A 57,671-nucleotide genomic window follows, 5' to 3' on the forward strand; every position below is an offset into this window, starting at 1 on the left:
ATATTTATATTTATATTTATATTTATATTTATATTTATTGTCACCCACCATTTTTTAATACCTAACAATTATTTACAAATTTCTTAGGTAACTCAAAAAAATCATTATTAGAAATAGAAAAAGTTGGAAATTCAAATGGACCATTAGGAGTCCACCTATTATCAAATCCTACTATTTTATGGTCGGAATTATCATTCCATAAAACAACCAATGGAATACTGTCTTTTTCTTTTCCAAATGATATTTTTATATTTACAAACTCCCTTCCGCTTACAGATATATAACAAACACTTTGCTCGACTCCACTCAACACTTTAAGCAATGCATCTATTTTTTTATATTCATTCATTGATATATAAACATTATTAAAATTCCGTGTTCTCATACCTATAATAGATATAAAATCTTCGGCGATCATGGGTCCGGTACCCTGCAGAAATACTGGAAGTATTAATCCTGCAGCAACAGGAGATAATATTAAAAATAATGACCTTTTAAAATTATCTTTAGGTATTTTATCAACTGCTGCTATAGATAAAAATCCAACTATGAAAAAATAAAGCGACAATGAAATACTATAATTATTTACTCTCTCTGTATACAAACTAATAACAATAATAATAAAAACCAAAATTGATCCAATAGAATAGAAATACATACCCATTTTTGTATTTTTTATTATGTTAGATTTATCTAAATTACTCGTATTCAGAATTTTCTTCATGGAAAAATTTATTAGCATGTATAACCAAAAACTTGATGCCATTCCGTAAAGTACGAGAAGCACATAAAAAAATACACTAACAATACCCAGAATAACAAATATAGGTACATTTATTTGTGTTAAAAATGATGATAGATTTCTAATATGAATTTGATAATAAAATAACACCACATATCCAGGAATGGATAGCAATAGAACAGGTGTAATCAGCGGAACAAAAAATAAGAATATTTTTTTTAAGCTGATCTTTTTTTCATTTGTATTGTCTGCAATACTCATGCCTTAATATGCCCTCTTATTGTGAAATAACTAATATAGTATAGTATATTTCCCCGAGATCATAGCAATAATTTTCATTATAACTAAAATAAAATTCGCGCACAGAATGTATTTTTGAGGATTCTAAATGCAATTCAAACAAAAAACGAAATTCCATCGCATGAAAGCAAATAAACTACGAATATCCTAGCCACAAAATTTTTGGGAATAACTATAAATATCCAGTTTGCGAGCGATCAAACTAGCTCATCTAGGGCGGCTTATCGCCCTTCAAAACCATTTGGACCGCCAATATGGCACCGTGATATCTAACACAACGACCATGCTTTTCATCTGAGATAAGGCGAAAGCAGTCATAACAGTTTGAAAAATTTATTCTTTGGAAGAACTTTTGAGAGAAAAGCCACAAGCCCATCAATCTCCGTCTCAGCAAACACCTGCACGCCGTGGGCGCGGAGAAGGGCTGTGGTGACGCCGGTGCCGGGGTGTTTTTTGCCCTGGAAGGTGCCGTCATAGATGTGGGTGCTGCCGCAGGAGGGGCTGGCGTCGGTCAGGATGGCGAATTTGCAGTCGTGTTCCTGTGCTAAGGCCAACGCGATTTTGGCACCGGTGATGAACTGGGCCGTGACATCCGCTCCGGTGGTATCCTGCACGCGGGCAGTGCTAGCCAGCACGTCGGGGCCAGACTGGCCGTGCGTGATTTCAGCCGGGGGGCGTGGGGTGCTGAACCCTGCGGCAACTTCCGGGCAGATCATGACAAGTTGACCGGCCTTCTGCCATGCACTCAACGCCGGATGTAAAACGGGCTTTGCAGAGCCGTTATAACGGACAGAGCGGCCAAGCAGGCAGGCGCTTATTAGAATTTTTGGAGATGCCACGGTGCGCCCTTTCTGCGTCATGCTGATGCCTTTGTTTTAGGACGGAAACGGTGGAGGTGTTACCCCTGCTGAGAGAATTTTCGAATTTTTCAGTTTTGATAACAAAGTCGATTTTCAGATTTTTTCTTATATTTTCTCTTCTCGTCTGAAGTGAACAGAAAAAGAGATGAGCCAATACTCCGCCAGACTGGTCACAATTCCTGCCCGTGGTCTTGAAAATGCCCAGAATACCCTGGACTAAAGGGGGTAAGTGCGCGGATGCGTACGCGTTATGAACAGAGAATTCAGGAATGGTTATGGAACATCAGGTCAATTCGTTGTGGACCCAGCTTAATGCGTGGCTCCCGACAGTATTGGGCTACACGGGGCAGGTGATTCTGGCCCTTATTGTGCTTCTGGTCGGCTGGAAGATCATCAACATGGTCACCCACGCCATGGGCCGGATGATGGCAGCAAGCCATATTGAACCGACCCTGCAGGGCTTTCTGCTGAGTGTTGCCGGCCTGCTGATGAAGGCACTGCTGCTGATCAGCGTGGCCTCCATGGTGGGGATTGCCACAACATCCTTCGTCGCTGTTCTGGGTGCGGCCGGTCTGGCCGTGGGCATGGCGTTGCAGGGAAGCCTTGCGAACTTTGCCGGTGGCGTGCTGATCCTGCTGTTCCGCCCCTTCAAGGTGGGGGATTCCATTGTGGCTGGCGGTAGCGCAGGCACGGTAGAATCTATCGAAATGTTCCGCACTGTTCTGCGGGATAGCAAAAACGATCTGATTTATGTGCCCAACGGCACGCTCTCCAACAATATTGTGGTCAACAGCTCTCAGTCTGACAGGCTTCAGGCCTCTGTCACGCTGCTGATTGACTATAACGACGATATCGACAAAGCCCGCGCCCTGCTGCTCGGCGCTGTAGCGAATGATGAACTGGTTCTGAAAAACCCCGGCCCGTCCGTCGGTTTCCTGCCACAGCCTGCCAATATTGCTGTGACACTCAGCTTCTGGTGCGCTCCGGGTAACGTCACCCCGCTGACGGGTAAATATTCTGAAACGGCCATTCAGGTTCTCAAACAGAACGGCTACCGTCTGGGCACCACCACCCGCGCAGCTCCGGCTAACTGAACACCGGAGCCGCACAGGCCTGTTATCGGTTAGCGTTTTAAGCGCGGTCTTCTTTTTTACAGAGAAGGCCGCGTTTTTTTATGTCGCAAGAGCCAGAAGCGCATCCAGATCGATATGGGCTTCCAGATGGTCGGCCAGCCTGTCGAGCGCCTGTTCCACAATCGTGTCGTGATGCTCTGGCACGTTAGCCTCATACCAGACACCACCGGGGCGGAAGGCCGCTCCCCCTGCGCGGGCCAGCAGAGCCATGCGGGCGGCGCGGTGGCCAAACAAGCCATGCAGATACGTACCATAGACCTGCCCGCTGGCCGAGATGGCCCCCTCCCCTGCTCCGTTCAGAACCAGTAACGGGCGCGCACGGTCGGGGCCAGTGGTGCGGCCAATGTGCATTTCATAACCGGATACGGGGGCGTCTGTGCCAGCAACTGTACCGGATGTGTCTTCCAGATGCTTGTCGTCACTCAGCACGGTTTCCACAGCCAGCAGGCCGAGCCCGGGGGCTGCACCGGACGGGCCTTCTGTGCCGAGTGGATCCGCGACAGTTTGGCCCAGCATCTGATAGCCGCCACACAGGCCCATGACGTGCCCGCCCCGGACCAGATGCGCCGTGAGGTCTTCCGCCCAGCCCTCCGCCCGAAACGTGGCAAGGTCCGCCAGTGTGGCTTTGGAGCCGGGGAGCAGAACAAGGTCACACTCCGGCAGGGGTTGCCCGCGCTGCACCGGCAGAATCTGCACACCCGGTTCTGCACAGAGCGGGTCCAGATCATCAAAATTCGCAATCATGGGCAAAAGCGGGATGGCGATGCGTAAAGGGTGCTGCGCGTTATCATCCCCGTTATGCACAGAGATGTACACAGGCGGCGTTGTGCGACGGGCTGTCAGATTAGCAAGCAGGTCAGCGGCATCTTCTGCTGGCAGGGTGCGCACAGCGGGCAGGTCCGGCACAAGGCCGAGGGCTGCCCAGCCGGTGCGCTGAGCGATGAACGCCATACCGTCATAAAACAGTGAGATATCGCCGCGCATTCTGTTGACGATGAAGCCTTTGATGCGGGCTGCATCCTCCGGCGGCAGCACAACCTGTGTGCCAACCAGACTGGCAATAACGCCGCCGCGGTCAATATCACCCACCAGAACAACCGGGGCCTTCACGGCTTCTGCAAAGCCCATATTGGCAATATCGCGGGCGCGTAAGTTGATTTCCGAAGCCGAGCCAGCGCCTTCCACCAGAACGAGGTCGGCCTGTTCGGCAAGGTTCTGAAAACTTTCAACCACAACAGGAAGAAGAGTATCTTTGCGCTTCTGATAATCGCGTGCGCCAAGGCTGTTGCGCACCTGCCCACGCACGACCAGTTGCGCCCCGGTCTCGCCTTGCGGTTTGAGCAGCACCGGGTTCATGTCCACCGTGGGGCGCACACCGCAGGCCCGCGCCTGAAGTGCCTGTGCGCGGCCTATTTCTCCACCCTCTGCGGTAACAGCGGCATTATTGGACATGTTTTGCGGTTTGAAGGGCCGCACCCGCAGGCCGCGCCGGGTAAACGCCCGCGCCAGACCCGCCACCAGAGTTGATTTACCGACGCTTGAGCCTGTTCCCTGCACCATGAGAACGCGTGCGCTCAAAACTCCACTCCCTGCTGAGCGCGGACGCCATTTTTGAAATGATGTTTGACCAACGCCATTTCCGTCACCAGATCGGCGGCTTCAATCAGCTCCGGTTTGGCGTTACGGCCTGTGACCACCACGTGCTGCCCGGGAGGGCGGGCGGCAAACGCTGCCAGAACTTCGGCGAGTGGCAGGTAATCATACCGCAGGGCGATATTGAGTTCATCCAGCACCACAAGGGCAACATCCGGGTTGGAGAGGGCTTCCTTCGCCACAGCCCATGCCTGCTGGCAGGCAGCAATATCCCGCGCGCGGTCCTGTGTTTCCCACGTAAAACCCTCGCCCAGAGCATGGAATTCCACAAGATCATCAAACCGGTCCAGCGCCCGGCGCTCGCCCGTATCCCATGCCCCTTTGATAAACTGCACCACCACCACGCGGCGGCCATACCCCACCGTGCGCAGAGCCAGCCCGAAGGCAGCGGTCGATTTGCCTTTACCCGGCCCGGTATGGACCATGAGCAGACCTTTTTCGATCTGCTTGCCCGCGACTTCCTGATCCTGCACGGCCTTGCGCTTTTGCATTTTCTCGCGGTGGCGGGCGGCTTCACTTTCTGGAGAGGACGGCGCGGCAGAGGTCATGTGAGAGTTTGTCCTGTATCAGGTTTGGGAAAAGTGAGGCTGACATCAGCCGGTGTCTGTCGCACGTCTCGCGGCCAGAGCGGGACGACGGAGGACAAAGCCGGTTCGTCCGCCTCAACCTCCGGCGCAAGGCCTGCTGGCCCATTGACCATGAACAGCCGTGCGAAGCCCTGCGGCATGGAAGGTGCCAGCAAGGCGGGCGGAGCCCCGGCGGCCAGTGCGCTCAACACCCGCAGGGGGCCACCGTGGGACAGCACGCAAGCTGGTGTGCCGGCCTGCTGCACATCCTGCCAGAAGGCCAGAACACGGCGGCACAGGGCGCGGCCGCTCTCCCCGCCCGGCGGCACAAAGCCTTCCGGGTCCGCAGCCCATGCGTCCAGCAGGCCGCGATCAATATCCTGCCAGGGCTGGCCTTCCCATTCCCCAAAATCCATTTCCGCCAGCCGGGGGTCGATTCGTAAGTCCATCCCTGTGGAGGCCGCCAGTTTGCGGGCCATCTGCTGGCACCGTGCTGCGGGGGAGCTGTACAGCACCCGGCAGACGGCACCCTGCGCCAGCACAGCCAGCCCGGAGGTTACCCGTTCCCACCCCGGGCGCAGGGCGACATCCTGCCGCCCGTAACACACGCCCTCCGGCACCATGACGGGTGCGTGGCGCACTAATAAAACAGGGAAAGACTGCGCCATTTTTCTCTCCTCAGGCAGAAGCGCCCGGTCTGTATAACCCCTGCCCCGACACCTCTGCTGTTGTAAACCACGCTTTCAACGCAGCACCCTCCCGCCCGGCTCCGTGCATTTCACGAAGACCCGGTATGAGACCAGCCAGAATGTGGGGGCGAGGCGGATGGACCACAAGCCAGCACATGGAAAAATGAGCCCGACACAGCGCCTCTGCGCCCACCGCATGGGCCGAGATCCGTGCCGTCTCCTGCCCGCAGGTGGGCCAGCGGCGCATCCGCCCCGGCCTCCACCACGGTGGCGTAGTGGAATTCATGCCCGCGCAGGGTGGTGCCCTCTGCCCCCAGCACGGACGGAGCCAGCAGCGTCGCCTCCCGGTAGCCCAGATTAAGCTTGCGGCGGGCAAAGGACGTCACATGCCCCAGCAGGCCCGTCATGCGGTGGCGGGTGCCCTGCGCATCTTCCAGCGCCTCGCCCAGCACCATGAAGCCCCCGCACTCCCCGTGCACGGGGCGGGTTTGTGCAAAGCTGGCCAGCCCCTGCCGGAAATGCTCTGCGGCAGCCAGTCGGCCTGCATGCAGTTCCGGGTAGCCACCGGGGAGCCAGCAGACATCGCAGGAGGGATCTGGCGCTTCATCCGCCAGCGGTGAGAACGGCACCAGCTCCGCCCCGGCCTGCCGCCAGAACAGCGCCAGATGCCCATAGAGGAACGAGAACGCGGCATCATCCGCCAGTGCGATCCGCTGGCCGGGTGGCGGGAGCGCGCCGGGTGGGAGTGCCTGAGTGGAAACGGCTGACTGTAAAGAGGCAGACTGACTGCCCGGAGCCTGTAAGAGTGCGTCTGGCTGGAGATTTTCTGGCAACGGTCTGGCGGTGGCGAGGATGGCGTCGAGGTTGAGTTCGCGCTCGGCCTTGTCGGCCAGATCTTCCAGCCAGTCTGTCAGGCCGTCATGTTCCCGCGCCTGCACCAGCCCGAGATGCCGCTCCGGCAGGGGCGTGCCGGGCTGGCGGAGCAGCGTGCCGCACACCGGCAGGCCTGCCGCCTGAATAGCCCCTTCTGTCAGTCTGGCATGGCGGGGAGAGGCCACACGGTTGAGCACCACGCCTGCCACCTGCACATCCGGCTGCCATGTGGCAAAACCATGCGCCACCGCCCCCACCGTCTGGCCCTGCCCGGAGACATCGAGCACCAGCAGCACGGGGATGTTAAAGCGGGCCGCAATGTCGGACGGTGAACCGCGTGCGTCCTTGGGCGCGACCAGCCCGTCAAACAGGCCCATGGCAGATTCCACCACCACAAGGTCCACATCCTGCCGGGCGGCCTCCAGTGTGGCGGCCAGCAGAGCCGGGTTCATGCACCAGCTATCCAGATTGAGGCCGGGGCGACCGGTGAGGGCCGCATGGAAGGCAGGGTCAATATAGTCCGGGCCGGTCTTGGCCGCGCCCACCCGGATGCCGCGCCGCCGGAAGGCCGCCAGCAGGGCCAGTGTGACCGTGGTTTTCCCGCCGCCAGACCGGGGCGCTGCAACCATAAGTGCGCGTGCGCTCATGCCTGTTCTCCGCTTTCCAGAACCTGCGCCACGCTGTTGCCGCGGGGGTGCCACAGGCCGCGCTGCCAGACATCGGCAAAGCGGGCGCGCATTGCCTCCCGCGCTGCCGGGTTTTCCCGCTGGAGGAAGGCATCACACGCCTCATTCCCCAGTGTGGCCGCAAAAACCATATCGAACTGCTGGTCAAACCGCTCTGGCAGCGTGGCGGCAAACCCATGCAGGGCGTCCAGACCACGGGCCAGTTCCGCAGCGCCTGCGTAGCCGTGCTGCTGCATGCCCTCAATCCAGCGCGGGTTGGCCAGCCGCCCGCGCACAATCCGCGCCACTTCCTGCGCGGTGGCGCGCAGGCGGGGCGTATCCGGGCGCGAGGTGTCCCCGTGCCACAGCGCGGGGCTGGCCCCGAGTGCGGCTGCGGCGGCAGCCAGACCGCCTTCATGCGCGGCATTTTCCGGGCTTTCCAGCATGTCCGTCTCCGCGTGGTCCTGCACATGCAGCACGGCGTCGGCCTGCCCCAGAAGTGTGGCCAAAGCGTCGGCATCCTGCCCGCCGTCTCGCCCGCCACCGTAGGTCCATGCGGACCCTTCCAGCCAGGCTTTGCCCAGAGCAGCCTGATCCGCCCATGTGCCGGTTTGCAAAGCCTCTTCTACTCCTGTGCCGTAGGTACCTCTGGCCGCGCCAAAAATGCGGGCGGTGGCGCGGGTGCGGGCCTCGCCGTCCAGACCTTTGGCGCTGGCGGCCAGAGGGTTCCAGTCCGGGGGTTCACGCCGGTTGGCGACGGCGCTGACCACCTGATCGAACAGGGCAATCTGATCCGGAAAAGCATCCCGGAACAGGCCGGAAATACGCAACGTGACATCCACGCGGGGGCGATTAAGCACGGGCAGTGGAATAACTTCAAACCCGGTGACGTGCCCGGTGCTTTCAGCCCGTTTGATCTCCACGCCCATCAAGCGGAGGGCGAGAGCCATGTCCTCACCGCCCGTGCGCAGGCTGGCTGAACCCCACAAATCCATGACCAGACGGGTCAGCGGTTCACCCTGTTCCTGCAAATGCCGTGTGAGCAAAAGCTTTTCCATTTTTCCGGCCAGCACCATAGCGGAGGGCGTAGGTAATGCGCGCGGGTCCAGCGTGAACAGGTTGCGTCCGGTGGGCAGCACATCCAGCCGCCCGCGTGTGGGGGCTCCGGCCGGACCGGATGCGACAAACCGCCCTGCGAGGGCAGCCAGAAGTGCCTGTGCTTCCGCAGGGCCGCTCTGGCGGATGCGGGCTGTGATCTCTTCCAGCAAAGCACTCTGCTTTTCTGAGGTCTGCGCCTCGCTCTGAAGACGCTCACTCTGAGGTCTACAGGCCTGAAAAATAGCCTGTGCGAGCGTCTCTGCTTTGGGGGCGTTCTGGCCAAAAATGTGCAGGCCATCACGGATTTGCAGGTCTTTTACATCACACAGATAAGCGTCCAGACGGGCCAGAGCTTCGGCCTCATCATCCTCACCCGGTCGGACGCCGCTTTCTGAAAGAACGCCTGTGCGGGATGCTTTTTCCAGAATATCCTTGCGCAGCAGAGCGCCCCGGCGCGGGTCCAGACCGTCGGCCTCGGCATATTCGTCAATCAGCCGTTCCAGCGCCTGCATGTCTGGTGAAAGGTCCGCCTGCATGACCGGGGGCGTCATGTGCCCGATGGTTACAGCACCCAGCCGCCGTCTGGCCGTGGCGGCCTCGCCCGGATTGTTGACAATAAATGGGTAGATAACCGGTAAATCCCCCGTCAGCACCGCAGGCGCACAGGATGCCGACAGAGCCGCGGCCTTACCGGGCAGCCATTCCAGCGTGCCGTGCGTGCCCAGATGCACCAGTGCGTCCAGCCGCTGCACGCTGCGTAACCAGAGATAGAACGCAACATAGGCGTGGCAGGGCGGGCTGTCCGGGTCATGATACAGGGCTTTACGGTCAGCCTGCCGCCCACGGTCCGGTTGTACGGCCAGAGTCAGATGGCCCAGTTCTATCGCCCGCAGGTGAAATTTGCCGTCCTGCACACACGGGTCCTGCTCCGGCTCTCCCCATGCCTGTGTAACGGAGGCCATGAAGGCGGCATCCAGCCCGGCGGCGAGAGCACGATAGGTGGCGACGCAGAAAAGAGGCCGGGGCGCGGTTTGCGCCAGCAGCGCCACGAGTTCTTCCGGCTGCGGCAGAGGTGCATGACCCGTCTGATACCCCTCCGCCCGCAGCAGCGTGAGGATGGAAGCCAGACTGGCAAACCCATCCAGCCCGACGGCATGGGCCACATGCCCGGTTTCCTGCGTGAGCCCTGCCCCCGGATAATCGGACAGGATGATGCCCACGCGCTTTTGCTCGGGCTTTAAATACCGCAGGCGCGCCCATGCCAGCGCGCGGTCCGCAGTCTGGCGGATACCGGGCAGATAAGGCACGCGGGCGGCGGGCAGACCGGGCGGGGCTTCTGCCCGGAAGGAAATCGGAAGCGTGGCAATAGCCCCATCCAGTTCCGGCAGCACGGCCTGCATGGCGAGGTCCGACCGGGACAAACCGCGCGGGCTGCGTTCCCACACCGCCTGCGTCGCCCCCGGTTGCAGCAGTTGCAGGATGGGCGCGTCCGCGACTGTAAGCGGAGACTCCCCTTGCGGGTTTCTGGATGAAAACAGCGTGGCGTTGAGCAAAATATCCGGTTTTGAGCGGCTCAGCGCCTCTGCAACCCCTTTGGCGACAACAGGGTCTTTAAGGGATGTGACAAACAGCATCTCCACCGTGCAGTTTCGGGCCGCGAGGGTTTCGGCCAGCAGATCCAGCGCGGCGATATCCCCCACCATCAGATGCGCCCGGTAAAACACCAGCGTAGCCCGCAGCACACGGTCGGACGGAAGACGGGTGGCCTCCCGATCACTCCGCCCTGCGGCTGTCACTTTCTCAACCGGAACACCGGTAACCGTACGATACAGCCCCCACTGCGGCAGAGGCTCAGGCTGTGCGCCGTCATCCGCGCCTTGTCCGGAAAGACTGGCCATCAGCCGCAGGGCGTGCTCCATATTGCCGGTTCCAGCATGCTGAAAAAATCCGTTTAAGCGATTACGAATTTCCTCAGAAACAGTGGAGAGTTCTGCCAGACGGGTATCGTCCGGCATGGAGGCCGGAGTGCTTGCACCCTGCCGGGTAGCCTCGCCGGGCAGGAGAGCCAGCGGCACTTTATGCTCCCGGCACCATGCGGCCAGTTCCTCCGCCCCATAGCGCCAGTAATCCAGACCGCCCAGCAGACGCACCACCACACAGCGGGCCTGCGCCAGTGTGGTCTCCAAATACAGATCCACCGACATAGGATGACGCAACCGCGCCAGACTGGTGACCTGAAGAGAGGGTGATGCGCCCTTAAGCCGCTCCTGCGCGTGGAGCAGGCCGAGCAGGTCGCTCTCCGTAAAGGAGAGAACCACCAGATCCGCTGGCGGCAGGCCGAGGTCTTCGGCCTCATCCTGCTCATCAAGCGTCCTGTTTTCCCGGACAAGGAGGTGCATAAGGGCGGCCCTGCCTTCTCTGTTTAACCGGCGGTGGTTGAGGCAGCATCTGCCGCGAGGGCTGCCGTAATGGCGGCCTCATCCAGCCCCTTTTGCCCGATGACCACAATGCGGCCCGTGCGGGCGTCCTGCGGCGTCAGCAGGCGGTCAAACTCATGCCGGAAGCGCGTGCCCACACCCTGCACGGCCAGACGCATGGGTTTGCCCTGCACAGTGGCAAAGCCTTTCATGCGCAGCACATCATACCGGGCGGCCACATCCTGCAGGAGCGTGAGGAAACGTTCGACAGAAAGCTGCTCCGGCACGGTGACGACGAAGCTTTCAAAATCATCATGCTCATGCTCGCCATCTTCCGCATCATGGTGTGACGGGCGGGACTGAAGATCGGCCTCGGCCTCCGCACCAAGGCCCAGCAGCACGGCGGGGTCCACCTTGCCATCCTGCGCGCGGATAATGCACACCGGGCGCGGGCAGAGCTTTTTGATCTCGGCTTCCACGGCATCAAGCTGGGTGGCGTCCAGCAGGTCGGTCTTGTTCAGCACAATCAGGTCTGCCGCGTTGAGCTGGTCTTCAAACACTTCGGCCAGAGGGTTGTCATGATCTAGTGAGGGATCAGCCTCGCGCTGTTTAGCGACGGCTTCCGGGTCATCCGCAAAGCGGCCGGAGGCGACGGCGGGGGCATCCAGAACCGTCACCACACCATCCACCGTCATGCGGCTGCGCACGGTAGGCCAGCCAAAGGCTTTGAGCAGCGGCTTGGGCAGGGCAAGACCGGAAGTTTCAATCACCACATGTTCCGGCGGGTCGGCGCGGTCCAGCAGAGCTTCCATGGTGGGCAGGAAATCATCCGCCACGGTGCAGCACAGGCAGCCATTGGTGAGTTCAACAATATCGTCCTCCCGGCAGCCTTCCACACCGCAGCCGCGCAGGATTTCTCCATCGATACCCAGAGAGCCGAATTCATTCACCACCACGGCAATGCGATGGCCCTGCGCTTTTTGCAGAATATGCCGCAGGAGCGTGGTTTTTCCGGCCCCGAGGAAGCCGGTGATGATGGTAACGGGAACACGGGCGGGTAAACCGGTCATGACGGGTCCTGTTCGGTTGCGGGCACGCGGCCCAGAATCATATCAGACAGTGAGGCCGGGCGGCGGGAAGGCATCACCGTGCCTTTGGCAGAGGCTGCGTAAAGTTTGGCGTAGGCCAGCAGATCTTCCGCTTTTTCCGGCCCGAGATGGCCGAGCAGCCAGGTCCAGCGGTTGGGCATGGAGATGGCCGCCGTGCAGCCCCGGTCACACGCGGCCAGACAGGCAACGGGACGCAGGGTGATGGGTTGCGGGCTGGCCTCCAGCACCGTTTGCAGGCGGTCCAGCAATTGCGCGCCCGGAGGATGCTCCATGGCGGGGCCACCGCGGCGGCAGGTGGTGCAGACATGCAGCACGGGGCCTTCTGCCGCAGCAGGAGGAGATGATGGGGGAGAGGCGGAGTGCGTAACAGACGCAGGCATAAAATTTTCCCGATCAGGCACCATCCCATGCGGAACAGCACTTAAACGGAGTGCACAACCGGTGCTCCTGCCGGGGCAGAAGTGATGCGCGGCGCGGCGCACCCTCGCCTTCCGGGCACCCCGCCGGACACGACACCTCAAACAACCGCACGCCCCGAGGGGGCACGCGGATGATGGCAGGTCTCCTGGCTTGTGTCGTGCAGGTCTGCGCGGGGGTTAACCATGCAGTCTGCGGGTCTGCCTGCCTTCCCGGCCCGGTGGGGCCGGTGGCATGAGCCTGCCCGGTTAAAGGGGCAGGCTCACAGCGGACCATGCAATCACTTACAGTTGCGGGGGCAGCGACGGCCTTGCAGCCGAAGCTGCGCACCGTTCTTCCCTTTTCATCCCTTGCGGGACACCATCATGCGGCTGAGCATCGCATAATGGGGGTATTTTTCAAGTCATGAGCGGACCGCGTTCCGCACACACCTGTTCGGCTGCTTCTTCATCCTCATGCTCGCCCAGATGCGCGGGGAAGGCATTGCCGCTGAGCAGAATGACCAGCATGGACAGCGCACAGACGCCAAGCGCCACCGGCACCAGAACGCTGACCCCATACACCGCCAGCAACTGCCCACCCAGTGCGGAACCAAGCAGAATGCCAAGGTTGCTGGTGCTGTTGATAGCCGCCCCGGCCGTATCCGCCGTGGTGGCACGAGCGCGAATGGCACCGGACATCATGAACGGGATGATGGACGCATAGCCTGCGCACCACAGGGCTGCGACGCCCACGCCACCCCATGCCGGCATAAACTGGCCGCCCAGCAGGGCAATGCCCAGCGAAATGGCTGCCCCCGATGCCAGCACACCGACACGCGGCCAGCGGTCCACCATAAGGCCGGACGCCCAGAGGCCGGACAGGCTGAACACCCCGATAATCAGCAGCGCCACACTGACGGAAGTTTCCGGCAACCCGTGTGCCATCAGCAGCGGTGCGATGTAGGTGTAGACCACGTTATGGCCGACAAAGAACAGCGCATTGGCCGAGATCACCCACGCAAAAGCCCGGACAGATTCACGCGGCACCTTATACGGGCCGGAGGGACGCCCGGCGGGTTTGATAACCGGCGGCAGACAAACGGCAATCAGCACCGTAAGAACCGCAGCCAGCGCTGCCACGACCATGAGAGCCACGCGCCAGCCGGCAAGCTGGCTGATGGCCGCCGTGCCCGGCACGCCCAGCACGCCGCCCATGGAAGAGCCGCCAAATACAAAAGAAATAGCTCGACCGGTCAGTTTTTTAGGAACCAGATGGGCCGCGTAGGCGGACACCATGGACATGAGCAGCGCATGCGCGCCCCCGCCAATCGCGCGGCCAAAGCACACGATGCCAAAGGTGGGCGCGAAGGCTGAAATCAGGTTGGAAACCACATAGCCCGAAAGCGCGATAAGCAGCAGACGCTTGCGCTCGACGCGTGCGGTCAGCACCGTCAGCGGGACAGCGGCCACCGTGACAATCAGCGCATAAGCGCTGACAGCAAGCCCAGCGCGGCCCGTGCTGATGTTAAAAGCGCGCGCCATATCCAGCAGAAGCCCAACGGGAGCAAGCTCACTGGTGATAGCCGTAAAGGTTGCCGCGCACAGCGCGACAAGGCCAATCCGTGTTGAAACAGAAAGCGTGCTGAACACTGTTTTCACCCTTGCTCAAAGCGTTCGTCAAAGGGCGGTGTCCATATCGTATTTTTTCTAAAAATCTTCCCCTAAAAAACCGCTGCAACAATTCGTGAACAGCGGAGTGACGGTGGCGGGTTTTACGAAACCCGGCCCCGCTCAGATCGTCCCCCCTGACAGCCGCGGAAAAGCTGGAAAAATGCCCGCAGGACCACGCGACGGAGGACGCACCACCCCCATGCCGGGAACCGGGTGAGCAGGAAGACAATTTTGTGAAGGAAGGGGATGAAACGGGAGGAAGAGGGCATGCGGGTAGTCCCCTCCCCTCTTCCTGACCCGAATCAGGGGCCGGACCTTAAAGAATGGTCCGGCCTGTCAGAATGTTATCTTATTTGCCTTTGGCCAGCGGATTAACCACCGGGGTATCTTTCCGCAGGCTTTTGACCAGATCAGGAGTGACCTGATGGTCCCCGGTGCCGAAGGTCGCGGTGACGTAGTTTGTCAGGGCCGCAATTTCCGCATCGCTCAGGCGCTGGACGTTGGACTGACCATCAAAGCCCGGCATGAAGGCATGTTCCTTGCCAGCCGTACGATCCACCCCGTTAAGGATGGTCATGATCAGGTTGTCCGGACGCCCGGCCCCCACTGTAGAGTTGTTGAACAGTGACGGCACGTAATGGTCCTTCGTGCCGGCACCATCGTGCCCGTGGCAGGCGGAACAGTTGGCATCATAAATGTGCGGGCCATCCATTTCTGCCAGATCGTCAATCCGCTGCGGACCTTTGGTGCGGATGTCCGGCAGATCCGTTGCCTTGCCGGAGGCGTCACGCGGGGCGTGGTCGGCATCATCATCCATAGGGGCGACCTTCAGGATAAAGGCGGCCAGCGCGTGCAGGTCCTCATCCGTCAGGTGGCTGGTGCTATGTTCCACGGCCTCGGCCATGGGGCCGGCAGCCTGTGCGCGGCCAGCCACACGCCCGGTGCGCAGATAGGCCACCAGATCATCCTCGCTCCAGTCGGCAATACCGCCGGTTTTGCTGGAGGTGATGTTGGGAGCATACCATGTACCGAGTGACCCGCCGGCCAGATAATGGTCCTGCTTTTCACTCAGCATGAAGTTACGCGGGGTGTGGCAGGTGCCACAATGTTCCAGCGCGTTAGCCAGATAGCGGCCACGACGCAGTTTGTCATAGGTGTTGGAATCACCCGTTTCCGGTGTTTCCTTACTGGCCACAAAGTTCCACGCCATCATGGCTGAACGGAGGCTGGCCGGGAAGGAGAGATTCGTCTCCTCCGGGCTTTCCGCCACAGGTTTGACCACGTGCATGAACCACGCATACAGGGCCTTTACGTCCTGATCCGTCATACCTGCGTAGGACACATACGGCATGACCGGATACAGGTAAGACCCGTCTTTGCGCACACCATGACGCACCGCATTATCAAAGTCGGCTTCCGTATAGGCGCCAATGCCGTGCTGCTGGTCCGGCGTGATGTTGGTGGCAATCACATCGCCCATCGGGGTGGCGATTTTCAGGCCGCCCGCAAAGGGTTTTCCGCCCGGTTTGGTATGGCAGGCCACGCAGTCTGCCGCCGTGGCGAGATACGCCCCACGCGCCAGCTCCGCATCCGCACCTTCCGGCTGGGCTGCGGCATTTGTGCCGGTGGCCGGAGCAGGCGATGCCGGAGCGGTAGCCGCCCCGGTTGCGTCTGACTGGCTGTTTGCCGGCGTTGCGGCCTCCCCGGCGGGAGCCGGGGTCTGAGAGGTTGGCGTGTGGTCAGATGTTTTGGCATCGGACCCGGCGGCAGGCTTACCCTCTTCCGCCACAGGTGCGGGCACCGTGGGCTGAGCGGGCGCAGACTGAGCCAGCGCGACCGGGGCCAGCGCAACCGGAGCAAGGGCCACGCCACCGAGGGCTGTTCCGGCAACGAGGGCGGAACACAGGAGAGTTCTGAAATCAGGCATGAAGCAGTTCTTTTTTCAGCGTATCTGCAACACGCAGCGCAAGGGCTGCGACCGTCAGAGTGATGTTGCCCGTGCCCACGGTTGAGAAAACTGAGGAACTGGCAATAAAGAGGTTCTCATGGTCATGCGTCCGGCAATGGCCGTCCACCACGGAATCCTTCGGGTCCGTGCCCATGATGGTGCTGCCGGAGGGATGATCCTGCGGGAAGTAGCCCGGGGTCCATTCCTCATCCGTGCCGTGCATCAGGCCGATCAGCTCTTTGAACACCTTGCGGGTGTGTTCACAGCTTTTCACGGTGTATTCTGGCAGCTTGTAATAAACTTCCGGGTGCGGAATGCCGAGAATGTCTTTGTTGGTCTTGCTCAGCGTCAGGCGGTTATCCGGGTCGGGCAATGCCTCGTTATGGCTGAACAGACGCACGGTGTGGGAAGACAGATAACGGATCTGCTCTTCCAGCTCCCGCCCGACATAGCCTTTGGAGATGGCCATCTGGGTGGCGAAATCGACCTGATTGTCATCCACCATATGCACCAGATACGCGCCGCGCTCATTCCGCCAGTCACCATCACGGAAATTGTCGATCACGTTGGTCTCCAGCGGACCACGGCCCGGCCAGAGGGCTTTATCCCCACTGATGAACGTCACCTGCACGCCGGTATGGTCCATCATGTTCCGCCCGACATGGCCGGAACTGTTGGCAACACCGTCCGGGCTTTGCTCATCCGCAGAAACCAGCAGCAACTTGGCGGTTTCAATACAATGGGCGGCAATCACAAAGTATTTGCCGGTCACGCGGTGGGAGTTTTTCTCCGGGTCATAATACTGGACGCCGGTTACGCGCTTGTTGGCGCTGTCCCGCTCAATTTTATAGACCACAGCATTGGGGATGAACTTCGCCCCGGCAGCCTCGGCATGGTACACGGAATAGCTGCCGTTATACATCGCCCCGATGGGGCAGATGGGCATGCAGTTATTGTGGCCTTCACACGTCGGGCGGCTGTCATACGGGCGGGTGTTACGGGCCTGCGGCTCATGCACCACGCGCCAGGGCGTCTTCTCGTCAATCAGCTTGCGGAACTGCTGCGCAGCGTAGGAAATGGGCAGCGCTTCCATCGGGTAAGGCTGCTTGCGCGGGGACCCGAGGTCTTCCTTGGCCGGGTCCGGCCCGCAGACGCCCATCATCACTTCCGCCTGATAATAGAACGGTTCCAGGTCTTCATATTTCAAAGCCCAGTCACGCCCCTGCCCGTAGCGGGTTTTCAGCTCAAAGTCGGACGGCAGGTAACGCCATGCGCACCCGGCCCAGTGCCATGTGGTGCCACCCATCATGCGCAGGTACACCTGCTGATAGGCTTCCGCATTCGGGCCGGAGGTGTGCAGGTAATCGTTCGGCGTCATCTGGTTCGGCGGATGTCTGGCCCACGGCACAGCCGGGAACGGCCCCTGATAAGAGGGCTTGTTTTCCAGATTACGGAAGTTTTCTACAAAATGCTGGCGGTCCACACGGGGGCCGGCTTCCAGCACAATGACGGAAATTCCGGCACGCGCGAGTTCATTGGCAATGGAAGCCCCGGCAACACCGGAGCCGACAATGACAACATCGGCGGAGAGAGTCTGTTCAGAAGGCATACGGCTGATATTCCCGCTCTCAGGTCGGTTCTACGACGAATTTCGAGGGTGAAAGGGCTGGATGCCCTGTGGGACGGTCCACTTCCGGCGGCTGGGTGGTCCAGTAGAACGGCCCGCCTGTTGCGTAGGTTTTGGGGTAGATGGCGTCCTTCGTGATGTCGAACATCAGGGCGGAGCGATAGACCACCACCTTGCCATCCGCCACACCACGGTACCAGCCGGTGAGAATGTCATGGATGACATCCTTCAGGGCCGGGTCCTCCTTCTCCGCCGCAGCGGCAAAAGCAGTGGCGCTGGTGAACTGGCCGGACCCCATCAGATCATGCAATTTGCTGATCTGCGCCTGCCGGTCGGCATTACTCTGCACAATTCCTGCATAGATGGCATTCCCGATACGCAGATCCAGCGTGGGCCGATCTGTCAGCAAACGGGAGACCGCCATGAACTGCGTGGCCACGGGGTCCGCGCCAGCTGCGGGGCTGGGTTGCGTTTCCTCCGCACCGGCAATGCCACTGGCAACACCATATGTGACGGCAGCGCCCATGCCCGTCATCAGCATATCGCGCCGGGACATCCGCATCAGTCTTGCCATTCTCATAGCATTGGGCGAGACATTTTGCAGATTGACAGGCACGCAGGGCCAGTCTTTCTTCATGGTCAGTCCTTTTCCACAGGTTTGTACATAACCGGGCAGACCATCGGCCCAGAAGACCCATGGTCCTTTTTGTTATTTCATCAAGGGTTAAGTCTATAATGACGTACCCTGCGGGCTTCCAGCCTGAAATTCCCGCCTTTCCGGATTTCCTCAAAATGACATTTATTCTCAAATAGAATACATATTATTGCCATTTTTGCAGGCGCATTGTTTTCTGTTCAGAATATTTTTCCGGCATGGACTTTTTCAGTCCCACTTTTACAGTGTTTGAACCGGATAAACTTCAGACCGCCTGAACAGGATTATTCTGGCCATGACGCCCTCTGAGCCCCCGACTGCGGCCCTGATTACCTTCCCCGGCCGGGTGGTGCTCTCCCGCCCGGATGCCTCACGCTATCTGGGGATCGGGCAGAATACCCTGCTGGTCATGAAGCTTCTGGCCTGCGGGCCACGCAGCATCTCCATGGACCGCAAGACGCTCTACCGGGAGGACGATCTGGACCAGTTCCGCCAGATGCTGATTGGCACGGTGGGCGTTGCGCAGGCAGAAACGCCTTACAGAAAACTGGAGCCGGACGCAGACGCGACATCAGCCCCAATGGACCCGCTGATGTGCCTGCTGGTGCGGCACCTGATCAAACGGCGCATGATCCTGCTTTTTCTGTGGGGGATGGTTCTGGTCGGCGGGCTGATGAGCCTCACACTTTTCTGAATATTACAAAGACGTAGGCCGTATTGACCGCTCTGAGCCGTCTGTTATATTGCTAACAATATATTTTACATGTCAAATATTCTCACCCTAACAAAATAGAGGTTTCTGGTGACCCAGCACGGCCTGCCGGCTCTGGATGATTCCGCGTTCAGCTCCATGGCGCTCACCTTTCGCGTCATGCGGCTGGCGGCGGTGTGGCGCACGCGGCTGGAACGTGCCCTGCGCCCGCACGGCATGACTGTGGCTGTCATGCGGCCTCTGGCGTATCTGATGATGATGCCTGAAGGCACCACCCAGCGGGATCTGGCGCTGGTGATGGACACGGACTGCTCCGCACTGGTGCGGGTGCTGGACCTTCTGGAAAAAGAAGGGCTGCTTTCCCGCACGCCAGACGCGCAGGACCGCCGGGCCAAATGTCTGAGCCTGACCGAGGCTGGTCGGGAAAAATGCGCTCTGTTCCACAAAGTTGCAGGAGACGTGGAACAGAGCATGAAACAGGGCATGACCGCGCAGGACACACGTGACCTTCTGGCCCGTATGGATGCCCTTCTGACAACTGCTCACTCTCTGCCCTCTTAAGGCCTTCGGAATAGCCTGCGCCATGTCCAACAGTTTTTCAGACAGACTCCGCCGCCTGATACCGTCCCTGTTTGCGGATGATGAGCGCTGGCAGGCCACATTGGGCACCGCCGCCTATACGGCGCGGGTGTTCCTGTGCATTGGCATTGCGCTGTTTCTGGCCTTCATGTTCCAGTTACAGTCCCCCATGAGTGCCGCAACCACGGTGCTGATTGTGGCAAACCCCACAGTTGGGGCCATGGTTTCCAAAAGTGTGTGGCGTGTGATTGGCACGGTGATTGGCGCGTCCATCAGTGTGGGCGTGATGGCGGCCTTTGTGCAGTCTCCGGTGCTGTATTTTGCAGCGCTCTCCGTCTTTGTGGGGCTGGCCTGTATGGTGGCCACCTTCCTGCGGTTGTTCCGCGCCTATGCCGCCGTGCTGGTGGGCTATACGATTGTGATTGTCTCCGCACCGGCTTTTGCCAACCCGGAGCATATTTTTCTGGCGGCCATGGGGCGGCTTTCCGCCGTGACAACGGGGGTGGTGACAACGGCCTTTGTGTTCATGCTCACCTCCCCCCGCAAACCCAGCCGGGTGCTGAGCGCATTGGGCGATGCGTTCCGGGAAACAGTCCGCCATGCCTTGTCCTTTCACACAGCAGAAAGCCAGCATGCCACCGTGGCGGCGGCCACGGAGCACGCGGCGGAACAGATTGACCGTCTGGAAAGTGCTGGCCCTGCCCCGTCCTTCCGCGCTTTGCCGCAACCGCTTTATGACAGCCGCAGCCGCCTGCTGGCCCGCATGGCGGGTCTTGGCCCCGCCATTGAATATGCCGCGGCTGATGACCGGGACATGCAGGCCCGCGTCAACCGGCTCCGCATTGGTTTGAGCCGTCTGACCGGGCTGATTGTGACGTACCACCCCTACTGGCTGAATCTCTCACTGGCCAACGGGGCATCCTGCGCGGTGCATCAGGAAGTTGCCGCCACACTAACGCGTATTCTGGAACTAACGGAGAAGCCGGACTGGCAGGATGACCCTGCGCCTATTTCCGCCTGTATCCGCACAACACTGCATGCGCTGGAGCGGCTGGAACATCAGACGACCTCCCCCACCGTTCTGGCCTCGCTGGACAATACGCGGGATGTGCTGGTGCAGCTGGATCAGGCCTTGCATGACCTGACCATCCGCCGCCCCACGCGTGCGCGCATGCCCCTGCGCCCTTATCTGGAATGGCCCATGGCACTGCGGAACGGCGCGCGCGGCATGTTTATTGCGCTGCTGGCCGGAATGATGTGGTACGTGCTGCACTGGAGCGCCGGGCCGATGCTGATGCTGTTTGTGGTAGCAGCCTCCAGCCTGCTGTCCACCACGCCTTCTGCCGCCAAAACCAGCCCGTTGATGGCCTGTGGCACAGCCCTTGCCATTCCCGCCAGCTTTCTGTGCCATACGCTCGGCCTGCCGCAGATTGATGGCTATCCGCTGCTGTGGCTGACCATTTGCCTGTTTCTGCTGCCCGGTGTGTGGTTACAGTTCCACCCGCGCTACAGCATTGGCGCGTTTGGCTACGCAGTGTTTTTCACCATGATGCTGGCGGTCAATAATCCGATTACCTATGACGACCTGACGCTGACCAACACATGGATAACTATGGCGGTCGCGTGCGTTTTGCTGGTGCTGGTCTTTAGGGTCATCCTCCCTGCGGACCACAGGCTGGATGCGGCGCGGCTTGTCTCGTCCCTCACCCGCAGTGTGCAGCGTCTGGCCCTTGCTCCGCAAAACCGGAAGGTGATGTGGGTAGCGTGGGAAGGCTTCCAGATTCAGAAAATATCGCGGATGATGATGCGGTTTTCCTTTCTGACGGATGACGTGGACCGCCGGGGTTATACGGATGCCGCCTTTGCTGCGCTCTCGCTCGGGCGGCTGATTGTCCGGCTGCGCTGGAACGCAGGCCACACCATGCCTGATGGCCAGACGCATGCCATTCTGGAAGAGGCTCTGGCTGCCTTCCGCCATCTGCATCGCGCACCGCTGGAAACAGCGGCCAGCCTGAGCCTTGCTGCCCAGAAGATTAGCGCCATTCCCGACCACCCCTGCACCGCACTGGCGCGGGACCGTGTAGTGTCCTGCCTTGAGCAGGCGGCCTATATCATCCGCTCCGTGCCGGGCTTTTTTGACCGGCACGGCCCGCTACAGCTTACCGCTGACATGCCGGGCGCAGATGCGCCCGTTTCCGCCATGGTGCCGCAGCGGCATGTGGTATTTGGATAAAAAACTTACTCAGTAACATCCGACGCAGAGCATGTGGCGGGCGCATTGACAGGATTGCAGCGCGCCACAGCACCACCGGGAAATGCGACCTTGTAGTTATTCCATGGCGCTGTTTCAAAAGCAGGATAGTCCGTACTGATGATCTGCGCACCAGACTGAAACGCAGTTTCCCGACGGGTCACATCCCCCTGTCGGGCTTCCACCGTATTGGCGTCTGAACGGGTTCTGACCAGATAACCCTTTTTGACAAGAGACTGAATGTTCTGAAGGGCTGCCGTATTATCCACAGCAGCGCTCCCGTTGCCCGCCTGCCCGACAAAGCCCTCATTCGCTTCCGTAAACGCGGCGTCCGGGTCTCCGGGGCGGCCATTGGTAAAGACAACGCGACCATGCAGCGCCGGGTGCCCCTCCACATAACGCGCCGTATCATGCGGGCGGTCAAACGTGAACACCACCTTGCCACGCCCAAAAGCCAGAGCGGGCCAGCCGCGTTTTAAAATAGCCTCTTCCAGCGTGGCGTAGGAGCCGCGCACATCGTCCGGGGTGAGAATGTTCTCCCGCCCGAAGACGGACAGCAATTCCGCATCCAGCTCGTCATACGTCGCTTTGGTAAACTGTTCCGGCTGAGTAAAGGGCAACTTGCCACCGGGGAGCGGCACATCCTGCTTGGTTTCCAGATCAATATAGAGAGGCAGATGGCTGGGGTGTGCGTCTGACCACTCCTTGATCATCGTCAGGCACTGGCGCAGAGGTTCACAACTGGACCGCTGGTCAATGTCCACAATATGCATGACCTTGAAGTCTGTGCCCTGCTTGTCCGTCGCATCACTCTGGTCTGCATCCGGGGTGAAACCAGCCTTTTTCTCCCACGCCACACCACGCGGGTGAGCGTAACGCTTGCCCGAGCTATCGGCATAAATATCAATCTCCAGCTGACGCACGCCTCCATCCAGCTGAGATTTCAAAGACCCATGCTGATAGTCCAGCGCGTTTGCCATATCAGCCGACTGGCTTTTCAGCCAGGCGAGCGTGGTGGGAGAGAGACTGCGCCGGTAGCTGTTATGCGTGCCGATGACCTGAATCTGGTTCATTCTGAGCGTGTCATCCGCAAAACTTGCAGGAGACGACAAAACAGAAAAAGCACAAAGCAGCGCAGGCAACGCACAAAAAACTGGTTTCATGGGGATGTCCAATTTCAGCAGGATGAGGACGGACTCTGTCTGTGGGAGGCCGATGGCCCGCATGGGATAATAATGTAGGATTTGGAAGTAAAGGAACGAGATCTGTTTTTCATATTTATTTCACAAATAGGTTTTTTCATCATCTATAAATTATATTTCATATTTTTACGGATTTATGACAAATAAAAATTCAGCTCCATTTGTGAAACTTATATTACGATTAAGGAATCATTCTTTTGCCGGGGAATGAATCTTTGTAAGGGGTGAATCATTCGAAATTCCTATGACTGAAGAGTGCACACAACAATGTCCGTATGCCGCAGTCAGCTGGTGCTGTTCCACGAATGTCCCGGAAAAATTCCGTTATGAAAAAAACGCTTTTCAAGTTTGTTCTGTGTTGTGGCATCGCTCTTCCATGCGAGGCATGGGCAGAAACCGACAGCGCCAAACCGGCTGCCCCCAAACCCAAGCAGGCCCCCCATAAGGCCGCAGCCCCCCGCACAATCAAGGTGACAAAAAAATCCGGGGACCATGCAGATTCCGGTCTGGAATCCGTGATGGTGACAGCCCAGCGCCGGGCTGAAAACAACCAGAATGTGCCGCTCTCCATCCAGCATATTGATGGCAAGACTCTTGCCAACGCAGGCTATACTGCCCTGACCGACCTGCAATATCTGGCACCGGGCGTGCAGTATGACCCAACACAGGGCGCTGCCTTTCAGATCCGTGGTGTTGGCAGTGAGTCTTTTGACTTCTCCAACGCAAAATCCGTCAGCGTGGTGGTGGATGATGTTGTGATGGATGCCCAGCGCGCCAACGGGATGATCGGCATGGTGGATATCAACAATGTTGATATCATGATGGGCCCGCAGGGCACGCTGTTTGGCATGAACTCCACGTCCGGCGTGATTGCCGTAACAACGGGCAAGCCGGTGCTCAACAAGCTGACAGCCCGGACCAGTGCGAGTTATGGTGAGCACAACGAGCGTATTCTGAATGCGACCGTCAATATTCCGCTGGGCAGCAAGGCCGCTTTCCGTATTTCCGGTTTTGACAACGCGCAGGACGGATTTGGCCGTAACGTGGTGCTGAACAAGCTGGTCGGTTCCACCAACGAATATGGCGGCCGTGCGAAACTGTTGGTTCAAGCCACGGATAATCTCGATATCACCTTGCAGGGTGACTACGCCCACCACTGGGATAGTAGCGTGCGGACCCCTGTAGGCGGGCAGAGTGAGGCTGTGACGTCCAAACTGAATTCTCTGGGCATTTATCCCAACGCCAAAAATGCTGATACAGCAGACCCGATCTACGGCAATATCGTTTCAGAAGAATATGGTGCGGCCCTGAAAATCCACACCAAAATTGGTGAAAACGACCTCAATTTTATCAGTGCATGGCGCGAGTCACTCTATAATAATAACACCCCGGTTGATCTGGTTCCTCTCGATGTTTCTGCTTATTATCCCTACAATTTTGGCAGCCTTACGACCCGGAAGTTTAGTGACGAAATTCGTTTCTCATCCCCCAAAGGGCATTTTCTGGAATGGCTGGCCGGTGGGTTCTTTAACCGCCTTGACGCCCGGCAGACGCAGTATCAGTGGGGCACTGCGGGAGCCCCGCTATACGTTGACGGCGTTCCGGCACAAAACCTGTATAACAACTCTGGCGCTGTCGGGCAGAGCGGCAATACGTCCCTTTTCCAGTCGCGCAATGAGTCTCTGGCCGCCTTTGGCCAGTTGAAGTTCAATATTTCCCGCCATTTTGATATTGCCATCAGTGGGCGTTACACCCACGACAAGAACTCTCAGGGGCTGAGCTTCATCAATACAGATGCTCAGGCTGTCACGGGATATAATCCGACTTTTACGCCGACGCATAACGCACCTGTTTACCCGTGGGGCCAGATGACGGGGCAGAACTTCTCAGGCCGAATTTCGCCTGAATACCACTTTAACCCCAATGTCATGGCCTATTTTACGTTTTCCACTGGCTACAAACCGGCAGGCATTGCCTTTGTGGGGAACAATTACGACCCCTACCACAAGGAAACCGTTAAATCCTACGAAGTGGGCATGAAGTCTGAATGGATGCACCATAAGCTGCGTCTGAACATGGATGTCTTCCGTGAAGACTTTACCGATTTTCAGGCCACTGTGCTGACCCCTGTTCCGGCAGGAAATGGCACCACCATTCTGACAAGTGCGATCGGGAATGCCGGCGGCCTCGTCAGTCAGGGTGTGGAAGGCAATGTGGCCTACAGACCCATTCCTGATCTGACACTGTCCGGGTCCGTTTCTTTTACGGATGCCCACTTTACGGACTACGTTGCCAGCACAAAAGCTAATTATACCAATACCCGCCTGACCAATGCGCCGGTCTGGTCTGCGAATGCCTTTATTGATTACCACCATGACCTGACACCGCATCTTGGCGTGCAGGCGCACCTTGACTACGCGTATCGCGGCACGACATGGACCGTGACCGGGCAGCCCGACTATTCAAAAGTTCCGGCGTATAGCCTTGTAAACCTGCGCGTCAGCCTGCTGCCGCTTAATAAGCGCCTTCAGGTTGGGCTGTATGTGCGGAACATGTTCAACCAGTATTTCTCCACCGGATACCAGCTCTACGGGACGGCAGGGTATCTGCACTACACCTCTCCCGATGCGCGGCGCACCATCGGCGGCTTTATTAATTTCAGCTACTAAACCTTACTGTCCGGCAGGTGGTTGCCCTTTTCAAAAGGGTGCCGCCTGCCGGGGTGGGGTTTGCCTTCAGACGGCGTTTCCCTGCGGGCCGAGACTCAGAACGTAGGCTAGCTGGTCCCGTTCAATCTCGAACGGACTGTCCCAGCTCTCGGTTTCCATGCAGAGTTTTCCGCGAATTTCGTAATAATCCAGCCCACGCAGACCGGCGATAAAATAGAAGAACGTATCCGGCATGTTACCCGGTGCCAGATTGATAATTCTGGTGCCTTTGCGGCAGAACATGATGTTGGTCATCGCTGCCCCCATCACGCCGACAATACAGTCCGCATTTTTAAAAAGCTTGATCTGTTCCAGCAGCGTCAGTTCCGCCGGGTCCAGACACACAAAGCCCCTCTCCTGCAAAAACGCCATCAGGCTTTCTTCATCCCTGATGGTTCTGGCCCGGTTTTTGCGCGTGAGGTACAGCCTGCGGGCCTGTGCGCCAGGCACGCGGGCCACCACGTCATCCGTGCGGGAAAAGGCCAGCGGAGACATGTAAACGCCGTGGTTGGTCAGACCGTCTACCACCACCAGTTCCTTGAAAAAGGCCACGTCCTGCACGCCCATTTCGTGATAAAGTGCGACAAAAGATGTGCTGAGCGCCACGCTATCCCGCAGCACACGGGCAAAATTGCCACTCAGGCGCGGTACAACAAGAGAGCAAAGTGGCAAATGCTCTTCGGCCAGCCAGAGTTTTGGCAGAAGTTCTACCATCCAGTGCCCGTAATTCTGCTCCCCGCGCTTGCGGAGGAGCAGGGAAGACGGACGGACAACCTGCACCGTCTGCGCCTGCTCGGCCTGCAGGATCTGGGCCAGCCCCTGCGCGCATTCCTCCGGCGTGTGCTGGGTGATGCTTTGCTGCACAAGCTTTTTGTCCTGCGTAAACACCAGACCTTCCATGGTGACATACACATCAAACAGTTTTGTCAGACGGACAGAGCCTGCGGGAAACGCGCCGGTCAACCAGCCGGGGCGCATGGCGTCCAGAATATGCGGCGGGATGGTGGAAGAGTTGAGCACACGCGGGGGAGCAAGCTGAAACGCCGGAGAAGGAACCTCTGCCACAGGCACTCTGTGCAGACTCTGGATATCCACAACGTCCACCTTTTCGTCCCTCTTCTTTCTCCCGCCTGAGACTGTGATGCGGGTTTAGCAGCCTTTCTGCAACCATTGAGCCGCCAGTGTCAGCCATCCCTTTTTGCTCCGGCGCGCCTTGCAGGGGCCGGTTTGTGGTCATAAATTAAGGGTTTATTAACGTATGGCATGGGGGACGCATGATCCCATACTCCTTTCTCGCCAACACTCTCGGTCTTGCTTCCGTGCGGGCGGGAGAGTTGGCAGTTACCATCCCCCACTCTCTTTTCGTTTTTTTGATTGAAAACTATCTGCGCAACCAGCCGTTTGATGGTGCAGCCTACCTCCGCATCAACCCGGACGTGGCGGAAGCCGTCCGGGCCGGGCGCGTTCCCTCCGCCCAGGAACATTATGTGACACGCGGCTATTGGGAAGAACGGAATGGAGCCTGCCCGCCTTTTTGCGAAGACTGGTATTTACGCCAGAACCCGGATGTCGCTATTGCCGTCCAGCGGGGAGAATGCGCCTCTGGTGAGGCCCATTATAACCAGTATGGACGCAGAGAAGGCCGATGCCCCTGCCCGGAACTGTCCGGCCTTTATACCCTGTGGCACAGCGTCTCTGCACCGCTGCCGCGTCAGGCCGCCTGAAGGGGCAGACCCTCTAGCCATAAATCAGCGACCACGATACGGTCTGCCGCATCCATGAAAACCGATCGTTCCTTCCTACCCAGACTGACTCTGGCACTTTTCCTCTCCTACCTGAGCGTGGCGTTGTCTCTGACAGCCGTGCCGGTGTACGTCATGTCCTGGCCGGGGTTCAGCAACGTGCTGGCCGGGCTGGCGGTGGGCATTCCGTTTCTCTCCACCATTTTTACCCGCAATTATGCCGGGCAGATTGCCGATGCCTCGGGCGGCCACCGCTGCATGCGGCGTGGACTGGTGCTGTATGCGCTGGCGTGTGGGTTGTGCCTGCTTTCCACCCTGCCTGCTCTTCCGGCCTTTGGGCGGTATGGGGTGCTGATTGCCGGGCGACTTCTCCTGGGACTGGGTGAGAGCCTGTGCATTGTGGGCATGATGGGCTGGGGCATTGGTCTGGCCGGGCAGCCGCAGGCAGGCCGGGTGATGGCCTGGACCGGGGCCGCCATGTATGGCGCGTTTGCCGTGGGTGGGCCGGTCGGGCTGATTGTGTATCAGCACTTCAGTTTTGCCATACTGATGGCAGTCAGCGCAGCCCTGCCGCTGGTCGGGCTGGCGTTGATCAGCACCTTGCCCGCCGCCCCGCTGCATGCGGGCCATCGGGAACCGTTCTGGGCTATTCTGAACAAAATCCGCTGGCCGGGGCTGGCTGTGGCCTTGCAGGGCGTGGGGTTTGCGGCCCTTGGGGCTTTTCTCTCCCTCCGCTTTTTGCAGGCCGGATGGGCTTATGCTGGATGGGGGCTAACCTGCTTTGGCGCGGCCTTTGTGGCCATGCGTCTGCTGTGCGGGCATCTGCCGGACCGCATTGGCGGGCTGAAAGTCGCCCTCCCTTCCCTGCTGCTGGAAGCCGCCGGACTGGCGTTGATCTGGGGCGCGCACTCTCCCTACGTCGCGCTGGTGGGCGCATTTCTGACCGGGGCTGGCTGTTCCATGGTCTACCCCTCGCTGGGGGTGGAAGTGGTGAATCTGGTGCCTGCCCCCATGCGCAGCACAGCGCTGGGCGGGTTTTCCGCGTTTCAGGATCTGGCCTATGCCGCCACCGGGCCGCTGGCCGGATTTCTGGCCGACCGCACCGGTTATGCCGACGTGTTTCTGCTGGGCAGTCTGTGCGCCATGCTGGGCGCCGGGCTTGTGTGCCTGCTGCTGGCACTTAAGCCTCAAAGGCGCTGAAAGCAGCGGGCGACCTCATCCGGGTTGACCGCATCCAACGTGCCGGGCTGCCAGCGCGGTGCGTTGTCCTTGTCGATCAACTTTGCGCGTACGCCTTCCAGAAAATCCGGGCGATGCATCAGATGGCCGACCAGTGTGGTTTCCTGCGCAAAGGTATCATCCAGTGTCTCCAGCGTACGCGCCCGGTGCCATGCTGCCCATGTGACCTGAAGAGAAAACGGGCACAGGCGGGAGAGGGCTTCAATATCCTGCCGGGCTTCTTCACTGCCGTCGGCTTCCAGATTTTGCAGGACCTGCGCCAGATCGGGCGCATTGTAGCACGCGTCCAGCGAAGGTTCCGGGGCGAGCGGAACAGGCTGGGCCAGAGCAGCCAGCAAGTCCGGCACCGGCTGAGTGACGATCTGCCTAACAAGATCTGGCAGGCTTTCTGACGGCAGCAGGTAATCCGCAAACCCATTCTGCACCGCCTGCGCCCCGTTCATCCGCTCGCCCAGCAGTGCCAGCCGCAGGCCGGAGAGGCCGGGCATCTGGGCGAGAAGCCATGAACCCCCGGCATCCGGCGTAATGCCAATGCCCGTTTCCGGCATGGCCAGCACGGAGCGCTCCGTGACCACCCGATACGGCACATGCCCGCCCAGCCCGATGCCGCCACCCATGGCAATGCCATCCAGCAGCGAGACAATCGGTTTGGAATACGCCGCAATCTGCTGCATGACGCCATACACACGGGTAATTTTCCGCACCCCGGCCTCTGGCCCCTTCACACGGATCAGATCACTCAAAGCACGCAGGTCTCCACCGGAGCAAAAGGCGCGCGGGCTTGTGCTATCCAGCAGGAGCAGCGTGATCTCCGGGTCCTCTTCCCACGCCTCCAGCACGCGGGCGATGCCCTCCGCCATTTCCAGATCAACTGCATTGAGCTTGGCTGGCCGGTCCAGCCGGATGCGGCCCACGGGCCCCATACGCTCTGTTTTGACGGTCGGTGTGCCGGAAAGGAGGGCTTCGGTCATTGCTTTCCTCTTATATTCATGCACAAAACACTGCGTCTGGAGTGGGATGAAGGAGAGCAGATGTTGGCGCTGGAAACCAGTACCTTCCGCAACGCAATGGCCAGACTTGGTGCTGCTGTTAATATTGTGACGACTGGAACGCGGGAAGACCCCGTGGGGTTTACTGCCTCCGCCGTCTGCTCCGTGACGGACACCCCGCCGACCCTGCTGGTCTGCCTGAACCGTGCGAGCCGTGCGCGTGAGGCCTTTGTGATGGGCGGCCCGCTGTGCGTGAACGTGCTTTCCGGCACGCAGCAGGCGCTGTCCAACCATTTTGCCAGCCCCAATACCATGGCGGAACGCTTTGCCACCGGGCACTGGACCACTCTGGCCACCGGCGCGCCGGTGCTGGAAGAGGCCGTGGCCACCTTTGACTGCCGGATTAGCCAGATTGTGGAAGTGGGCACGCATAGTGTGCTATTTGGGGTGGTTGAAGCCCTGCGCATTCATGAAACGGCGGGTGGGCTTGTCTATTTCAACCGCGCCTATCATGCCCTGCCGCATACGGCGCCTTAATCTGACAGGACCCTGACCCATGGCCCCTCGCCCCAAAATGGAACATGAAGATGACGTGCCGGTCATTACCGTTCGCACGCTGATTATCATCCATGTCTGTCTGGCTCTGTTCATACTGCTGTGGGGCTGGCTGGACTGGTCTTTGCCGCAGTAATTTTTGAGGAGGGTGGCCTATTACCCTCCCTTTTTGTAAAAAATTTCCAAACTCAACGAATTTTTGAGACCTCAGATCCTTCCGAGTCGGGCATAGCACCTGATAAAACCATTCCATTTCAAAGCGTTATGAATTGTATGCGTGCGGAATAATTTATTCATACCCAAACTGAAATAAACATATTTCCGTCATATATTAATTAACAGAAATGTTTCCATTTATTCACAGCGCTACAGCTTCCAAGACAATCAGACAATTTCCCCACTATGAATTATACAGTTATTGATTAATTTAAGTTAATATATTCGTTAAACGACTCTGTTTTGGTTGCTTTAACATTTTCTGAGTTATAAATATTTCTTCCTAAATATCCCGGTCATTCAATCAGGATATTTAGGAGAAGTTAATTATGGCAACAAGAGAAACCGATTACGTCACCTCCGGCCAGACCCTCACAAGCGGTCAGGTCGCTAATGGACACGATCTGGTCGTCCAGGATGGCGGGACAGCAAATAATATTGAAGTCCTTAACGGCGCAAATATGGCCGTTTCTTCAGGTGGTTTAGCCTCCTCAGTTATTATTTCCGGCGTAGCTGGCCTTGGGGTACAGGGTACTACTTACTCCGTTACCATCGAGAATGGCGCTGTTATAGACGTTCAGGCAGGCGGTTCTGCCGTGACCACCACCATTCTGAGTGGTGGCGAAGGATACGTAGAAGGCGGCGGCACATTTGATAGCGGCACGGTTTCCGGCGTTCTGAATTTTTCGGCGGGTGCTTCTGGCACGAGCAATACTGTTGACGCGGGCGGGCTTCTCAGCCTCGGAGGCGGCAGCAGCGCAGCCGTCATTGAAGAGACAACCATTAAAAGCGGTGGTTCTGCCACAATTGATGTTTTTGGCAGCCTGAATGATGGCACCATTAGCAGTGGAGCCTCTGTCACGGTTGGCAGCAGCGGTACGTTTAACGGAACAACCGTTAACGGTACCGTCACCGTAATGTCTGATGGCATCAGCACCAATAATTTTTATGTCAGCGGTGGCACGCTGACTGTTTCTGGTGATGGGGTCTCTTTCAACGATTCATTTGGTTCCAATGCGGTCGGGAACATTGTTTCCGGTTCTGCCGTGAATGCGAGCATCGGCTCAGACGGTCTTGTAAATGTCAGCCAGTCCGGCCTCCTGAATGCTTCCACTATCGTAGCCGGTGGTTCCGCAGTTATTACCAGCAGGGGCACCATTGAAAACAGCACCATCAGTGGTGGCACGGTTATCCTGTCCGGCGATAATGGGCTGGCAAAATCAACAAATAATGATTACCTCTCTGGTGCTGTTGTCAGCGTTAACGGCGCTAATATCCTGACCGGAGATACGATCGAAAACGGTGCAACTGCCACTCTCCAGAACAACGCTTACGCGACCGACGTAACCATTAATGGTCACATGACGCTGGACGATTCTTACGGCGCGGATACGGTTGTAGGAAATGGCGGTCAGCTCGATGCGCAGAATCAGTCCACTATCGTTTCACTCAGCGTACCTGGTGGAACCGCTAACCTCGCGTCCGGCACAACAGTCTCCGGCATGGCAGTATGGGATAACGGCATCGTAAATGTTGCCTCGGGTGCCACTCTCATCAGTGATCCTGACGCCCCGACCCCCTACGTCACGGTCAGCAGTGGCGGGACCGCCATTCTCCAGAATGGTGCAATAATCAGCGGCACTGTGAATGTGGAAGATGGTGGGCACATCACCATTCCGACCAATGCTGGCGGCACGATTGATCTGCAGGGCAACACCAATGTGGGCCTCACCATTTCCGGTACCGGCTCCGTCAACACAGTGATCAGCGGCTTTAATGGCACAGCTGCCGGCAATTCTGACGGCATTACGCTGACCAATGTCAAAGCAGCTGATATTGCCACCGTGACTTACCCGGATGCAGACCATGTCCTCCTGACGATGAAGGACAATTCATCCGTCGAACTGAACATCATCGGTGCGGAAAAGGCAGGGTATACTCTGGTGCCGGCGAGCGATGGCACGCTGATTTATGAAGTTTGCTTCCTTGATGGCAGCATGATCAGCACGCCGGACGGCGATGTCGCTGTGGAAACGCTCCGTGCAGGGGATGCTGTCGTGGCTTACGTCAACGGTCAGCCAGCAACCCGCCGCGTAGTCTGGGCGGGCAAAGCGCACGGCACAGTACGGCCTGAACTGGCAGATGATGAAGCCGGTTATCCAGTGCGCATTCTGAAAAATGCCATTGCAGACGGCGTGCCTTACAAAGACATGCTGATTACCGCAGAACATTGCCTGTTCCTGAATGGCAAGTTTGTTCCGGCTCGTATGCTGGTTAATGGTGGTTCCATTTTCTACGACACCTCCATTACCTCTTACGATTACTACCATATCGAAACGGAAGAGCACTCCGTCATCATGGCCGATGGCATGCTGACAGAAAGCTATCTGGATACAGGGAACCGTTCTGCATTCCGTCAGGAAGGTGACGTGGCTGTTCTGCGCCGTGCGGCCGTACGCAGCTGGAGCGAAGATGCAGCCGCGCCGCTGTGTGTGGAACGCGCTTTTGTTGAACCGCTGTTTCACGCCATTGCTGAACGTCAGACCGGCACCAGTCAGACGGCATCTGCAACCACGCACGACGCAGACCTGCATCTGGTGACAAAAAGCGGTGCTGTTATCCGCCCGATGCGTCACACCGGTCAGCAGTTCAGCTTCATGCTGCCGCCGGGCACGGAAAGCGTGCGGATTGTCTCCCGCGCCAGCCGCATGACTGACACGGTGGGGCCGTTTGTGGATGATCGCCGTATGTTGGGCGTGGCTGTTGCTGACGTTATGTTTGTCACTGCAAATCAGAACGTTGACATCATCGCTCATCTTCAGGCTGAAAAGCCGGCTGGCTGGCATGCAGCTGAAGCAGCCGATTACGCCTGGACCAATGGTGATGCGGTTCTTCCGCTGGGTAACCTTCTGCAGGGTGGCAACATGGGTATTCTGACCCTGACCATTCAGGCCGCAGGTCCGTATCTGCTCCGTGACGAACGCAGCGCACACACCATCGCGCAGTCTGCCTGATTTTTTACACGCAAGACTGACGATTTCTAAGGCAGGCCCCGCTCTTTGAGTGGGGCCTGTTTTTTATGGGGCTGATCTTTTCAGCGTGCCCGCAAACGCTGCGCCAGCCCGACCAGCAGAAAGCCCGCACCGCCCAGAAGGGCGATCCAGAAGGAGGTCGGGCAATCTGTGTACCATGACAAAATCAGCCCACCCCACGCTTCGGCCAGCGCCAGACCGGCGGCCGCGCCAAGCCCTGCCAGCGGGGACAAGCCCAGCCGCAGCACGGTCGCGGCCGGGGCCACCATGAGCGTGAAAACCAGCAGAACGCCGGTTATCTGGGCACATTCTGCCGTCGCAATCGCCACAAGCGCCAAAAACAGCACATCCAGCAACTGAAGCGGAACACCTTTGGCTTCCGCCATTTCCGGTTGCAGGGTGGCAAACAGCAGCGGGCGGGCCATGATGCCAAGCCCCAGCAGGCACCCGGCGGAAAGCAGCACCAGCCAGCCCAGCATACCGGGGCTGATGCCCAGAATATCCCCAAACAATAACGCCGTAGCCGCACTGGCCGAGCGGGTAAGCAGGTGCAGGAATAACGCCCCGACACCCATCGCGACGGACAGCACAAGACCGATCATCACATCGCGCCCGGCCACGCGGTCTCCGGCCAGACCCATCAGAATACCGGCGGCCAGTGCGCCTCCGGCCAGTCCGGTCAGGGGAGAAAGACCGAGCATGAGTGCGCCGGTTGCTCCGGCAAACCCCACGTGAGAGAGCGCATGGCTGGCGAAGGTCTGCCCGCGTAGCACCAGAAACCAGCCAACGGGGCCACACACCAGCGCCACCAGCAGCGCCGCCAGAAACGCCGTGCGCATGAAGTCATAATCAAGCATGCGCGCCGCACCCTCCGCAGTCATGTTCCTGCAAGGCTGAGCCGCCGCCTTCCGCCACCACAAACACGCGCCCTCCGGCCCGCACCACATCAACAGGCGCACCATACAGGGCCGTAAGCGCTTTGGTGGTAATCACCTCGTCCACCGTGCCGAGCAACGCCCTGCCTCGGGCCAGATAGAGCACATGGTCCATCAGGCCGAGCAGCGGATTGATATCGTGGGCAGACATCAGCACCGTCATGTTCCGGGCCCGTGCAAGAGTGTGAATCCGCTCCACCGTCTCCCGCATACGGGCGGGATCGAGACTGGCGAGAGGCTCATCCAGCAGTAGTACGGAAGGGTCATCCAGCAGCGTTTGCGCAAGCAGCAACCGCTGGCGTTCCCCACCGGACAGCGCGGCAACCGGCCTTTGCGCCAGATCCTGCGCATCGACCGCCGCAAGAGCAGCATCCACCGCCGCCCGTCCGGCGCGACCATACCAGGGCAGCCCCCAGCGTTGCCCGTGCAGAGCTGAGGCCACCATGCTCCAGCCGGTAAACTGGCCGCCTATCAGCTTGCGCATCTGCGGCATATAGCCCACGGACCGATGACCGCGCTGCACCGGCTGACCGTTGATCTGCATGCTCCCCTGCACCGCCGGCTCCAGCCCCAGCAGCGCATGAAACAGGGTGGTTTTCCCTGCGCCATTAGCGCCCAGCACCCCGACAAAACTGCCCTGGGGGATCGCCAGACTGATCTGGCTCAGCACAACGCGGCCACCCCGCGCCAGCGTGACATCGTGCAAACGGATACTGTCGGGCGACGAAGACAAGACGGCTGTCATGGGGTCGGCTGGCCCAGCACCTGCGCCACCTGTGTCAGAATGCTGTGCATCCAGTCCTGCCAATGGGTATCGGGCGGCATGATCTCCCGCACCGGCAGCACCGGCACTCCGGCGGTGTGCGCCTGCGCAATCAGCCGTTGCACAGAGGGGCGGTCCGCCTGAGCGTTATAAGCCACAAACCGCACGGCATGCTGGCGGATATCGGCATCAAACTGCGCTACGGAGGAAGCAGGCGGCTCCACATCATTCATGACAGCCACCTGAAAGGCCTGTTCTTTCATCACCAGACCGAGACTATCGGCCAACGGCGTAAAGACGGGTTCCGTGGCAGCCACAGGCTGACCCTGCACCTGCGCCCGCAGGGTGGTGACATGCTCCAGAACGCTCTGAATAGCCGCCATGACGATCTTGCCACGTGCCTCATACGCACTGGCATGCTGCGGGTCCGCTGCCTGACAGGCTGCACTAAACCGGCTGACAAAGGCCGCAACCGCGGGAAGATTATAGGCCAGATGGGCGTTATCGCCCTCATGCCAGCCGGTCCAGCCATCGGCTTTCACTACCGGCACCAGTGGCCCGCGCCGCGCCTGCACCAGACGGTCCAGCCAGGCATCATACCCTGCCCCATTGGCCACTACGAGGCTGGCCTGCGCCACCAGCCGGGCATCTGCGGGGGTGGGTTCATACAGATGCGGGTCGATGGTGGGTGTGTTCAGAAGAGAGGTGACGTGCATATCCGGTTCCGCCACCTGTGCCGCCAGATCCCCCCATGTATTTTCCGCAGCAACGACCACAGGCGTTTCCGCCGCCGTAGCACAACCGGACCATACCCCGGCAAGCATCAGGCAAGACAAAACAGAAGCAGGAAAACGCATCAGGCTGATCCTTGTCGATCGGCTGTTCACAGAGACGGCGTGGAGCGGCAAACGAGTCCTCTGACCACCAGCCGGGTGAACGTGATATTATAACATGACGGATTTGACCAGAACCCGAAGGGCTGGTCTGTTTTGCGTTCACTCTCTGGCAGGCGTAAGATAGATGCGCTCCCAAGGCCGGACTGGAGACAAACCGTGATTTCTGCCGCGCAAACTGTAGTGACCGCATGACCCCGACAGAGTTTTCCCCCGCGACAACAACGCAACTCGACCGGGCCGATGCGCTATGCAGCCGGCAGGGTGGCCGCATGACGCAGCAGCGCCGCGAAATTCTTGGTCTGATTCTGGACGCAAAAACCCCGGTGGGGGCGTATGACCTGCTGGAAAAGATCAAAACACCGGACCGTCGCCCGGCCCCGCCCACTGTGTATCGCGCGCTGGATTTTCTGCTGGAACACGGGCTGATCCACCGGATTGAGCGGCTCTCTGCCTTTGTGCCCTGCACCCACCTTTTGCATGACGCGCCGGGCCATAACCCCGACCATTGTCATGACCACGACCATGACACCTGCCTGCACACGGCGCAGTTCCTTATCTGCAAATCCTGCAAGAGTGTGACGGAAATTGCAGACTCCAGCCTGCTGACAACACTGCGCGGCATTTGCCGGGAACAGGATTTTGTCATGCAGGGGGCCTCCATTGAAGTGGTTGGCCTGTGCGCCGACTGTGCCGCCAAAGCCCGCCCGGCAGGCAAAGCCGCCCGCAAACAGGCTGTCCCCTCCCCTTCATGACCTCAAAACCGGGCCGCCCACCTGTGCAGTTTGACCTGCTGGGTGCGCAGCCCGGTAAGAAGGCCCACAAGGCAGACGCTGACCGACCCCAGCGTACAACACCAGCCAGACGTTCACCCCGTCCAAAAGCGGAAAACCCGTTACAGACCGATCTGTTTGCGCACCCTCTGCCGCCACGCCCCAAGCCACCCCGCACACATCTGGATGCTGAAGAACTCCGGCTTTCTGCTGTGCCTGCTTCAGGCTTTTCTCCGCAGGCTGCACCGGATAGCTGGCTTTATCTGGTGGAAGAGCCAGACACCGCCAGCCAGTTTGTGACCAGCGGCCTGCCCCTGCGTAAAAGCCACCCGATCCTGCTGACAGAGCGCGGTGGCGTGGCGCACTGGCTGACAAAAATGACAGATGATCCGCCGGGACTTTTCGCCACAACGCCTGTGGTGCTACGTCTGCGCCGCGCGATGGTGGCAGAGTGGCTGGAACCGGACCCCGACCACACCGCAGAATTTTCCGCTCCGTGTTATCTGCTGAGCGGAAGCAGACAGGAACAGGAGCGATAGGCAACCATGACAGGAAACACGCAAAGCGACACGCTTCTGGCTGAAGTGACACGCGGCGGCCGGGTGGAATCCCGCCATTATGGCGCGGCTGTTGTGATGGATGCCTCTGGAAAAACCGTGTTTGCCACGGGCGATGTCACCACCCCCATTTATCCGCGCTCCACTGTCAAAGCCCTGCAGGCGCTGCCGCTGCTGACGGAAGGCGCTGCGGACAAATATGCTCTGCCGCAGGAGGCGCTGGCGCTGGCCTGTGCCTCGCACCAGGGGGAGCCAGAACATATTGCCGTCGCCACGGACATGCTGGGCCGCACGGGCTGGGATTATGGCGTGCTGGAATGTGGCACGCACTGGCCGCTGGATGCCCACGCCGCCCGCGCACTGGCCGCAACGGGGGAGCAGGCCTGCGCGCTGCATAACTGCTGTTCTGGCAAGCATGCGGGCTTTATCTGCCTCTCCTGCGCAACGGGGCAGGACCCGGCCCATTACATCCGCCCGGAACACCCCATTATGCAGACCATGGCCCGCACGCTGGCTGACGTGACGGGGGTGCCGCATACCGATGCCAACCGGGGCACGGATGGCTGCGCCATTCCCACATGGGCCATTCCGCTCTCTGCTCTGGCACTCGCCTATGCGCGCTTTGCCACCGGCACGGGGCTGAGTGCCGACCGCGCGCAGGCTGCGGAACGTCTGCGGGCTGCGATTGCCTCGGCCCCGTTCATGATTGCGGGCACGGACCAGTTTGATACGCTGGTCATGCAGGATCTGGCCCCGCGTGTGCTGACCAAAATGGGGGCGGAAGGCGTGATGATTGCCGTTCTGCCGGAAAAAGGTCTGGGCATTGCTATCAAATGTCGGGATGGCGGCGTGCGCGCTGCGGAAACGGCTGCGGCGGCACTGATTGCCCGCTTTGGGGGAGAAGACGCGCCGATCCTGAACCACTTTATGCGGCGTCCGCTGAAAAACTGGAACGGTCTGGTGGTCGGTGAACTCCGCGCCTCCCGCGAACTGGCCGGAGACAGGCTGCCGGAGGCCGTGGCCTGAGTATCAGGGGTTTATAAAATGCCTGCACCGGAGACCTTATGGCAACGCAGAGAGGAGCCTCAGGCTATGATCTGCGTCGCCATGAGGGGTTGCCTTACTTAGGGGTATGGAGCGCACTCTTACGCGCTTAAACCAGAACAAAACAAAAACACTTTGCAGAAAATTCGTTTATTTTAAAGAAAGCATTAAAATATTTTTAGGGTGTCTGGTCTGACACAATCGGTCTGCCTGACCAGAAAACGTCTTTATCCAGAGAAAAAGACCATCGGCAGCAGGGATTTTCTGCGTTGCCGGAAACCAGACCAGCCGGGAGAGCTCTGCATAAAACAGTATCCCGGCTGGCGCAGCAGATCGGTCCGCCCCCTGCGTACAGAGGCCAGACCGGAGAAACTTATTTCTTGCTGCGGGTTGTTTTGGAAGCCTTGCGGCCACGCGTTGTCGCGGGCTTGGCTGCGGCTCCAGCAGCTTCTGCTGCCAGACGGTCATAGCGCTTCTGGCGGCGTGTTTCCTGCACAATACGCAGTTTTTCAACGGCGGAGAGGCGCACTTTCTTTTCTGCCGGAGCAGCTTTGGCGCGCGGTGTGCGGGTTTTGGCAGCAGCCGGAGCCTTACGGGCTGCGGTGGTTTTCGCAGCAGTCAGCTTGGGGGCAGCGGCTTTGCGCGTGGCTTTAACCGGCTTGGCGGCTTCAACAGCAGCAGCGGCAGCCGGACGACGGCCACGACGTGCGGGAGCCGGTGCTTCCACTGCGGCTTCTGCAACCTTACGGCGTGTCACGCGGGTTGCCGGTTTGGCTTCAGCGGCGGCAGCAGCAGCTTTACGCGGCGTGCGGGTTGCAGGCTTTGCAGCAGCTTTAGCGGGAGCCTTTGCTGCGGTTGCTCTTTTCTTCGGCGCGGCCTCAGCTTTTGCAGCTTTCGGAGCGCGGGCCGGTTTAACAGCTTCCGTCACTTTTGCAGCGGCAACCTTGCGCGGCTTACGAGCAGGCGCCTTGGGTGCGATTTCTTCTTCCACCACCGCGTTTTTTGCGGGGGTCTTGCGCGTGCGGCGCGTGGCAACCGGGGCTGTGCGGGCGGCGGCTACGGAGGTCCGGGCCGTGGTGCGGCGCTTTCTGGTTTCGCTCATTTAAAACTCCACTTTCATCCCCGCTTGCAAAATCTTAAGAACTACAAACGGGATTATAGAATTATTTCTTTTTACTCTTTCAGGAAAGGCTCCTGAAAGGTGCCCCGATGACCTGAAACTCGTGTCATTCATAACAAAAACAACAGAAAATGCAAAAAATACTTTAGAACCAGAAAGAATAACCGGCGTTTTACGGATATCACCCTTATGCTGCGGGTTCCATTTCGGCTTCTGCCGCCCCATATCCGCACACCGGGAGTGGTGATCTGATGAACTCTCCGGTATTATCAGCGCATATCCCCAATCCTGACAGGAACAGGTTCATGAAGATCAACGGCACGCCGTATCGCAGCGTCTGGGTGAATGAAAAAGATGGCTGGTCCATTCACATTTTTGACCAGACACGCCTCCCCTTCTCCCTCGATATCCTGCGCCTGACCACGCAGCAGGAGGTCGCCCATGCCATCAGCACCATGCAGGTGCGCGGCGCACCCCTGATTGGCGCTGTGGCAGCCTACGGGCTTGCGCTGGCCCTGCGACAGGACGCCAGTGACGCCGCGATGGAGCAGAACGCCGCCATGCTGGCTGCCACACGCCCCACCGCCGTAAATCTGCGCTGGGCGATTGAACGTATGCTGAACAGCCTGCGCCCCGTTGCCCCGGAAAACCGCGTTGCTGCGGCCTATGCGGAAGCAGGCCGCATTTGTGATGAAGATGCCGCGCAGAACGAGGCCATTGGCCGCCACGGGCTGGAACTGATCCGTGAGATTGCCAAAAACCGCCCGGCTGGCACGCAGATTAACCTGCTGACGCATTGCAACGCAGGCTGGATTGCCACCGTGGACTGGGGCACAGCGCTGGCCCCCATCTACATGGCGCATGATGAAGGCCTGAATGTGCATGTATGGGTTGATGAAACCCGCCCGAGAAATCAGGGGGCTGCTCTAACCGCGTGGGAACTGGGCAGCCACGGCGTGCCGCATACAGTAATTGCAGATAATGCTGGCGGCCACCTGATGCAGCATGGTCAGGTTGATCTGGTCATTGTGGGCACAGACCGCGTGACGCGCACAGGGGATGTTGCCAACAAGATCGGCACATATCTGAAAGCGCTGGCCGCGCAGGATAACAAGGTGCCGTTCTGGGTGGCCCTGCCCTCCACCACCATTGACTGGAGCGTGGCCAATGGCGTGACGGAAATCCCTATTGAGGAACGCACAGCGTCCGAGATCACGCATGTTGCGGGCCGTGGCGAGGACGGGAAGCAGACCCGCGTGCAGATCACCCCGGATGGCAGCCCTGCCGCCAACCCGGCCTTTGATGTCACGCCCGCCCGGCTTGTAACTGGCCTGATTACCGAGCGTGGCGTCTGCCCGGCGACGGAAGACGGCCTGCGCTCTTTGTTTCCTGAACAGTAAACATAAAGCGGCACCGGCTCCTTCAGTCCGGTGCCGCATTTTTTTGTGCATACGCCTATGCGCACGGCTTTTCTTGACGCCCTCCGGCCTGCGCCTGATAAGCGCTATACGACGCAATACAGTCCGCGCCATGACGCCATTCTGAAAGGGCAAGACCATGTCTGAGACGATAGAAACCCCCACAACCCAATTTCTGGCGGCCCATGGCGTTGCCTACACCATGCATGACTATGAGTATGTGTCTGACCCCGGTAAAATTGGCCTGCACGCCGCAGCAGGTATCGGGATTGATAACGAAAAGGTCTTCAAGACCCTGATGGTCGAAATTGATAAAAAGCAGGTCGTGTGTGCGGTTATTCCCGTGCACCAGAAAATGAACCTGAAAAAGGTCGCGGCCCTGTTTGGCGGTAAAAACGCCCGGATGCTGGGGGCGGAAAAGGCAGAAGCGCTGACAGGCTTTCAGGTTGGCGGCATCAGCCCGTTTGGCTCCCGCACGCAGGTGCCGGTGGTGTTTGAAAAAAGCGCACTCAAACAGGATATCATGTACATCAACGGCGGTGGCCGGGGTCTGGTGGTTGGGCTGGCTCCGGCAGACGCCGTAAAATGCGTTAACGGCCAGACGGCTGACCTGACGGTTGAACCGGCGGCCTGACGACACATACGCGACAAAAAGGAAACAGGGGTGCCGTGAAAAAAGCGTCCCCCTCTTTTCCCCCGTCGCGGGGCGGCTTATGCAGAACAGGAGAGCTCTTGACGGCAAGGGCTCCTGACGCTCCGGGCACCCCGGAGGGATTTGTCTGGATGGAGACGAGATTGTCACGCAAGCTCTCTGTTGCCCTGCTGGCCCCCTTATGTCTGGCAGCCTGTGCGGCGCAACCTTCGCACGTTCCGGGGGCGCGCCCCACTGCAACTTCAGCCGCAGGCAGCACCGCAGGGAGCTACGGCTACAGCTATTCCGGCCACGTGCCGGACTTTGCCACCCGCAATTATGAGCCGTTCAACCGGCAGGACGTTGTGGCCATCGCCATGCGGGAATGGCGGATGTTCGGCAGCCCGGTGAATGATGATGACCCGGAACTCCGCCCGGAACCCCAGGTTGCCTCTGTCAAACCCGAACGCGCCCCCGGCCTGTGGGAACGTGTGGGGGAATACTGGTGGATCGGGATGGACCCGGACGTGACGGAATCCACCTTTACCGGCAAGCATGACGCCAGTGGCCGCCTGACCAACTTTGTGCATGACGGCGATTATGCGTGGTCCGCTGCCTTTATCTCTTATGTGATGCGTGTGGCCGGGGCGAATAACCGCTTCCCGTATTCTCCCAACCACTCCACCTATATCAATGCAGCTGCTGCGGGGCAGTCCTCCGTCCTGCGCGCGCAGGACCCGGCAGCTTATGCGCCCAAACAGGGTGACCTGATTTGCGTGGGCCGTGGCCGCGCCAAAACGTCCGTGCGCTTTTCCAGCCTGCCAACCTCCTACGGCTTTCCGGCGCATTGCGGCTATGTGGTCGCCACCAACCAGACCGGGCAGCCTTTTGGCCACCAGCTGAGCATTATTGGCGGCAATATTGATGATGCCGTGGCCCTGACGCACGTGCCGACAGACGCCACCGGCCATATCTCCGCCCCCAGCGGCCAGAGCTATGACGCGCGTTATCCGTGGTGCACCATTCTGGAAGTGCTCTATGATGCAGAGGCGGAACCGGACGCGGGGCTATAAACGCCCCGGCACCATCTTGTTATCCTGTTCTGAATACGACAGACTTCATGATCTGATGCGCGCAGATGCGAGCCTGTAGAACGAAGCGAGAAGGTGCAACCAGATGACTGACAGTGCAATTTCCCCCGCCCGCCCCGGCTGGCACACTCTGTCCGCCGATATGCCGGGCGCTGTGGGCGGCACGCCGCTCATTCGCCTGCGCAAGGCGTCTGAAACCACTGGCTGCGAGATTTACGGCAAAGCGGAATTCATGAACCCCGGCGGCTCCGTGAAGGACCGCGCAGCTCTTGCCATTATTGAAGACGCCGAACGCCGGGGCGTGCTGAAGCCCGGTGGCACACTGGTGGAAGGCACCGCTGGCAATACCGGCATCGGGCTGACACTGGTGGCCAATGCACGCGGCTATAAGTGCATTATTGTGATGCCCGAGACGCAAAGTCAGGAAAAAATCGGCTTTCTGCGCATGATTGGCGCAGACCTGCGGCTGGTGCCCGCCAAGCCGTATCGGGACGAAGGCAATTACGTACACGTCTCCCGCCGGCTGGCGGAAGAAGGCGGGTATGTGTGGGCCAACCAGTTTGACAACCTTGCCAACCGTGAGGGCCACCGTACCACCACGGCAGCAGAAATCTGGCAGCAGATGGACGGCAAGGTTGATGCCTTTACCTGCGCCTGCGGCACCGGCGGCACACTGGCGGGCACAGCCATGGGCCTGCATGACGCCGCCAGCAAAGCGGGCGTAAAAGCCCCGCGCATTGTGCTGGCTGACCCGGAAGGCTCTGGCCTGTATGGCTGGGTGAAGGACAATGATCTGTCCGTTTCCGGCTCCTCCATTACCGAGGGCATTGGCCAGTCCCGCGTGACGGGTAACCTTGAAGGTGCGCCGATTGATGATGCCGAGCGCATTCCCGACCCGGAAGCACTGGACATTATCTACAGCCTGCTGATTGATGAAGGACTGTCGGTCGGTGGCTCCTCCGGCATTAACGTGGCCTCTGCCATCCGTACCGCCCGCAAGCTTGGGCCGGGGCACCGGATTGTCACCATCCTGTGCGATGGCGGGGCGCGTTATGAGTCCAAGCTGTTCAACCCCACCTTCCTGCGGGGCAAAAACCTGCCGGTTGCCCCCTGGCTGGATCAATAACCCGATAACCAAGAGGTCATCGTCATGCCGGTCCGCACGCCCTTGCTTCCTTCGCGCAGCATCCATCGGTGGGGTGCGCTGGCCGGAATGGCCGTTGTTCTGAGCGGGTGCGGCAGCGCGCTTGTCGCCCCCGGTGCTGAGAGCATTGTCGGCACGTCCGCTGCCCACGCCCCGGCCCCAGCGGCTGGCGCGCCGCCTGCCTCGGCTAATCTGGAAGCGGGCTCAAAGATTTCAGACCCCACCTCCGCAAACACGACCGGCACGCTGTGTCAGGCTTTTCAGACACACCCGATGCTGAACATCACGCTGCTGTTTGGGCAGACCCGCCCGCGTGGGCAGGCTATTTCTGCCTCTGAATGGCGGGATTTTCTGAAAACCACCCTCACGCCCGCCTTCCCTGCCGGGCTATCCGTGCTCTCCGCCCAAGGGCAGTGGCAGGACCCGGAAACCGGGCGCGTCTCACAGGAACCAGCCCGACTGGTGACAATCCTTGCCGCACCAACACAGGACCTCCCCACGCGACTGGACACCGTCCGCAGCCGCTACAAAGAACGCTTTCAGCAGCAGTCCGTGGGGCTGATGGTGGCCCCGGTTTGTGCGGGGTTTTGATCTTTTCTTTTGAAAGAAACGAATTTCTAAAACTGCATCCGTGCCCTCTATGCTGGCATAGTAAACTATCTGCTGCCTTTGCTCCCTAAGCAGACAGGAAACATGCCGCCAGTCCGAGCGGCGTTGTCAAAAAAATACTGCGCGTTTTTGCATACATCTCATAGCTAAGAGAATACGAGGCTCCAGAACGACAAAAACCGCTCCCAAAGTTATCTTGAAAAAGATAACCCCGGGCAGCGGCTTTTGCGTTTACCAGCTTTTTACCTCTTACGAGGGGGCTTAAGGAATTATTCCCACTCAATCGTGCCCGGCGGTTTGGAGGTGATGTCGTAGGTGACGCGGTTGATGCCGCGGACTTCGTTGACGATGCGGCCAGCCACACGGTTGAGGAAGCTCATGTCAAACGGGTAGACATCCGCTGTCATGCCGTCCGTGCTGGTCACGGCGCGCAGGGCGCAGGCCTGATCATACGTGCGGCCATCGCCCATCACGCCCACGGTGCGGACCGGCAGCAGGACGGCGAAGGCCTGCCAGATGGCGTCATACAGGCCAGCCGCGCGGATTTCTTCAAGGAAGACGGAATCCACTTTCCGCAGCAGGTCCAGTTTTTCCCGCGTGATGTTACCGGGGATACGGATAGCCAGACCCGGCCCGGGGAACGGATGCCGCCCGACGATAGCTTCCGGAATATCCAGCTCACGGCCCAGATCGCGCACTTCATCCTTAAACAGTTCACGCAGCGGTTCGACCAGCTGCATGTTCATGCGTTCCGGCAGGCCGCCGACGTTATGGTGCGATTTGATGGTGACAGACGGGCCACCCGTAAAGCTGACGCTCTCGATCACATCCGGATACAACGTGCCCTGTGCGAGGAACTGTGCGCCGCCCAGCTTGGTGGCTTCTTCCTCAAACACTTCCACAAACAGGCGGCCAATGGTCTTGCGCTTGATTTCCGGGTCCGTCACGCCGTCCAGCTCACGCAGGAACAGTTCAGACGCATCCCGATGCACGAGCGTGATGTTGAAGCGGCCACGGAAAGTTTCAATCACTTCCTCAGCTTCACCCGCGCGCAGCATGCCGTGATCGACAAAGATGCAGGTCAGCTGGTCGCCAATAGCTTCATGAATCAGCACAGCCGCCACGGAGGAATCGACCCCGCCGGACAGACCGCAGATGACCTTGCCGGTGCCGACCTGCTCACGGATGCGGGCAATTTCCATCTCGCGGAAGCCAGCCATGGTCCATGTGCCGGAGCAGCCGGCCACGTTATGCGTGAAGTTGCGCAGCAGTGCAGCCCCGTGCGGCGTGTGCACCACTTCCGGGTGGAACTGCACGCCATACAGGCGGCGGCCTTCATCCGCGATAACGGCAAACGGTGCGCCTTCGCTCACGGCCACAATGCGGAAGCCGGGGGGCAGTTCCGTCACGCGGTCACCGTGGCTCATCCATACCTGCTCACGGTTGCCGCGCGCCCATGCGCCACGGAACAGGGCGCAGTCTTCCACAATATCAACAAAGGCGCGGCCAAATTCGCGGTGGTCGGAGCTTTCAACCTGCCCGCCCAGCTGGAGACACATGGCCTGCTGGCCGTAGCAGATGCCCAGAACCGGCACCGCCAGCTCAAACACGACTTCCGGCACGCGGGGGGAATCCGGGCTGGTTACGCTGGCGGGACCGCCAGAAAGGATAATGCCGCGAGGCGCAAAGGCGCGGATGCGCTCTGCGGTGGCGGTGAACGGCCAGATTTCACAATAGACACCGCTTTCCCGCACGCGGCGGGCAATAAGCTGTGTCACCTGACTGCCAAAATCCAGGATCAGGATACGGTCCTGATGAAGGGACTCGTCCAGTTTGGTGGAGGAAGCGGGGATGGTGGCATCGGCAGGCATGAGCTACTGTCTTTCTGGTCAGCGCCTGAGCGGCATTCTAAACGACGGACAGCCACCACCGGGCAAAGCGCCGGAGCATAGGCGCCAGAGTGGGGCGGCTGTATGCTAGACAGCGGATATAAAACGGTGCAGCCCGGACGTCACCCTATAATAAGACTCTCCGCAGCATCATTTTATAAAGGTGTGGCGCAGGTGAGACCTCTGGACGGGGAACATCTGACCCCGGATCTTCTCTCTCACAGGAGCATGTTCATGAATCCTTTCTCTCTTCTGGCCCACGGCAGGTCTCCTGCTGGCCGCACGCACCAGCCTTTGCGCGCCCTGCCGCTGGCGGGGGTGGCCCTGCTGGCGCTGGTCTGTGGCGCAGCGGCCCCGGCGGCGGATGACCCGTATGGGGAATGGATTGGCACGCTGGTGGCCGAGAAGGGGCATAACTGCCCGGTGCACACGGTCTCGCTCATGCAGGTTCAGCCCAAGCACATTACCTTCACGCCGGAAATGGGTGCGCTGGTGCTGCGTGGTGTGCCGGACAAGAAGACGCAGCATTATCATGCGCAGCTGATTTTGCAGGACTCTCACCACCAGCCACTCCCCATGGTGTTTGAAGCGCATCCGGTGGGCGATACGTTTGAAGGCGTTTACGGCACGCCGGAATGCCGCGCGCATGTCACGCTCAAACGCCCCGAAGGCCGGGCCTGGAAGAACTTTATGGGGGATGATTGAAAAAAAATCGCCTCATGTGAATTTTGGGGGTTGCCAGACCCGGCGCCCCCGGCTAAACACCGCGTCAAGGCGCACCCGTAGCTCAACTGGATAGAGCACCAGACTACGAATCTGGGGGTTAGGAGTTCGAGTCTCTTCGGGTGCACCACTTCCCTTTTTCAATTTGAAGCACTTTAAATGTTCAGACTTTTTGTCTGTCACTGTGCCTCAGTGATCCGTCTTTCTCTGCCTTACAGAGACAGGCTGGCTTAAGGGATTTCCCCCTCAGCGGGCCTTTTCCCCATTTTTTGAAAAATTTTCAGAAAACCCGGCTGTCCGCATGGTTGTTTGCGGGATTCTGGGTGATTTATGGCTCCTTGTCTGCCGTCAGACACAGCGCCAGATGCTGCGTGAGCAGAACACGTAAGGCGCTGGAGCCTTCACGCTGGTAGCGGTCATACTGCTCGCGCCAATGTTTCCCCATTTCCGGAGGGAGAGTGCTGGCCTGAAGGGCGCGTATACCGTTCAGCAGTTTTCTCTCAATCTGCGCCATAGAGCGTTGCGGAAAATGCAGCATGCAGAAGCCAGCTTCCACCATAAGCCGGGTATGACCCTGCACAGCATCGACCTGCTCCACAAAATGGTTCCCCTGCCCTGTTGTCAGCCCGTACCCGGTGCGGAGCGCTACTTTTGTTACTTCCTGCCGCATAACCGGCCAGACAGCACAGTCAGTTTCGGTCAGCGACGAGCCAAAGGCTGTCAGCCGATAAGGCGGCGTGCTGGTGACCAACGCCGCCTGTGCCCAGTGGAACGCCAGAAGACGGGCCTCAGGGTCCGCGAGCATACGAGCAAACTTCTCCCCCGCATTTGGGCCAGTGTGGCAGCAGGTGATAAATTCATCCGCATCTACAAAGAAGATCCAGTCGGGCGGGTTAGCATCATGACGCAGATAGGTTTCTGCAAATTGTTGCAGAGCCTGCATTTTTGCCGCCTGATAATAAGCCTGCTGATAATCCTGTGCATAAAAAACATCAGCCTGAGGGGCGTCTTTTCGGAAAAGCTCAATTTCCTGCGCTGTGCCGTCCGTGCTGTTGTTATCCAGAATAAAGAAACGCCGGAAACCCAGTCGGTAATGATGCCGTAAATTCAGCCCCAAGATATCCGCTTCATCTTTCACCAGCATAAGCAAAGCTGCATGCCGAAGGGCGGGAATGGTGACGTCTGACCGCACCTGCCAGCATGGCCCGGCCCGCAGCGTATCAAACGCGCGTTTTGCTCGGTCATTCAGGCCGCTCAGGAAATCCACCAGTCCCGCATACGTGTTCATCTGGGTCTTTACATCCGCATTTTATACTCTGTGTTTGAGTCTAACGGGTTTATACTAACGGGGCTATCCTTTTACAGTCTTCTGACAGGAGCAATAAGAATGAAAAAACTCCCTTTTATAGCACTGGCTCTTTGCCTCGCGACCCCGGCTTTTGCCCAAAGCACACAAACCACGGCGGATCTGGTCAATACGGTCAAATATCACCACGCCTATCAGACCATGACGGAACTGCCTGACTGGGTCACAAAGGCTTCTGCTGTTTCCGTCCCGACCGAAACTCTGAAGCAGAACGGAAAAAGCTATCTGACTGGCCATTTATGCAAACCGCATGACTGCGCCGACCATCAGCTTGACGTGGTCTTTTCTGAAGATGGCAAGGCAATATGGGGCCTGCTCTCCCGCCGTTATGGCAAAACGCTTTATCAGATGCCGCTCGGTGAGCCGAACGCGGAAACCCTTGCTGTGCTAACGGCCTCTTATCACAAGAACAATCCGGATGATCCGGCGAAATAATGCCTTAAAGGGCAATGAACCCGCAGGATCATTGCCCGGTGGCTTAGCTGTTCCGCACCGGAATGCACGGCATGGAGCGGGCATGCAGAACCTGACAAACGCCGGAAGCCCCTGCCCCGCCACTGGCGACAAGCTGTGCCCGATACATGGCTTTTCCGGAAACGGAGACTGACTGCACCGTCGGCGTTGCCTGCATAGACCGGGACGCAAGAACACGGTTCACACTTTCTGCCGTACGCCGCGCTTCCGCATAGGAGGCAAACGCACCAACCTGCACCGTGCTGCCTTTACCGTTATGCGGCGTCTGCAAAGACCGTGTCGCAACCGCAGAAGAAAGCATTGGGGTGCGGCTGGCCCCACCGGACGCGGCGTAAGAGCCTGGCAGCCTTAACACATGCTCAGAAGACGAGACTGGCGTGGTGTAAACAGCATTTTGCACGCGGGCTGTTGCGCCTCGGGATGACGGCGCAGAGGTGAAAGAGGCAGGCATAACGCGTGCGGGTGGCAGGCTGGTCTGCGTAATGGCGGGCGTTGCATCGGCGACCTGCTGAACCTGCGCAGGTGCTTCGGAGGAAGGCGTTTCGGCCTGCGCCACCGCGACAGGAGCCGGGCTGGGGGCCTCCGGCACTGGGTCAGGGTGTGGACTATCGCGGTCCATCAGGCAGGGTGCAGAGGGATCATACGCGGCATCCGGGTCTCTCAGGCAGCCATCGGCCGTGCGGGAAAGATCGGCTTTGGCGTAATAGGCCTCGGAATACGCAACCTGCGTTGTGCTCTGGATGGGCACCGGCGCCCATTTGCCACGCACGGCCACGCCACCGCCCAGATGCGGCGTAATGGCGGCCACGTAATTCACCGTTTCATCCGGCAGGTGGCGACCGTTATTCAGATAATCATCCACCCGGTCCGGCCCGGCATTATAGGCAGCCAGAAAGCCGGGTGCACCATAGCGATCATACATCAGGCGGATATAGGCGGCCCCGGCCAGAATGTTGTCCTTCGGGTTATAGGGATCTCCCCCCAGACCATACTGGCTCTGCATGTCCGCATAGGTGGCGGGCATAAGCTGCATCAGCCCCATCGCCCCTGCCCCGGACGTTGTCAGCCCGCCATTGAGATATTGCTTCCCGCCGGATTCCTGCTGCATGACAGCCCGGATCCACGTATCGGGGATCGCAAAGCGTTTTGCCGCCTGACGGATATACGGCCCCCACGGGTCTTCCGCCGGGCCGGGGGCGCGATAGGCCGGGTGTGTCGTCTCGACAGTGCCCATATCGTAAATGGCATCCGGGTCATACGCGGCATTGGGGTCATACACAGCGTGATAGGAGCCGGCCTGCGCGGGCAGAAAACCGCCTGCTCCCAGCCCGAGCGCTGTCGCCAGCACGCATAGTGAATGTGCTTTTGGTGTTCGACTCCGCACAATCTGCCCCTTATCCCTGCGCCCCGGCCCTGTTTTGCCGTCTGACGCGCTTGTTTCTTCTACTCTCCGCCCGGAAACCTTTTGTTCACCCTGCTCAGCAGGGATGATGCTGTTAAGATTACTATTATGTCATTTTAATGAAAACGGCTTTTCTCCGCCTCTTCCGTCCCCCTGAAGCCCTCTGGCCGAACAGCTTACACTCAAACGTGAGTCAGCCTCTTACAGACTTGCACGTTACGCATAGGACCTTCCCGTTTTGGGGATCAATCCTGTCAAAGAGACGATCATGTTTATTCAGCCTCTCGTGCCTGCAGGTCACTCTCTGGTTCTTTCCTTTATTCTTGCTGCTGCCCCCATTCTCACCACGCTGATCCTGATGGGGGTTCTCCGAAGGCCCGCATGGCAGGCCACACTGGGTGGCCTGATTGTGGGGGTCATCATGGCCCTTGCCGTCTGGGGGCTGCCGGTTTCTCTGGCACTCGCCAGTATCAGCAACGGCGTGATTTTCTCTTTCCTGCCGGTGATGTGGATTGCGCTCTCCGCGCTGTTTCTTTTCAACATCGCTATGGAAAGCGGACGGTTTGACGCCTTCCGGCAATGGATTATCACCCACCTGCCCAATGACCGCCGGATTATGCTGGTGGTGCTGGGGTTCTGCTTCAGCGCTGCGCTGGAAGGGGTTGCCGGATTTGGCACACCCGTCGCTATTACCAGCGCGTTGCTGATCATGCTCGGCTTCCCCGCGCTGGAAGCCCTGACTTATGTGCTGATTTTCAACTCCGCGCCGGTGGCGTTTGGCGGTCTTGGTATTCCCATTACCGTGCTGGCCTCCATTACCGGCCTGCCCGCCGATACGCTGGGGGCGACCATTGGCCACCAGATTGCGCCGTTTGCCTTCTTCATCCCGTTTTATGTGATGGTGCTGTATGCGGGCTGGTCCACACTGCGGCAGATCTGGCCGGTGCTGGTGGTGGCCAGCGGGAGCTTTGCGCTGACACTGCTGGTTGTCTCCAGCTGGGTGACATACAGCCTGACCAATGTGCTTTCTTCCTGCGTTTCTCTGCTGGCTACCATTGCGTTTTTGAAAGTCTGGCAGCCAACGCCTGACCCGGCCCACGCCATTGATGACCGTATTCTGCAACAGGCTCCCCGCAAGGCAGGAGACTGGAACGGCCCGCACTGGCAGGGCTGGATTCCGTGGATTACCGTCGTGCTGGTGGTGATTGTGTGGGATTCCCTGCATATTGCCAAAATTGGCGCGATGCCCATCAAATGGCCGGGGCTGGACCATCAGGTCTTTATCTCACTGTATCAGAAACCCTATGCGGCAGTCTGGAACTTTGAACCTCTGGGTACGGGCACTGCCATTCTGATTTCTGCGTTGCTGACGGCTCTCTTTACCCGCCTTGCGCCACGTAAGATCTGGGCCGCACTGGTCACAACCGCACGGCAGGGCTGGCTGGCCGTGGTGACGGTGGCTCTGACCATCGGGCTGGCTTTTCTGATGAACTATTCCGGCATGACCTACACGCTGGGATACGCGGTGGCCTCCACGGGAGTTCTGTTCCCCTTCGTTTCTGTTTTCCTTGGCTGGATTGCTGTCTTTTTGACAGGCAGCGATACGTCCGGCAACGCGCTGTTTGGCAATTTGCAGGTCGCGGCAGCACACCAGCTCTCTCTGGACCCGGTGGTATTTGCCTCTGCCAACTCTTCCGGCGGGGTCATGGGGAAAATGATTTCCCCGCAGAACATCACCACCGGCGTGGCCGTCACGTCCCTCAAAGGGCAGGAAGGCATTGTGCTGGCCCGCACATTCAAACACAGCCTGTTCCTGACCATCTGCCTTGGGGTGATGGTGGCGGTGCAGCAGTTTATTATGCGTTAGGCTGTAGAACGGCATATAAAAAAGGATCATCCCTTTCAGGATGATCCTTTTCCTCTCAAGGCCATTTCAGGACGGTTGTACCGTCCTGACGTGCTCTGTTTTTAGAATTCAACTCCGGCCTCAACCTGGAAATTTCGGCCAATGATTGCATCCCAGTAGCGGTTTGTACTGCCCTGGTACGGATACTGCGGCTTGGCGTCAAACACGTTGTTCATCACGAAGCTGACGTTGTAACGCTTGGCAAAAGTATAACCGATGGTCGTGTTGAACATGAAATACTGTTTCATGGTGTTGTTCGGATAGACACCATCAGCAACTTGCAACTTATATTTTGCCTTGCCGTAATACATCATTTGCCACTGCACAAACAACGGACCACGCAGGTAGTTGAAGTTAGCTGTAAAGTTATCACGCAGGTCAGAGCTGGTACCCAGATACTCATACTGGCTTGTCAGGATAGAACCGTTATGAATGAAGCCGTGTTTATAGTTCACGGTGGTCTGGATTGCCCCGTCATTTTCAGACAGACCCACAACTGTCAGCGGCATCATATAAGACAAATGCGCCTGCAAGCCACGATAATGCTCAGTCCCGATGTTGTAGAAGCCTTCCTGATAGCCCTGATTGATCTGGCCGCTCGCATCACGCGAGAAGGAACTGCAATACTGGTTGGGATAAGACGTGGAATCATAGCAAGCTGCCATGATGTCTTCGATACCCAGCTGCGCAATTTCGTCTTTAACACGAACATCATACAGATCCGCGCCCAGAGTCAGGCCACGCACCCAGCGGGGCTGGAAGGAAGCGCCGGCAGTAAACTGCTTAGACTGCTCGTTCTTCAGATGGTGGTTACCACCAGACAGCCCCTGCACTGTAAATTTATTGATGTTGGACTGGAAGCCCGCAGGCACACCCGCTTTCTGGCAGTTCATACGACGCGCAACAGGGTTTGGCCCGGAATTGATAGCTGTCGCGTCACACGGATCGGTCCCGGTATCGAACACGGTGGAGTTCGGCATATAGAGTTCCGTAATGGACGGAGCTCGGAACGACGTTGTGTAGTTACCGTGAAAGACAATATCACGCACCGGCGCATAGGAACCACCACCGGAATACGCCCAGAAGCCACCGTTTGCACTGTTGTTGACATAACGACCGGAGCCGGTTGCCGTCAGCGCATACACACCCGGAATGTTCATCTGGGGTGAAACCAGCGGGATCATCGTTTCACCATACGCTTCGTTGGTATGGTAAGAGCCGCCAACTCCCATGACAGGCACGGTGTTCCCGTACTGCTGGTAGCTACCGTCAGACATCAGCTGACCGCGGTAGAAGTTGCCTGGGTTGAAGTCCATACCTTCAAAACGGTGTTCGTACCCGATGTCATACGTCCAGTCTCCGGCTGGGAGTTTTACAACCGTGCTTCGCACGTCTGCATTGAAGTCCCACTGCTGGTTGATGGATTTGGTGCGTGCGTCCGTCTGGATATAGTCTGAAGCTGCTTTACTGGCCTGATTAACGCCTAGCGGATTCAACGGTGAACATGTGGAGTTCAGAGACGGATAAGCTGCATTAGTATAACCGGAGGCGCAGACAATATTGCCGGAACTGTCCTGCACCGCATTCAGCGCATTGATGTAGTTTTGCGTCAGGATTTCACGCTGCGTAGTGGAAGAGCGATACTGACCGTATTCTGCGCTGCCTTTCCACTCGAATTTGCGACCGGCAAAGTGAAAATCACCCTGAAGTCCACCAACGAACCGAAACAGGTTTGTATCGGTGGTGTATTTTCCGGTGTAGTAATCGGTGTTGGCGCGGGAAAGATAGAACTGATCTGTCGGCAGACCGGCTGCCTGCAGGTTGTTGATAATGGTTGTTCGCTCAGCAGACGTCAGATACGGGTTATTGGTGCTGATCGGCAACGCGCCATTACCCTGCGTCACGTCCGTCATCGCGTCATCAAACATCTGCGTGTTGTAGTACGGCTGAGCAGCCATGTTGGACACGGAAGAACGCACGTACCAGCCCTCGAACGACGCACGGAGATGCTCCGTAATATCGTAATGGCCAAGCAGTGTGAGGTTTAGTCTCTGCTGGTTGGTTATAAGGTTATTATAGTTGCTGATCGGGAAACCATTATTCTGGGCTTTTGTGCCGGTCGCTGTCAGACCGTCACCCGTCAGCTTACCGTAGCTGAGCGGCACCAGAGATTTGCCATCCTGACTAAAGACCAGTGGCTGACCAGCAGAGTTTGTAATAGCGGTGCCAATGTCCTGACCTTTATAGTTCGGCAGGTCATAATATGCGCCGGACATGGAGGGCACACCCGCCGTGGTGAACGGAAGATAGTAGCGGCCACCACGAGCCAGATCATACCCGGTGCCAGCAGTGTTGCGCACATACTGCATACGGCCATCACCAGCGCCGACCCAGTTGGCACGATCTGCGTTGGTCATACCGAAAGTCTGGTTATATTCGGTATCAAAAACGATGCTGCCGCGATCATGGTCGAAGTGACGTCCAACCTTACCTGCCAGGCGATAGTTGATGGCGTCCTGACGCTGACTGAAGCCAGTCTGGCCATCCAGCTTTACGCCCTGATAATCATCATCAAGCGTGAAGTTCTGCACACCTGCAATGGCGTCAGACCCGTAGACCGGTCCCCCCGAGCCAACAACCGTTTCCACTTTCTTAATCAGAAGGCTGGGGATGTTCCCGATATCGACCGGAGAGCCCTGCACGGCGCCGAACAAAGAGGCCGTTGCTGATGAGACAAAACGACGCCCATTAACCAGCGTCAGGGTCCGCTGAGAGCCAAGATCAAGCAGATCACCATAAGTCTGGCCAGCGCCATAATAGCCGTTCTGTGCACCGAGCGGGCTGTTATCAGGCACACTATAGTTCGGATTTTCACGCATCAGAGCGAGGCCCAGGTTGGTATAGCCTCGGGCCTGAATCTGGTCCGCGCCCAGATCCATGGTTGCCATAGTGTTGGTCAGACGATTCTGCAGAAGGCGAGAGCCTGTAACCGTAACGTTCTCAGTATTGGATTCCGTACCCGCGCTTACATTTTCAGCCTGCTTTAGAACCTTAGAAGACACAGACTGCTGGTCAGACGTGGCTGCTTTGGTCTGTACAGCCGGAATGGTCGTTGCTGTAGGCGTCGCCTGCGCCACGACTGTGCCCGGCGTTGTGGTTTTGGCAGCAACTGATTTGGAATGAGCTTTTTTAGCCTTCCCCGCTTTACCAGATACTCCAGATGCAACTCCGGCTGTGGTCTGAGCTTCTGCAGTATCGCTTAATACAGGAATACTAACAGTAAGAACCGGCAAAACATACAGCAGGGAAAAGGACAGGGAACCGCGCCCCTTTTTGCTCTGCCCGTGTTTTGTAAATCTGCGATGTCTCTGCACCATCAAATTCGTTCCTGAGGTGTAAGGTGTGAAATGTTTTTTAAACTCGCAATTCCTTAAAACCCGACTTTCTCCCTGCTCGGGAAGCCCCAAAATGGGATTGGGTAATATTTTGCACCAGAAATGATACATTTTCGACACACTTCTCCCTTTTGTATGCATGAAAGGAGCGTTAGATATGCACTTAGGTCATGAGTTGCGCTTTTTTGACACACATTCTGGGTAAAATTCTGCGTCTGCAATCTTCCCAACCCTGTGGAAGATCAACGGCTCCACACAGAAAATAGTCCTGATTCTGTACAAACCGGGACCTGCGAGCCTTGTGCTGAGAATCGGCTCAGACCCCGCCTGAGTCGTGCGGTGAGAGCATCCCGGCAAGAATCTAAACGCAACACTCATCGCCTTCAGAGCGCAAAAAAGCACCTCGTTCCCGCACAACCGGACGCAGCAAGAACCAGTGCAAAGCCACGCGAGCCGTTGGGCAGGACACGCCAGATTGTTTGCTCTGGAACACCTGCGGGTGAGTCTTTGAGAAGAAAATAAGAAATCGTCGTTTGAAAATAGCAATCGCTTTAAAAATTAGACGATTTCTTTATAATATCTCACAGTATTCACAATGTTTTCGAATATTGTTATACAGTGACCACATTATGATTTTTATAAGGATTATCGGTTTGCGTTCTCTTTTTTCTGTGAGCAGCCTTGCCCTGACTGGTCTGCTTCTGTGTGGATGCGCAACGGAATCCTCGCGCACGCTGCCTGTGCCTCCTGTGGCATCCGCCCAGACACCTTATAACGGGCCGCGTGTGGCGATTGCGGCAGGCAAGTTTGCCAACCGCTCCAATTACATGAACGGTATTTTTTCAGACGGGATTGACCGTCTGGGCAATCAGGCCCGCACCATCCTGCTGACACGCCTGCAACAGAGCGGCCGCTTTAACGTCATGGACCGCGATAATCTGACGGAAGGCCGGCAGGAAGCTGCGTTCCTCAAGCAGGGCCAGAACATTCAGGGTGCCAATTATCTGATTACAGGTGACGTCACGGCGTTTGGCCGCAAGGAAGTGGGTGACCAGCAGCTCTTTGGCATTGCAGGTCGTGGCCACAAACAGATTGCCTACGCCAAAGTCAGCCTCCAGATCGTCAACCCGCTGACCTCGCAGATTGTTACCTCAAGTGAAGGCGCTGCGGAATATGCTTTGTCTGACCGAGAAATTATCGGTTTTGGCAGCACCGCCAGCTATGATTCCACGCTGAATGGCAAGGTGCTGGACCTCGCCGTGCAGGATGCCGTGAATCACCTCGCACAGCAGGTGGATGCCGGTCAGATCCGGTAAAGCGTTCTGACCTGTCACCGTTAAAAATTCGTCTCTGAATACTGGATTTGATCGCTTATGGCTTTGTCCAAAAAAGCACTGGCGGGCCTCGGCCTGCTGGGCTGTCTGGCTGCATGTTCCAATGGGGGCAAAACCCCGCCCCTTTATAGCTGGCAGGATTTCCCCACCCAGCAATATCTGTATCTGAAAGGGCAAACCGACCCGCAGGCCCAGATTATTGTTCTGGAAAAGGACGTGCAGAAAGCACAGGCCAGGGGGCTGGCGCTGCCGCCGGGCTTCCACGCGCATCTGGGCATGCTCTACGCCACCACAGGCAGGACAGATCTGGCCCAGCAGGAATTCAGTCAGGAAAAAACGCTGTTTCCTGAATCCACAACCTACATGGATTTTCTGCTGAATAACCTTGGCCAGAAAGCGCAGCCGTCCTCATGAAGCTCTCTCACCTTGGCCGCCTGTGCCTCTGCGCCGCCCTGCCGCTGATGGCGACGGCCTGCACCACCCCCGCCAAAGCGCCGGACTACACTGCCTTTCGCTCTGCCAAGCCGCGCTCTATCCTGATCCTGCCACCGGTCAACCACACACCCGACGTGAAC

At 58.4% G+C, this 57,671-nt stretch carries 49 protein-coding genes, 1 tRNA gene and 1 riboswitch (1 of these 51 running past the window's edge); of the genes, 25 read left to right on the forward strand and 25 right to left on the reverse strand.

The window, feature by feature from the left end:
• Nucleotides 1-61: 61 nt before the first annotated feature.
• Both HK23_RS14265 and HK23_RS06450 read right to left on the reverse strand, forming a co-directional pair.
• A complete protein-coding gene (locus tag HK23_RS14265; protein ID WP_143217503.1) occupies nt 62-1,003 on the reverse strand; it encodes a hypothetical protein in 942 nt (313 codons plus the stop codon).
• 353 nt (nt 1,004-1,356) lie between these two features.
• On the reverse strand, nt 1,357-1,902 hold the full coding sequence (locus HK23_RS06450) for a 2-thiouracil desulfurase family protein (protein WP_086653336.1): 546 nt from the start codon (nt 1,900-1,902) through the stop codon (nt 1,357-1,359).
• 269 nt (nt 1,903-2,171) lie between these two features.
• Here HK23_RS06450 and HK23_RS06455 point away from each other — a divergent pair, with 269 nt between their 5' ends.
• Nucleotides 2,172-2,996, forward strand: coding sequence for a mechanosensitive ion channel family protein (locus tag HK23_RS06455; RefSeq protein ID WP_179193826.1), 825 nt, complete (start codon nt 2,172-2,174; stop codon nt 2,994-2,996).
• Between the two features lie 78 nt (nt 2,997-3,074).
• Here the strand turns inward: HK23_RS06455 and HK23_RS06460 are convergent, their stop codons facing one another.
• The 11 genes from HK23_RS06460 to HK23_RS06510 all read right to left on the reverse strand — a co-directional run bounded on the left by HK23_RS06460 (nt 3,075) and on the right by HK23_RS06510 (nt 18,386).
• Nucleotides 3,075-4,595 (reverse strand): cobyric acid synthase, encoded by a 1,521-nt coding sequence (locus HK23_RS06460; RefSeq protein ID WP_086653338.1) that lies wholly within the window; start codon nt 4,593-4,595, stop codon nt 3,075-3,077.
• 14 nt (nt 4,596-4,609) lie between these two features.
• Nucleotides 4,610-5,236, reverse strand: a complete 627-nt coding sequence (gene cobO / locus HK23_RS06465; RefSeq protein WP_063907039.1) for a cob(I)yrinic acid a,c-diamide adenosyltransferase — start codon at nt 5,234-5,236, stop codon at nt 4,610-4,612.
• A complete protein-coding gene (locus tag HK23_RS06470; protein WP_082881602.1) occupies nt 5,233-5,922 on the reverse strand; it encodes a histidine phosphatase family protein in 690 nt (229 codons plus the stop codon). Before HK23_RS06470 ends, cobO begins: the two co-directional genes overlap by 4 nt.
• 110 nt (nt 5,923-6,032) lie before the next feature.
• A complete protein-coding gene (locus HK23_RS06475; protein WP_086653339.1) occupies nt 6,033-7,463 on the reverse strand; it encodes a cobyrinic acid a,c-diamide synthase CobB in 1,431 nt (476 codons plus the stop codon).
• Nucleotides 7,460-10,978 carry a cobaltochelatase subunit CobN gene (cobN, locus tag HK23_RS06480; protein WP_086653340.1) on the reverse strand — a complete coding sequence of 1,173 codons (3,519 nt, stop codon included), beginning with the start codon at nt 10,976-10,978 and terminating at the stop codon, nt 7,460-7,462. The genes HK23_RS06475 and cobN overlap by 4 nt, the downstream gene beginning before the upstream one ends.
• 23 nt (nt 10,979-11,001) lie before the next feature.
• A complete protein-coding gene (gene cobW / locus HK23_RS06485) occupies nt 11,002-12,066 on the reverse strand; it encodes a cobalamin biosynthesis protein CobW (protein WP_086653341.1) in 1,065 nt (354 codons plus the stop codon).
• Nucleotides 12,063-12,485 carry a DUF1636 domain-containing protein gene (locus tag HK23_RS06490; protein ID WP_063907084.1) on the reverse strand — a complete coding sequence of 141 codons (423 nt, stop codon included), beginning with the start codon at nt 12,483-12,485 and terminating at the stop codon, nt 12,063-12,065. Before HK23_RS06490 ends, cobW begins: the two co-directional genes overlap by 4 nt.
• A 158-nt stretch (nt 12,486-12,643) precedes the next feature.
• A riboswitch (cobalamin riboswitch) is annotated at nt 12,644-12,902 on the reverse strand.
• 18 nt (nt 12,903-12,920) lie between these two features.
• Nucleotides 12,921-14,153: an MFS transporter gene (locus HK23_RS06495; protein ID WP_063907037.1), complete on the reverse strand. Its 1,233-nt coding sequence runs from the start codon at nt 14,151-14,153 to the stop codon at nt 12,921-12,923.
• A 370-nt stretch (nt 14,154-14,523) separates the two neighbouring features.
• Nucleotides 14,524-16,101 carry a c-type cytochrome gene (locus HK23_RS06500; RefSeq protein ID WP_086653342.1) on the reverse strand — a complete coding sequence of 526 codons (1,578 nt, stop codon included), beginning with the start codon at nt 16,099-16,101 and terminating at the stop codon, nt 14,524-14,526.
• A complete protein-coding gene (locus HK23_RS06505; RefSeq protein WP_086653343.1) occupies nt 16,094-17,731 on the reverse strand; it encodes a GMC family oxidoreductase in 1,638 nt (545 codons plus the stop codon). The genes HK23_RS06500 and HK23_RS06505 overlap by 8 nt, the downstream gene beginning before the upstream one ends.
• Before the next feature lie 19 nt (nt 17,732-17,750).
• Entirely contained in the window at nt 17,751-18,386 is a 636-nt protein-coding gene (locus tag HK23_RS06510) for a sorbitol dehydrogenase family protein (protein WP_086653344.1), read from the reverse strand.
• A 313-nt stretch (nt 18,387-18,699) separates the two neighbouring features.
• On the opposite strand from HK23_RS06510, the gene HK23_RS06515 reads away from it, so the two are divergent.
• From HK23_RS06515 to HK23_RS06525, 3 genes are all read left to right on the forward strand, one after another.
• The gene (locus HK23_RS06515) at nt 18,700-19,098 is read left to right on the forward strand and encodes a hypothetical protein (protein WP_086653345.1); all 399 of its coding nucleotides are present in this window, start codon (nt 18,700-18,702) and stop codon (nt 19,096-19,098) included.
• Between the two features lie 108 nt (nt 19,099-19,206).
• A complete protein-coding gene (locus HK23_RS06520) occupies nt 19,207-19,677 on the forward strand; it encodes a MarR family winged helix-turn-helix transcriptional regulator (RefSeq protein WP_373270312.1) in 471 nt (156 codons plus the stop codon).
• Nucleotides 19,678-19,699: 22 nt separating this feature from the next.
• Nucleotides 19,700-21,928 (forward strand): FUSC family protein, encoded by a 2,229-nt coding sequence (locus HK23_RS06525; protein ID WP_086653346.1) that lies wholly within the window; start codon nt 19,700-19,702, stop codon nt 21,926-21,928.
• A 5-nt stretch (nt 21,929-21,933) separates the two neighbouring features.
• On the opposite strand, the gene HK23_RS06530 is transcribed toward HK23_RS06525, so the two are convergent.
• Nucleotides 21,934-23,019: a phosphatidylinositol-specific phospholipase C1-like protein gene (locus HK23_RS06530; RefSeq protein ID WP_256940094.1), complete on the reverse strand. Its 1,086-nt coding sequence runs from the start codon at nt 23,017-23,019 to the stop codon at nt 21,934-21,936.
• 455 nt (nt 23,020-23,474) lie between these two features.
• Here HK23_RS06530 and HK23_RS06535 point away from each other — a divergent pair, with 455 nt between their 5' ends.
• The gene (locus HK23_RS06535) at nt 23,475-25,817 is read left to right on the forward strand and encodes a TonB-dependent receptor (protein ID WP_256940095.1); all 2,343 of its coding nucleotides are present in this window, start codon (nt 23,475-23,477) and stop codon (nt 25,815-25,817) included.
• Nucleotides 25,818-25,883: 66 nt separating this feature from the next.
• On the opposite strand, the gene HK23_RS06540 is transcribed toward HK23_RS06535, so the two are convergent.
• Entirely contained in the window at nt 25,884-26,951 is a 1,068-nt protein-coding gene (locus HK23_RS06540; protein WP_143217504.1) for a glycosyltransferase family 61 protein, read from the reverse strand.
• Nucleotides 26,952-27,130: 179 nt separating this feature from the next.
• Between HK23_RS06540 and HK23_RS06545 the strand changes: the two genes are divergently transcribed.
• Together HK23_RS06545 and HK23_RS06550 are read left to right on the forward strand one after the other, a co-directional pair.
• Nucleotides 27,131-27,580, forward strand: coding sequence for a hypothetical protein (locus HK23_RS06545; protein WP_086653348.1), 450 nt, complete (start codon nt 27,131-27,133; stop codon nt 27,578-27,580).
• Between the two features lie 54 nt (nt 27,581-27,634).
• Nucleotides 27,635-28,798 (forward strand): arabinose transporter, encoded by a 1,164-nt coding sequence (locus HK23_RS06550; protein WP_086653349.1) that lies wholly within the window; start codon nt 27,635-27,637, stop codon nt 28,796-28,798.
• Here HK23_RS06550 and HK23_RS06555 read toward each other — a convergent pair.
• The gene (locus tag HK23_RS06555) at nt 28,786-29,808 is read right to left on the reverse strand and encodes an enoyl-CoA hydratase/isomerase family protein (RefSeq protein ID WP_086653350.1); all 1,023 of its coding nucleotides are present in this window, start codon (nt 29,806-29,808) and stop codon (nt 28,786-28,788) included. The genes HK23_RS06550 and HK23_RS06555 overlap by 13 nt on opposite strands.
• Nucleotides 29,809-29,868: 60 nt before the next feature.
• On the opposite strand from HK23_RS06555, the gene HK23_RS06560 reads away from it, so the two are divergent.
• The 3 genes from HK23_RS06560 to HK23_RS06565 all read left to right on the forward strand — a co-directional run bounded on the left by HK23_RS06560 (nt 29,869) and on the right by HK23_RS06565 (nt 33,611).
• Nucleotides 29,869-30,363 (forward strand): flavin reductase, encoded by a 495-nt coding sequence (locus HK23_RS06560; protein WP_086653402.1) that lies wholly within the window; start codon nt 29,869-29,871, stop codon nt 30,361-30,363.
• A gap of 19 nt (nt 30,364-30,382) precedes the next feature.
• Nucleotides 30,383-30,517, forward strand: coding sequence for a hypothetical protein (locus HK23_RS14745; RefSeq protein WP_256940096.1), 135 nt, complete (start codon nt 30,383-30,385; stop codon nt 30,515-30,517).
• Between the two features lie 409 nt (nt 30,518-30,926).
• Nucleotides 30,927-33,611 (forward strand): Hint domain-containing protein, encoded by a 2,685-nt coding sequence (locus tag HK23_RS06565; protein ID WP_086653351.1) that lies wholly within the window; start codon nt 30,927-30,929, stop codon nt 33,609-33,611.
• 80 nt (nt 33,612-33,691) lie between these two features.
• Here the strand turns inward: HK23_RS06565 and HK23_RS06570 are convergent, their stop codons facing one another.
• The 3 genes from HK23_RS06570 to HK23_RS06580 are packed head-to-tail and all read right to left on the reverse strand — an operon-like array spanning nt 33,692 to nt 36,184.
• Nucleotides 33,692-34,486, reverse strand: a complete 795-nt coding sequence (locus tag HK23_RS06570; RefSeq protein WP_086653403.1) for a metal ABC transporter permease — start codon at nt 34,484-34,486, stop codon at nt 33,692-33,694.
• Complete coding sequence (locus HK23_RS06575; protein WP_086653352.1) at nt 34,479-35,309, reverse strand: metal ABC transporter ATP-binding protein; 831 nt, start codon at nt 35,307-35,309, stop codon at nt 34,479-34,481. Before HK23_RS06575 ends, HK23_RS06570 begins: the two co-directional genes overlap by 8 nt.
• Entirely contained in the window at nt 35,306-36,184 is an 879-nt protein-coding gene (locus HK23_RS06580) for a metal ABC transporter solute-binding protein, Zn/Mn family (protein ID WP_086653353.1), read from the reverse strand. Before HK23_RS06580 ends, HK23_RS06575 begins: the two co-directional genes overlap by 4 nt.
• Before the next feature lie 227 nt (nt 36,185-36,411).
• Between HK23_RS06580 and HK23_RS06585 the strand changes: the two genes are divergently transcribed.
• From HK23_RS06585 to HK23_RS06595, 3 genes are read left to right on the forward strand one after another with little or no spacing between them, the layout of a single operon-like run.
• Nucleotides 36,412-36,975: a Fur family transcriptional regulator gene (locus HK23_RS06585; protein ID WP_086653354.1), complete on the forward strand. Its 564-nt coding sequence runs from the start codon at nt 36,412-36,414 to the stop codon at nt 36,973-36,975.
• Nucleotides 36,972-37,532, forward strand: coding sequence for a hypothetical protein (locus HK23_RS06590; protein WP_086653355.1), 561 nt, complete (start codon nt 36,972-36,974; stop codon nt 37,530-37,532). Before HK23_RS06585 ends, HK23_RS06590 begins: the two co-directional genes overlap by 4 nt.
• A 6-nt stretch (nt 37,533-37,538) precedes the next feature.
• Nucleotides 37,539-38,576 (forward strand): asparaginase, encoded by a 1,038-nt coding sequence (locus HK23_RS06595; protein ID WP_086653356.1) that lies wholly within the window; start codon nt 37,539-37,541, stop codon nt 38,574-38,576.
• 391 nt (nt 38,577-38,967) lie between these two features.
• Here the strand turns inward: HK23_RS06595 and HK23_RS06600 are convergent, their stop codons facing one another.
• A complete protein-coding gene (locus HK23_RS06600; protein WP_086653357.1) occupies nt 38,968-39,696 on the reverse strand; it encodes a hypothetical protein in 729 nt (242 codons plus the stop codon).
• On the reverse strand, nt 39,697-39,939 hold the full coding sequence (locus HK23_RS14645; RefSeq protein ID WP_218777697.1) for a hypothetical protein: 243 nt from the start codon (nt 39,937-39,939) through the stop codon (nt 39,697-39,699).
• A gap of 80 nt (nt 39,940-40,019) precedes the next feature.
• On the opposite strand from HK23_RS14645, the gene mtnA reads away from it, so the two are divergent.
• The 5 genes from mtnA (at nt 40,020) to HK23_RS06625 (ending at nt 44,589) form a co-directional block, all read left to right on the forward strand.
• Nucleotides 40,020-41,114, forward strand: coding sequence for an S-methyl-5-thioribose-1-phosphate isomerase (mtnA, locus tag HK23_RS06605; RefSeq protein ID WP_086653358.1), 1,095 nt, complete (start codon nt 40,020-40,022; stop codon nt 41,112-41,114).
• 157 nt (nt 41,115-41,271) lie between these two features.
• Nucleotides 41,272-41,766 (forward strand): Cys-tRNA(Pro) deacylase, encoded by a 495-nt coding sequence (gene ybaK, locus HK23_RS06610; RefSeq protein WP_086653359.1) that lies wholly within the window; start codon nt 41,272-41,274, stop codon nt 41,764-41,766.
• A 149-nt stretch (nt 41,767-41,915) separates the two neighbouring features.
• Nucleotides 41,916-42,836, forward strand: coding sequence for a DUF2272 domain-containing protein (locus HK23_RS06615; RefSeq protein ID WP_086653404.1), 921 nt, complete (start codon nt 41,916-41,918; stop codon nt 42,834-42,836).
• A 103-nt stretch (nt 42,837-42,939) separates the two neighbouring features.
• Nucleotides 42,940-43,980: a cysteine synthase A gene (locus HK23_RS06620; RefSeq protein ID WP_086653360.1), complete on the forward strand. Its 1,041-nt coding sequence runs from the start codon at nt 42,940-42,942 to the stop codon at nt 43,978-43,980.
• A gap of 24 nt (nt 43,981-44,004) precedes the next feature.
• Entirely contained in the window at nt 44,005-44,589 is a 585-nt protein-coding gene (locus HK23_RS06625) for a DUF3574 domain-containing protein (RefSeq protein ID WP_086653361.1), read from the forward strand.
• Nucleotides 44,590-44,876: 287 nt separating this feature from the next.
• On the opposite strand, the gene guaA is transcribed toward HK23_RS06625, so the two are convergent.
• A complete protein-coding gene (guaA, locus tag HK23_RS06630) occupies nt 44,877-46,478 on the reverse strand; it encodes a glutamine-hydrolyzing GMP synthase (protein WP_063907024.1) in 1,602 nt (533 codons plus the stop codon).
• Nucleotides 46,479-46,730: 252 nt separating this feature from the next.
• Here guaA and HK23_RS06635 point away from each other — a divergent pair, with 252 nt between their 5' ends.
• Together HK23_RS06635 and HK23_RS06640 are read left to right on the forward strand one after the other, a co-directional pair.
• Nucleotides 46,731-47,201: a hypothetical protein gene (locus tag HK23_RS06635; protein ID WP_256940097.1), complete on the forward strand. Its 471-nt coding sequence runs from the start codon at nt 46,731-46,733 to the stop codon at nt 47,199-47,201.
• A 71-nt stretch (nt 47,202-47,272) separates the two neighbouring features.
• A tRNA-Arg gene (locus tag HK23_RS06640) sits at nt 47,273-47,349 on the forward strand.
• A 198-nt stretch (nt 47,350-47,547) separates the two neighbouring features.
• Here the strand turns inward: HK23_RS06640 and HK23_RS06645 are convergent.
• Nucleotides 47,548-48,507 carry a glycosyltransferase family 2 protein gene (locus tag HK23_RS06645; RefSeq protein WP_086653362.1) on the reverse strand — a complete coding sequence of 320 codons (960 nt, stop codon included), beginning with the start codon at nt 48,505-48,507 and terminating at the stop codon, nt 47,548-47,550.
• Between the two features lie 99 nt (nt 48,508-48,606).
• Between HK23_RS06645 and HK23_RS06650 the strand changes: the two genes are divergently transcribed.
• The gene (locus HK23_RS06650) at nt 48,607-49,020 is read left to right on the forward strand and encodes an Ivy family c-type lysozyme inhibitor (protein WP_086653363.1); all 414 of its coding nucleotides are present in this window, start codon (nt 48,607-48,609) and stop codon (nt 49,018-49,020) included.
• Between the two features lie 43 nt (nt 49,021-49,063).
• Here HK23_RS06650 and HK23_RS06655 read toward each other — a convergent pair whose 3' ends face one another.
• Nucleotides 49,064-50,407, reverse strand: coding sequence for a lytic transglycosylase domain-containing protein (locus HK23_RS06655; protein WP_086653364.1), 1,344 nt, complete (start codon nt 50,405-50,407; stop codon nt 49,064-49,066).
• A 322-nt stretch (nt 50,408-50,729) separates the two neighbouring features.
• On the opposite strand from HK23_RS06655, the gene HK23_RS06660 reads away from it, so the two are divergent.
• Nucleotides 50,730-52,328, forward strand: coding sequence for an L-lactate permease (locus tag HK23_RS06660; protein ID WP_086653365.1), 1,599 nt, complete (start codon nt 50,730-50,732; stop codon nt 52,326-52,328).
• 101 nt (nt 52,329-52,429) lie between these two features.
• Here HK23_RS06660 and HK23_RS06665 read toward each other — a convergent pair whose 3' ends face one another.
• The gene (locus HK23_RS06665; protein ID WP_179193827.1) at nt 52,430-55,744 is read right to left on the reverse strand and encodes a TonB-dependent receptor domain-containing protein; all 3,315 of its coding nucleotides are present in this window, start codon (nt 55,742-55,744) and stop codon (nt 52,430-52,432) included.
• Nucleotides 55,745-56,415: 671 nt separating this feature from the next.
• On the opposite strand from HK23_RS06665, the gene HK23_RS06670 reads away from it, so the two are divergent.
• The 3 genes in view from HK23_RS06670 to HK23_RS06680 are tightly spaced (at most 57 nt apart) and all read left to right on the forward strand, a layout consistent with a single transcriptional unit that may run on beyond the window.
• Nucleotides 56,416-57,078 carry a CsgG/HfaB family protein gene (locus HK23_RS06670; RefSeq protein ID WP_179193828.1) on the forward strand — a complete coding sequence of 221 codons (663 nt, stop codon included), beginning with the start codon at nt 56,416-56,418 and terminating at the stop codon, nt 57,076-57,078.
• A gap of 57 nt (nt 57,079-57,135) precedes the next feature.
• Complete coding sequence (locus tag HK23_RS06675; RefSeq protein WP_086653368.1) at nt 57,136-57,510, forward strand: DUF4810 domain-containing protein; 375 nt, start codon at nt 57,136-57,138, stop codon at nt 57,508-57,510.
• On the forward strand, nt 57,507-57,671 hold the start of the coding sequence (locus tag HK23_RS06680; RefSeq protein WP_179193829.1) for a DUF799 domain-containing protein. It continues 507 nt past the right edge of the window; only the first 165 of its 672 coding nucleotides appear in the window; it begins with the start codon at nt 57,507-57,509; its stop codon lies beyond the right edge, outside the window. Before HK23_RS06675 ends, HK23_RS06680 begins: the two co-directional genes overlap by 4 nt.

Source organism: Acetobacter malorum (assembly GCF_002153605.1).
GTDB lineage: Bacteria > Pseudomonadota > Alphaproteobacteria > Acetobacterales > Acetobacteraceae > Acetobacter > Acetobacter malorum_A.

Excerpts from the sequence above, each read along its gene's own strand:
- HK23_RS14265 (WP_143217503.1), bottom strand. The coding sequence starts at position 1,003 with ATGAGTATTGCAGACAATACAAATGAAAAAAAGATCAGCTTAAAAAAA.
- HK23_RS06450 (WP_086653336.1), bottom strand. The coding sequence starts at position 1,902 with ATGACGCAGAAAGGGCGCACCGTGGCATCTCCAAAAATTCTAATAAGC.
- HK23_RS06455 (WP_179193826.1), top strand. The coding sequence starts at position 2,172 with ATGGTTATGGAACATCAGGTCAATTCGTTGTGGACCCAGCTTAATGCG.
- HK23_RS06460 (WP_086653338.1), bottom strand. The coding sequence starts at position 4,595 with ATGGTGCAGGGAACAGGCTCAAGCGTCGGTAAATCAACTCTGGTGGCG.
- cobO (WP_063907039.1), bottom strand. The coding sequence starts at position 5,236 with ATGACCTCTGCCGCGCCGTCCTCTCCAGAAAGTGAAGCCGCCCGCCAC.
- HK23_RS06470 (WP_082881602.1), bottom strand. The coding sequence starts at position 5,922 with ATGGCGCAGTCTTTCCCTGTTTTATTAGTGCGCCACGCACCCGTCATG.
- HK23_RS06475 (WP_086653339.1), bottom strand. The coding sequence starts at position 7,463 with ATGAGCGCACGCGCACTTATGGTTGCAGCGCCCCGGTCTGGCGGCGGG.
- cobN (WP_086653340.1), bottom strand. The coding sequence starts at position 10,978 with ATGCACCTCCTTGTCCGGGAAAACAGGACGCTTGATGAGCAGGATGAG.
- cobW (WP_086653341.1), bottom strand. The coding sequence starts at position 12,066 with ATGACCGGTTTACCCGCCCGTGTTCCCGTTACCATCATCACCGGCTTC.
- HK23_RS06490 (WP_063907084.1), bottom strand. The coding sequence starts at position 12,485 with ATGCCTGCGTCTGTTACGCACTCCGCCTCTCCCCCATCATCTCCTCCT.
- HK23_RS06500 (WP_086653342.1), bottom strand. The coding sequence starts at position 16,101 with ATGCCTGATTTCAGAACTCTCCTGTGTTCCGCCCTCGTTGCCGGAACA.
- HK23_RS06505 (WP_086653343.1), bottom strand. The coding sequence starts at position 17,731 with ATGCCTTCTGAACAGACTCTCTCCGCCGATGTTGTCATTGTCGGCTCC.
- HK23_RS06510 (WP_086653344.1), bottom strand. The coding sequence starts at position 18,386 with ATGAAGAAAGACTGGCCCTGCGTGCCTGTCAATCTGCAAAATGTCTCG.
- HK23_RS06515 (WP_086653345.1), top strand. The coding sequence starts at position 18,700 with ATGACGCCCTCTGAGCCCCCGACTGCGGCCCTGATTACCTTCCCCGGC.
- HK23_RS06525 (WP_086653346.1), top strand. The coding sequence starts at position 19,700 with ATGTCCAACAGTTTTTCAGACAGACTCCGCCGCCTGATACCGTCCCTG.
- HK23_RS06530 (WP_256940094.1), bottom strand. The coding sequence starts at position 23,019 with ATGAACCAGATTCAGGTCATCGGCACGCATAACAGCTACCGGCGCAGT.
- HK23_RS06535 (WP_256940095.1), top strand. The coding sequence starts at position 23,475 with ATGAAAAAAACGCTTTTCAAGTTTGTTCTGTGTTGTGGCATCGCTCTT.
- HK23_RS06545 (WP_086653348.1), top strand. The coding sequence starts at position 27,131 with ATGATCCCATACTCCTTTCTCGCCAACACTCTCGGTCTTGCTTCCGTG.
- HK23_RS06550 (WP_086653349.1), top strand. The coding sequence starts at position 27,635 with ATGAAAACCGATCGTTCCTTCCTACCCAGACTGACTCTGGCACTTTTC.
- HK23_RS06555 (WP_086653350.1), bottom strand. The coding sequence starts at position 29,808 with ATGACCGAAGCCCTCCTTTCCGGCACACCGACCGTCAAAACAGAGCGT.
- HK23_RS06560 (WP_086653402.1), top strand. The coding sequence starts at position 29,869 with ATGTTGGCGCTGGAAACCAGTACCTTCCGCAACGCAATGGCCAGACTT.
- HK23_RS14745 (WP_256940096.1), top strand. The coding sequence starts at position 30,383 with ATGGCCCCTCGCCCCAAAATGGAACATGAAGATGACGTGCCGGTCATT.
- HK23_RS06565 (WP_086653351.1), top strand. The coding sequence starts at position 30,927 with ATGGCAACAAGAGAAACCGATTACGTCACCTCCGGCCAGACCCTCACA.
- HK23_RS06570 (WP_086653403.1), bottom strand. The coding sequence starts at position 34,486 with ATGCTTGATTATGACTTCATGCGCACGGCGTTTCTGGCGGCGCTGCTG.
- HK23_RS06575 (WP_086653352.1), bottom strand. The coding sequence starts at position 35,309 with ATGACAGCCGTCTTGTCTTCGTCGCCCGACAGTATCCGTTTGCACGAT.
- HK23_RS06580 (WP_086653353.1), bottom strand. The coding sequence starts at position 36,184 with ATGCGTTTTCCTGCTTCTGTTTTGTCTTGCCTGATGCTTGCCGGGGTA.
- HK23_RS06585 (WP_086653354.1), top strand. The coding sequence starts at position 36,412 with ATGACCCCGACAGAGTTTTCCCCCGCGACAACAACGCAACTCGACCGG.
- HK23_RS06590 (WP_086653355.1), top strand. The coding sequence starts at position 36,972 with ATGACCTCAAAACCGGGCCGCCCACCTGTGCAGTTTGACCTGCTGGGT.
- HK23_RS06595 (WP_086653356.1), top strand. The coding sequence starts at position 37,539 with ATGACAGGAAACACGCAAAGCGACACGCTTCTGGCTGAAGTGACACGC.
- HK23_RS06600 (WP_086653357.1), bottom strand. The coding sequence starts at position 39,696 with ATGAGCGAAACCAGAAAGCGCCGCACCACGGCCCGGACCTCCGTAGCC.
- HK23_RS14645 (WP_218777697.1), bottom strand. The coding sequence starts at position 39,939 with ATGGGGCGGCAGAAGCCGAAATGGAACCCGCAGCATAAGGGTGATATC.
- mtnA (WP_086653358.1), top strand. The coding sequence starts at position 40,020 with ATGAAGATCAACGGCACGCCGTATCGCAGCGTCTGGGTGAATGAAAAA.
- ybaK (WP_086653359.1), top strand. The coding sequence starts at position 41,272 with ATGTCTGAGACGATAGAAACCCCCACAACCCAATTTCTGGCGGCCCAT.
- HK23_RS06615 (WP_086653404.1), top strand. The coding sequence starts at position 41,916 with ATGGAGACGAGATTGTCACGCAAGCTCTCTGTTGCCCTGCTGGCCCCC.
- HK23_RS06620 (WP_086653360.1), top strand. The coding sequence starts at position 42,940 with ATGACTGACAGTGCAATTTCCCCCGCCCGCCCCGGCTGGCACACTCTG.
- HK23_RS06625 (WP_086653361.1), top strand. The coding sequence starts at position 44,005 with ATGCCGGTCCGCACGCCCTTGCTTCCTTCGCGCAGCATCCATCGGTGG.
- guaA (WP_063907024.1), bottom strand. The coding sequence starts at position 46,478 with ATGCCTGCCGATGCCACCATCCCCGCTTCCTCCACCAAACTGGACGAG.
- HK23_RS06635 (WP_256940097.1), top strand. The coding sequence starts at position 46,731 with ATGAATCCTTTCTCTCTTCTGGCCCACGGCAGGTCTCCTGCTGGCCGC.
- HK23_RS06645 (WP_086653362.1), bottom strand. The coding sequence starts at position 48,507 with ATGAACACGTATGCGGGACTGGTGGATTTCCTGAGCGGCCTGAATGAC.
- HK23_RS06650 (WP_086653363.1), top strand. The coding sequence starts at position 48,607 with ATGAAAAAACTCCCTTTTATAGCACTGGCTCTTTGCCTCGCGACCCCG.
- HK23_RS06660 (WP_086653365.1), top strand. The coding sequence starts at position 50,730 with ATGTTTATTCAGCCTCTCGTGCCTGCAGGTCACTCTCTGGTTCTTTCC.
- HK23_RS06665 (WP_179193827.1), bottom strand. The coding sequence starts at position 55,744 with ATGGTGCAGAGACATCGCAGATTTACAAAACACGGGCAGAGCAAAAAG.
- HK23_RS06675 (WP_086653368.1), top strand. The coding sequence starts at position 57,136 with ATGGCTTTGTCCAAAAAAGCACTGGCGGGCCTCGGCCTGCTGGGCTGT.